Genomic DNA, 54288 nt, shown 5'->3' on the forward strand with positions numbered 1-54288 from the left:
GTTCTGATCGTTAATCCCGCCAACCTGGTTGTAGAACTGCGAAAAGCAGCCGACGAGGCAGGCAGCCGGGATCACCAGGACGATCTCACCCCGGACATATACGGCCAGAAGCTGATGATTACCCAAGGTTCGGATGTGGCTTATGCCACCGCCACCTATACGGCAATCATCTACTACCGGCCCACTGCGATGAACGTGACCCCGCGCTGGGAATACTCCACCATGCTGGATAATCAGTACCGCACCTGGGATCAAGGTGTGGCATCCTCTATTGATGGCCGAGTACGAACCAGCGTAACCAACACGAATCTCGGTGTATTGAGTACGAGCAGCCCGTATTACAACAGCAAGTATGCGGGATGGGCAGCAATCAAGAGTGTTCTGACCATCACCAACCCTGTTGCCAGCATGTATGATACTGCGACCATAACCAAGTATTTCTTCCGCTGCTATGGCACTGGTACATACAATACCTCTACCGGAACGAAAGAAAGAACCGGCAAGAGCGTCAACGGCGGTCTGGTGCTGGACTATGACATCGTACTCCACCACAATGGCGTAAACACCTACGGCAAGAAAAACATCATCAACGGTCAGACTGTGACTGACTATAAAGGCATGTCCAGCGCGACCAGTGGGCGGGAAGCCTCCACCTGGAGTTACCCGGAACTGCAATTGATCGAACCCAAGCATGTCAACACCGTTCTGGTGCAGTTCTCTTCGGAGAATTTTGACCGGCGGGATTCGATCTCCTATGACGGCGGTAAGGCATCTGCTTACGGCATCAACGTTACCGGCAATCAATATGCCTGGACATTCAAAGCCAATAATGCCAATACCGTATCTACCGCTCAGTGGCAGGATTTTCTTCGTTCTGTTACCTTCACTGTATATGATCCTATGAGCATCAGCTCCGCCGGTGTTCAGGGAGGCACAGAAGTGTTCTGGTACGCAGACGAAAACCTGTGGTCTTCCGATATGATCTATAACGGCACCAACGGTCATTTTTATTCCTATGTGAGCAAGGATGACCTGGGGCACACTGTAGACTGGTATCAAGCCCGCAGTTATGCTACAAGCCAGTACAACGCAACACTGGACACCTACGGCTATCTGGCGCACATCACCACAGCCGAGGAACAGGCGCTGATCGAAGATCTTCTGCAAGGTGCTTTTGGCTATATTGGTGCGTACAAATACAGTGAAAACACCAGCGAATGGTATTGGATCGACGGTCCCGCGTCTGAAACAACAACCCCATTCTATAAAAATGGGCAGCTGCAATGGGGCTATTCTAAATGGGCACCTGGTAGTCCTTATGGAACCAACCAGGCCGTACACCATTCAGGTGATTTCAATGCATGGGAACCTGTACGCCGCGACCATGAATGTGATGGTATGCTGATCGAGTGGGGCGACGAAAGTCACAACAGTCTGCGTCCTACCAACCATACTGTGTCGGACAACGACCGAATCGGCACCCAAGTAAGCTATCAGGGCAAGGTGGAGATTAACGCCACTGTGCTGGATGGCTCCAAGCTCTACGACAAGGCCGAGCTTATGCCGGTCATCACTGTAAACAGTGATACCATCAGCAATCCCGCCCAGTATGTTCAGGCTACAATCACCTGCGCTACCCCCAGCGCAGCCTACCCGCAGCGCACCATTGCCGCATCTGCAAGCAGCGGCAGTGGCGTAATCAATGCGGGCACCTACACGGTAAAGCTGAGTCTGACTCAGGCGGGCATCAACGCCGGTTACTACCTGACCGGCGATCTGGAAGGCACACTGATTGTCAAAAAGCGTCCGGTCAACCTGTACAGCCATGACAACAACAAGGTGTACGACAAGACCAGTGATGCAACCATCAACAACATCAAGTTTGAGGGGCTGACAGCTACCAGCGGCGTGGTGAGTGGCGACACTGTGACCCTCTCCACCACTACTGCTACCGGTTATTACACCAACGGCAGCGTAGGTGTGGTTGACCGAGGCAGCTACTCCATCCGGCGCACCAGTCCTCTTTCTTTGTCCAGCAATCCTTACTCCAACTACTACATTGGCAACGAGGATTACACCGGCAGTATTACGGCCCGCCCGCTGACTGTACACAGTCGTTACCTGGACGATCCGAACAATGCCCGGAACATTAAAGCCTACGATGCGACTACTGCCGCCACTATTGGTGACATTCTGATCGATAATATTGTAGACGGCGATGCCGTTTGGGTGGATAAGAAGACCTATGCCGGTACTTACGCTACCGCAAACGCTGGTGAAACCTTAGACGAAAATGGTCACACCTTGCCGGATCGGTTCCTGAAGCTGAAGGAAAACACCATCACCCGAACCGACCCCATCAGCCTGGTAAATGACCCCAGCGGCAACTACTACATTGCTCAGGAAATCTATTCCGGCGCAATTTACCGCGCATCGCTCACTGCTCAGGTAAGCAGCAGCCGCACCATGTATGGACAGCCGGTGGATTACGGCGAAGCAGGAAAGCCCTGGCATGACACTGTACCCTACAAGGCAAATACCGCCGCCACGGAAGGCTGCTGGCTGAAACTGGACGGACTGAAGGGCGCAGATACCCTCACTGCTGACTATGGCAAGAGCAATTTCTCCATTCTCGGCGCTCCCGATCTGATCGTTGACGAAACGACGCCAGTTGGTATGTACAAGCTGACTTACACCGGCCTGACAGAAGCCAACTACCCGGTTTTGAGCAACTACATTGTTGCTGTACTGGATGGCACCCAGGAGGTATACGCCCGTGAAATCCGCCTCACAGTGGAGGATTCCGACCGGTATGTAGAGGATGAAAGTCTCCCCGAAACCCATGTGACCTTCGATCTGCTGGAGGATGACGGCGAAACCTATGCCGCACTGGGTTCCAATGCGGATGTTCTCTACAAGGACATGCCGCTGAAGAACGGTGACACTGTGCAGAGCGTGGTGCTGGTCAAGGAACAAGGCAGCGAAAGCACCATCAGCCTGGCCGATGGCACCGGCAGCAAACTGGTGGCCGAGATTGAGGAAAGCGGCACAAAGAAAACACAGTACACAAACGACAGCATCCCGCTGGTAAGTGATTGGTTTATGGGTTGCCCGGCCAAATATCTTGACCTGGAGCATGACCAGAGCATCTATCCCTGCGATTGGTGTGAGCAGTATCACGGCTTCGAGCTGGGTACCGACCACTGGAAAGTGACCGGCTATGCCGCTACCGTGAACCAGGATGCCAGCCAGAACGCAACGCTGACTGTGGCTACTGTGGAAAATCCGCTGGGTGAACAGGTACAGAATTACAGCCTGCGCTATGTGGCAGGTAGTATCACCGTCCACCCGGAACTGCGATTCCAGCTGAAGGCCACTGTGCCGCTGTATGTCTGCATGTATGGCTACGCCGGTGACGGCGAGGTGGTGGAGCCGACCAATTACGGCATCACCAACTACTCCAACGGCAAAATTCAGATCACCGATATTGATGTTTCCAATAACGGCTGGAACATCGTGGACAAGCAGCAATCCGAGCTGAAGCGCGGTGAACTATCCATGAAGTTGGATGACACTCAGCTGGTTATGGGCCACAACACACCCCGCACTCCCTGGATCATTGATCCGGGCCGGGATGCCGACGGCAACGAATCCGGTACGGTACTGCCGCTTCCCCTGCTCTGTAACATGGCGGGCGGCAACGTGAATGACCGGCAGGAAGCGTTCCTTACCCGTGTAACCTATACCATTGCAGAATATGGCGTGACCATTCCCGGTGAAACCGATGTGGAGATTGGGGATGTGATCGATGGTCAGCCCACCACCCCGGTCATCGGACAGAAGTAATGTGAACTGTAAATGCAAGAATCCCCCTGGGTTTCCAGGGGGATTCTGTAAGGAGCATCAAGAATGGAAAGATATCGAATCATCTTACAAATGCACGAAGCAATGTGCTTTGTAGATGTAATACCAGACTTCACCATCGAATCCCCTGACGATTTTTCTGCCAAAGAGTATGCCCTACAGCTTATTGAACATTGGGAGAAAAATGAGGCTATGACTATCGGATTTGATATATGTACAAAGAAGCTGGTAAGCAAAATAGCCCCAACCAGTGGAATAAATCACTTTTCGTATAAAAATTTCGCCGTATTCGATGAATCCAAATATATGTCCTGTACTACTATTCTACCAGAACACCTGAAAAAAGTTAACCAACAGGATTTTGTAGAGGTATTGTTTCAACGCTGTTCTACCAGAAACACCAAAGAAACTACAGCCATATTTGAATGCATTGCCTTTGCGGTAGAACGCATATGATCGATGGTCAGCCCCCCGCTCCGGTCATCGGGCAGAAGTAATGAATTGAGTGAGCAAATGAGACGAAAGAAAATTCTGATACAACATTTTGCAGAGGCAGCAGCCTCTCCAACGGCTGCCATAAAAATCCTGTGCGTTATGCTTGATCTTCAGGATGAGCCTGATACCTTTACTGTATACCAGGGCGAGGTACAGACAATTCCTCAAACACTTCTAAGTCGTAAAGTAGACTGCTGGGAAGTCAGCGGCGATACTTTACACATATTTGTGTGGGACACGGAGTTAACCGAAATTGAGCGCTGGAAGCTACTTCATGAGGATTGAACAATCAACAGTTGACTATGATGCAACTTACAGAATAGCGTCCCAGTATTGCTCTTTGTTAATTCTCCACAGAAAGAGATGCATACTTTTACTTGTTTACCGTTCAGCAAGGGATCCTTTGATAAATAGTGCCAAACCACCTCCGGTATAGCGAGCATACAGATACGTTTTTTCTTGTCAAGGGAAAACAATGTCAAATATCGATCGTTCGGATTTTGTTTACCTGGCGTAGATGTCACCAAAACTGTTCCATAAAAAATCTTTGTCATATTCAGGTCACTATCTGACAATGGGAGGTCAATTCTCCTTTCGGGCAATCGGGCATTGAATTTCTTGTGAACAGTCTTTCCAGACACAACCTGACCTTCCAGGGATGTGGCAGAAGAACTTTGCTGTTTGTGAGTTGCACGATTCGTTGGTGTATAACGAAGCACACGCTGCATTTGCAGCTTGATTCTTTCATATGATGGATCTTGCTGTTTTAGCTCTGTAACAGTCTTCACTTGAATTTCTGGCAATCCGTAAGAACATCCTTCTTCGTGCTCTTGCTTGGGATATCCTCGAAAGTAAAACATTCCGTTTCCGATGTGGATCAAACTAAACATAACCTTTTTGCACTCTGGACACCATAAGTGACCTTCGATTTTTTCCTTATACAATGAAAGGAATTCATTCTCAAATATATAGACATCGGCAACACTTAAAAAACTGTCCGTTGTATCGCAATAAGCAGTTTGGTATTTTGTTTTCATAGAATGGCCTCCAAAGAAAGAGATGAGATATTTATGAATGTTACCCATATTATATATCTTGTAAGAGATGCTTACCAGAAAATACGAATCATGCAAGGTGACAAAGTTTGCTATGAGGGAGAGTATTTCGTCCCGTCGGAAGAACTCCAAAACGCACAAATCAAGCGCTGGTCTGTGGACAATGGCACCCTCGTGCTGGAAATCCGTAACCATAAGCGTTCCTGAAGAATATTCACCCATTCCCCCCTGATTTTCAGGGGGATTTTTTATTGTTCAGCCTTTTTGGCTGCTTCAAATTCGGTATAACGCACTTCGCGTTATATAAATAAATTTTCCCAAACAAAGGAGAGAAAAAACAATGAACAAGAACACCAACACCTGGAAAAAAGCCCTGAGCGGTATCTGCGCCCTGACCATGGTCTTCGGCATCGCAGTCTCCCCGGCCTACGCCATGGAGGACATGACAGAGCCGAACATGAGCATCACCAATCATCCCAACAGCATGATCCCCACCAAACTGGTCACGCCGGTGGGCAATAAAGCGTTCTACAAAGTGCAGGACGGCAAGGTAATCTACGCTGACCGGGATGACGGCACCGGCTGGCAGGCCGTTCCGAGCGCCTACATCAAAGGCAGTGAGTACAATGTGGGCAACGTGGACTACGGCGCTTACTTCGTGGGTGCGGATGAAGTGGTGTTCGTCCCCCTGAGCGAATGCCGCGCTGAGGATGACGGCACCTACACCTATCACCACGGTACCAAAGATGGCGCTACTGTATCGGAAGATGTTGACACCGCCACCAATGCCGATCCCAGCATGGGCACCAACTTCTATGTTCATGTAGAGAACGGCATTGACCCGGACGGCAGCACCAGTGAGGAAGTTGTTCCTGGCAAAACCGACGATGGTCGTGTGGAATACGAAGTGACCATTGCCACCAAGGCAACCTATCAGTTGAAAGCAACGGTGCCGATGTATGTCTGCATGTACGGCTACCGTGGCACCGGCAACATCATTGCCCCCGACTCCGATGCCTACCAGCTGAAGAATTACTCCACCAGCAATTCCGATGCCAGCGCCACCATCGTGGACATCACCAAAGTAACCCATTACGCGAAAATCTACGACGAGAACCACAGCGATGATACCCTGTTCTCCATCAGCTACGACAGCCAGGCCAAGAAGTACACCTACTGGTACTCCAACCCCGCTTTCATGGAGGACGGCAAAACCCCCAATCCCGACTGGCAGGAGCCGGAAAACTATCTGGTGCTGACCGACAAGAACATCAACGCCAGCGGTCAGTGCTATGTGATCTTCATTGATGGCAAGTGGGACTTCAAGGTTGCCGGTGTTCTGGAGGGTGATGCACTGAAGGAAACCGTAACCGCGATTGATCCCAACCATCCCCTGAGCACCGATCTGCACTATGGCGAATGGAACTTCGGCACTGAGTTTGCTGTGGGTGATTCTCAGGAAGGCGGCAAGGATACCGGTCTGGCCCTGAAGGTCAGCGAACTTCAGGCCGAGCCTGCAACCTGGCGTTTGGTTGATACCAGCACCAAAGCTGCCGATATGAAGCGTGGCGAACTGGCCATGAGCCTGGCTCCCGAAACCGCTATCTCCAACGCATCTGCCATTGATCTGTCCACCGCCAGTGCCCCCATCGACATCACTGAGCGCGGTTGGTTCCTGGCTGCTCCCCAGCTGGGCGAGGATGGCACTGTGAGCGATGAGGAAGCAACCACTCTGGGCGTTACCGCGAAAGCCCAGATGGCAGGCGGTAATGTCAACGATTCCGGCTGCACCAGTGTGGTCAAAGTGACCTACACCATGACCCCCGCTTTTGGTATTGCGGACGGCGAAACCAATACGGTCACGGGCGATGGCGTAACCAGCAACCGCTAAATCATCCCTTTCTCCCGCCGGTAGCATCCCCCGTTACCGGCGGGGTTTTATTTTAACTAGGAGGCCCACAAATGTGCGACGAAACAAGAAAAAAGCCCTCTCGAAAGCGATTGTGGATTGCCGTGGACATTATTGCCGTGCTCTTGATCGGCCTGGCTATCCTGCTGGCAGTCCGGTATTACACCAGCGACCGCTCCGACCTGGCTTACCTGGAAGATAACATCAAGGCCAAGCTCGGGCAACTGGAAGATAAGAGCAACGAGGAAATTCAGGCAGCACTCAACGAGGTGGTTGAGGAAGGAAATCTGAGCATTTCCATCAATGCAAATCCGGTCTTCCCTACCGGCGATTCTGAAGGAACCCTGAAGATAGAGAATGGCCCACAAAACCTGTATGGTCAACAGGTCGTTATCACGCTGGATGAAACCGGCGAAGAAATTTATGATTCTGGCTATATGCCGGTGGATTCTCATATCCAAACCGACAAGCTGGAAATCGATCTGGAACCAGGCGATTATGATGCCACCGCGGTTTTCACCGCATACGACGAAAAGCTGGACGGCGCAGTTGTGGGCCAGGCTATTGCCCAGCTCCGAATTTCCGTGCTGGGATGAAAGGAGATGAAAGTTTGGTAAAGCCTATCAAAATAGGGGGCAGCCTTGTGACGATGGCTGCTCTCATTTTTTGTTTTGTGCAGCCCGTTAAAGCAGAAGATCTTCCCATCGATAAGGCTTCAGCTGCCGGCGCTACAATTTCTGAAGATGTCGATATAGCAGACAATGCGAAGCCGGATATGTCCACTGACTTCTTTCTGTATATTCCACCCGATCCGATTACTCCTGATCCCAATGAGCCGGTTGGAGTAATCGAAATCGACCGGCCTGGAAACGGCGGAAAATATGGAAGCACCGTAGAAAAGCCTTTCCCGCAGACTGGTGGAGCTGAATCTTCCACGCCCCCGCAAGAAACAACTACTTCGCCAGCATCCTCCCTTGTAAAAACTGTTTCCGATACTACACCTCAAAAATTTTTGATTGAAAACGGAAAGCTGTATGTGTTGAAAGCAGTAAATGATTCTGTCATTGCCGATCCTTTGCAGGAAACCAGAAATTATACTGGTTTATCCACAAAGGAAGTTCCCGAGAGCATTGAGATTGAATCGAATGGCGAAAAGGTCACTTTGTCCCTGCGTGATGTTCAATACGAAGAGGTAGCTACAGAAGTCATTGAGGGATCATTGGATCATGGTTATACATTGTATGAACCGTCCGCACCAGAAACCAAGGAAATCACCTATACCGATTCGAGCGGCATGGAAATGACCGTTTCCGCAGCACTGGTAAATACTGAGCAGGTAGAAGGTTATGCCTGGCGAGATATTGAATTTCCTATCCGATACTATGGCAATGCTGATTACTCGATTTTCCAGTTAGATGACACCTTCATTCCCTACCAAGATGATGCCCCTTATTGGGAAGGAACAGATGGTTTGGTCACTCGCCATTTATCGCTCAATTCCCGGCAATGGAAACTCACAGGGAGTGCATGGACGAGTGACTGGACAGGCGAACTTCTAACCGGTCGCTCTGTTCGGTATGGAGTGTTGTATGGGCAAATGTATGCAGCACATTGGGTATCTCATTATGAAGTTCCCTCCGGTGAATCAGGCACTGCAACGTACACAGCCACAGCCACATATACCGGAGATCAGGACACCACTGTCATTGAAGCTGTATATACGGCTTTTGCATCACTTCCCTTATTGGTAGGCGCTGCGGTCGGCCTGCTCCTGCTTCTCATTTTTATCATCGTTCTGCTGTTCCTTGCGAAACGAAAGAGAGAGGATGAAAATGGCCAACGTAACACAGGCGATCAAGGATAATATCCGTATTACCGAATATGCAGAAGTAATCGGGTTCCATCCCATCCGCAGAAAAGGGCAAAAGGAATCCTGGTGTCTGGCTGAACATGACAGCCTGGTAATTAAGCTGGATCGTTCCGGCCATCAATGGTTTGTCTGGAATAGTCAAGGTGTCTCCGGCAGCATAATCGACTTTGCTATGGCGATCAACGGCTGGGATTCTGCAACCGCTATCAGCGAGTTACGGCAGTATATGGGCGGTCGAATTCCGACACCTCATTCTCACCCTCTTCCTGATCCGCCTAAAAAGGAACTTCCTTCTTTTGTTCTTCCTTTGCAAAACTCTTCCCATTCTCGCCTTAAAGCCTATCTGTGCAAAACCCGAGGGCTTGACCCTCGAATCGTATCTGAATTATTGAAACAGGAGGCCATCTATCAAGACTCGCGAAACAATGTTGTTTTCGTTGGTCGAGATTATGATAACGAAGCAAAATACGCATCGTTTCGTGGGACTCTATCTGATATTCAGTTCAGGGGCGATGTAGAAGGAAGCAACAAAGAAATCGGTTTTTCCATGAACCTGGTAGGGCAAGCACCTACCAGGCTCTTTGTTTGTGAATCACCAATCGATGCAATGTCTGTCGCATCAATGCTGGAGTATTTCAATCGAGACAGTCACAGTTATGCCTATCTATCCCTTGGCGGCACCGCTTCTAATGCTCTTGCCTACCATTTGCCCCATCATCCACAAATAAACACAATTTATCTGTGCCAGGACAACGACGAAGGCGGTTTAAAATCTCGTGCTGCCTGTTGCAAAGCCTTGGAGCAATTAGGGTATCAGGGCAGGTTAATCAACAAGCCCCCTATTGGTAAAGACTTCAACGATGACCTACTCTCCTTGCGGCATGCACAGCAAGAACAAACTCAGCAACACATTCAAACTCATTCCATAACAAGATAAAGGAGATACATTATGATTCTCAACACCATTGCAACCACCACGATCGGCACCAACCCCACTGGTCTTTTTGATGCCTGGAAAACCACTGCTCTCTCCTGGCTCAATGCCGGAATCGACGGTTTCCTTGTTCCGGTGGGTATTCTGGTCTGTGCCGCCATCCTCATTTACAACATCGTGAGAGCGGGCCTCACCTATAAAAACAACCGTGGCGATGACATTACCAATAATATCAGCGCCATCGTAGTCTGTGCTATCATCATTGCGATTCTGGCAACCAAGAGCCTGTGGTGGAGCTTCATCACCGGTGGTGGCGTATGACCGCACTAATCACGCTCGCTCTTAATGCTGTGTTTGACGGTATTGGAGAACGGCTAAACGTGCTGTTAGTTAATACCGTAATGACTGTAATGACCTGGGTTAATAGTCTGAGTACCAGTTTTTTCAGCTCAGAGCTCGTTCAGTCTGCACAGTCTTTTTCTCGTTGGCTCAGCTACTTCGTTTTGGCGGGTGCGCTTATTGTAACCCTTGTAGACATTGCCGAAGAACTGGCGAATGTGAAGCCTGGACAGAGCATTGAGTACCTGACAATCGGTATAAATTTTTTGAAGGGACTGCTCTTCATCGAAATGGCTCCTGTTTTGGCTCAGCAAAGCATTATTATCGGAGCCAATCTTTCCGGTGCGTTTCGAGTAGACAGCTCTTCTATCACAAATGGCTCATTCAATCCCTCTCCCCTGATTATGATTATCATCTTAATCGCTCTGGTGAGTTTTTTTTGCATGAGCCTTTTTTCCGTTGGTGCCATGTTTTTGCAAGCACTGACCGTGTTTCTTTATGTACCGGATATTGTTCGTGGAAGAACAACCAGCATGGGTGACTGGATTCGTCAAACCCTTTCTATCCTTGTAACCTATATGTTTCGCAACGTTCTGTTTTTTATTGGCTTCACATCTGCAATCAACCTTGACATTATCGCAATGTCGTGCGCGTGGATCACGATGATTGGCGCTGCTAAACTTTTGCAAAAATTTGGCATGAGTAGTGGGTTTGGCGGCGCTGTTTCAAGCACCGTAAGCATCGGACAAAGCGCGTTTTCTACGATAGCTGCAATTGCACGATAATCCATCTTCCAAAGGTACGACCAACGGTCGTACCCAGGGGCCGGACTGTGTGTCCGGCCCCTGGCTTTTGAAAGGCTGATATTATGAACAACTACATCTGCCCTCCCAAACTGCGTCAAAAGCTGCTTTTGGCCGGACTGAGTGTTTGGGAACTTTTCATTATTCTTTCTCTTCTGATTTTTAATCTGGTGCTGCACAACTTCATGGCCGCCTTATTTTATCCTACCCTTGTAGCCGCATTTTTTGTGCGGATATTTGATGGAAAGAGCCTGAAAGACCTCTTTCTCATTGTTTTGCGGTATCACACAACACCACAAATGTTCACCTCTCACCACACACTGAAAGGAAACCGTTATGAGAAAAAGCGCACCTCTTGACCAATTGATTCAATTTAATCTTCACGATGACTGCGTGGAATCCGGCGGATTATTCTTTCGGTTTTATCGGTATTATCCTCCGAACACCGATATTATGACCGAGGATGAAGTCGCCCAGGAGATTGAAAATTTATCTTCCCTTTTTGATAGTATCGACCGGGCTTTTGCAATGTTCTCTACGGATAAAATCGAGGATATGTCCCGCATCCGAAAATACTATGCCTCTCTCGACCCACGTTTCGATGCCTATACCTCAGAGATCATTGCTCAGATAGATTCAGCCGAAGAAAATAGTGCTTCTGTTCAGCGGGCATTCTATTTTATCATCAGCAGCAAAAACAGAACCGACGATATTTACAATCAGCTCGTCGGACGAGGTTATCATATTCAACCGGCTGAGAAAGATGAAATCATCACCATGCTGCGGAACTACTACATCAGAGAATTTGTCACCTGTGACATTCACACTCTGGAAAATGATTTAATGCAGGATAAACGTATCGCAAAACAACTTGCAAAACGACCGGAACTCCTGGGGCGAGAACTGGAAAAAAGGCTCTTGCCTCACCGCATCGATTTTCATGTAAGCCATGCGGTATGTAACGATACCATACGAAAAACCTACATGGTCAAAAATCTTCCACAGGAAATAGCGCCACAGGCACTCGTTAAAGCCGCAACCATGAAAGGTTCCTCTTTTATGATGCGCCTGACTCCTATGATGGCCAATGAAGTAAAGCGCATGGTGGACAATCAAATGAGGAACAGCAAAGTAAAGTTCGGCGGCACACAAGCCACTGAGCAAATCGAGGCAGTGACGCAGAGCAACGCTTTGACTGACTTCTACAAGTCCATTTCCACAAACCGTTCCCAGGTGTATTACAGCTCCATATATTTTGAGCTGTACGCGCACTCTCTTGAAGAACTGGACAGAAAGAAGATTCAACTCATTGAGGCGTTGCCCACCGGGATCACTCTGGAATCCCTGCCGCGAGAACAAAAAGATGCTTTCTCCTCTGTTCAGCCTTTGGGGCATGATCTCTTCCTTTCGGACGCAAACAACCTCCCGAGCCGAAGCGCCGCTGCACTCTACCCCTTCAGCTATTCGTGCCGCATGGATGAACACGGCATCGCGGTTGGAACCACCCAGCGCGGCGGCCCCTTTTACCTGGATATGCTTCGCCGCACCTCGGATGTAACCAATTCCAATTTTGGCATTATCGGTGCAGCTGGCCAGGGAAAAAGCACCCTGATGAAGAAGCTGATTGAATTTCTCACAATGATGGGGGTGTCCTGCTTCACCCTAGACCCTGAAAACGAATACGGTGATCTTTTCCGCAATCTGGGCGGCACTGTATACAAATGTGTAGATGGCCGTTCCATCATCAATCCCCTGGAAGTACGCTGGCTTTACCGGGAAGACGAGGATGCACAGGACGAGGAAGATACCCTGAGCAAAGAGCTGCAAAACACCTCAATGTTCTTCCAGCACTTGTCGTGGTTGAAGGACTTTTTCCGCATCCTGTTCCCCGGCATCAGCGATCTGGATACCCAGGCTCTCATGGTGCTTGTGCAGGAAATGTACGCAGTACATGGAGTGAATACGGAAACGGACTTTTCCATGTTCACCCCTGCTGACTATCCGACCCTCTCGGACTTGTACAAGTACATCGAACACTATGACGCAGAGAAAAGTCGCATTATCACACCAGATGTGATTGCCCGACTTCTTCTCCGTCTGAAGGAGTGCTATGACGGCCCTCTGAGCCTGATTTTCAATGGACACACCAGTGTAAAAAACGCCAATATGATCTGCTTCGAGGCTGCCGAGCTGATGGAGGGCAGCAAGGATCGCACCCAGGCTGTCTTATTTAACATCTGTACCTGGATATGGACTCAGGTAATGAAACGGGATCGAAAAATCGCATTCAACTTGGACGAGCTGTATTTGTTCCTTGAAAACATGACCATGGTCAAGTACATCAACAGCTTTGCAAAACGCTCCCGAAAATACGGTGCCATGTTGGGCATCAGCACTCAGCAGTTGGCCGACTGTCTGCGCCCGGACATTGCAACCTATACAACGGCACTGTTCAATAATGCAGCGTTCAAGTTTCTGTTTCATCCGGGTACTCTGGATATGGATCTCGTCCAGGACAAGCTAAAGCTCACCAAAGGCGAAATCAACCGTATTTCGTTCCCCAATCGAGGCTTCTGTCTGGTCAAAGTCGGCATTGACCGCTACTATGTCCATGTCGAAATGCTGCCCTATGAAAGGGAGCTGTTTGGCACGGGAGGCGGCCAATGAGCCATGCTACCCTACTTATCCTGAAGGTCGCCAGTAGTAAACAAGGCCGTAAATTCATTGGTGGAATTATTGCTTTAATTCTTGGCCTATTTCTTCTTTTTTGTGTTGTTACTGCCGCTCTGATTTCTTCTTTCGCTGTACTATGCCGGGGCAATGAGCTGTACTATCCCCTTATCAATTCCAACCGTATTGTTGAACCCTTTGACCCGGATCGGATCATACAGCATGAATATGAAATTGAAGTGGAAAAAGAACGCCCGGTACTGGACGAGAATGGGGTTCCAAAGCTGGACGAAAACGGCGAAATTATCATGGAAACCTACACAGATACCGAAACACGAGTAGAAGAACTTGAAAGCCCCCACATGGGAGTGGACTTTCAAGTGCAATCTGGAAGTTATGTGGTATCTAGTTGCGGCGGTGTCGTAACCGATACATACTCCAGCGAAGCCGATGGAAACGTGGTGGAAATCTATCATCCAGAAGCCCACTACTCCACTCGATACATGCACCTATCGACTATCCTCGTTACCGAAGGTGAAGAAATTGTAATGGGCCAGCCTCTCGGAAAAGTGGGAACCACTGGAGAGTGTACCCCCTACCGCGAAACAGAAGAAGATGTTGGACGAGTGCATTTTGAAGTTCTCAACGAAGACAATGAGCAAATCGACCCGGCTCCCCTGTTGCATCGATGGGGGACTTACCTTGATATTCCCACCATGCTGGTGCAGGAAGTCGCTGGCAGCGAGTGGGCCGACTGGATGGTATCTGAGATCGCTGACAGTGATATTGTATGGAACGGCGAATCCTATATGTGGCCTGTCCCTGGCCACACCGCCTTGTCTTCTGATTTTGGTTATCGGGACTTGGATCACGATGGGGTGCTGGAAAACTTCCACAGCGGCATAGACATTCCTGCCGCTGCCGGAACACCAATCTACGCCGCCGCTCCGGGAATAGTTTCCACCAAAGCCCACTGGAGCTACGGTATCTGTGTGAAGATCTCCGTAGATGGCCAGACCGTAAATGTGTACGGTCACATGAGCGCCCGTGCGGAAGGCATTACCGATGGGGTCATGGTTCAGGCCGGTGATTTGATTGGTTACGTTGGTTCCACCGGTAATTCCTCTGGTAATCATCTGCATTTTGAAGTGGATGTTTCCGGTCAAGCCACAGACCCCAAGCCCTTTTTTGGCTAATTTTCTTCCCATATAAAAAGCTGGCCTGCTTTTTGGCTCAACTAAGCCATTTAAACCGATTCACCCATATATTTCCCCAGCTTTGGCCCATATTGGTCAAAATCCTGCAAACCGGCCTGTCATGCGGGTTTGCAGGATTTTCTCCAATCGGACACCCAGCTTTTTTTGAAAAAGCTGTTCAATTCCCATACCAAAACCCATATTCAAAACCAGACTAAAAGCGGCCCGCACTGCGGGTCCGCTGTAACGGATATGGGATTTTTCCCATATCCCTTTATCCTGCATCACTCCCCCATCAGGGGAATTCGTGGGGCCGCAGCCCCTCCGATTTTGAAAGGAGTCGTGTATGCCTGAGAAAAACACCATCAAAAAAACCTGGGACATTGACCTCCCCACCTACACCATGATTGAACAGATTGCCACTGAACGCAACTGCTCTGTGACCGCAATCGCTAATGAAGCTCTGCGCTATTACAATGACCGCTATTACCTGGAGCATAAAGCAACAATGCTTCCCAACGATATTCTGGAGGCCATGCGCAGCACTGTCTCTTTACTGGAGCATCGGTTGGACAATCGAGCCAACCAGCTGCTTTCCAGCATGGCCATCCAGATGTTTATCGTCAATAAACTTCTTGCCGATAATTTGGAGATTTCCCCTGATGGGCTGGAGCTTTACCGCCAGCAGGCCGTGGAATTTCTGAAAGCAAATAATCGGCTGCTCAATCTGAAGGATGTAATTTAACATGCCTCGCGCTTTTTTTAAGTCTCAGTTTTTCAAATCTCAGAACCATGTATTAAATCACCTGGCTTATCTCCATGCACAATCCCCTCTGTTCTCCGGCACCAGTAATATCCCCCTGGAAACAGCGCAGCAGATGGTTTCCACTTTTGACAAGCCTTGTAAGTGGTGGTTTGTTTTCAGTCTGAATCGTACCGATGCCGACCGGCTTCAGATTGACCGGGGATATTTCCAGCAGCTTTTGGAATCCCAGAAAGGGATCTGGGCTAAAGCCTACAACATTCCTTCTGAACGACTCCACATCTACGCCAGCTACCACGATCTTGACCATCATCCCCATGTTCATGTGGTACTGCATGGTGAGCGTCCTTCTGATGGGTTCATCCACTGTCCTGTAGGAACCGAATTGGGCGAAGCCTTTAAGCACTGCCGCCAAACGGTGAAAAGTGCAATTGCAAATGAGATTTTCCGAACAGACAGCGAAAACCTGAAGAAAGACCGCAGCCAGCAGCGGCAGGAACTGAACAAAGAACTCGAAAAACTTCTTCTGGAAATCGGCCGAAGCACACACCCCGTCCATCCGGACATCCAGGTGGCTATAAGGCAGCTCTCCACACAGCTGGCTACGCTCCCAGGCAAACATGTGTATGGCTATCTTCCCGCCGATCTGAAGCTTCAGGTGGACAATCTGCTGGAAGAAGTCATAAAAAAGGATGCCCAGCTGGCTGGTATGTTTGAAACATATAAAACAACACATCGCGCCATGATTGACTACTTGTATGTGGACAGTCCAATCACACTGGATCAAAAAATGGCCGACTGGGAAAACAAGTTTTTTCATCCGGTCAAAGGGGATGATACCCGCCGCCACAATATCATCCTTCAGGCAGCGGAATCCTACTTTATTCCTGAGGCTCGCGCTTCAGCGGGCGAACAGAACAAAGAAAGAAGCCCATTATCCCCTCCCCGTTCAACATCGTCAAGTGAACCCACTACCCCATATCATCACAAATCGTCACAAGCTGCCATACGTTCCATGCTGTACTCCATCGCAAGGTCATTGCACCAGGATATGCAACACCAAACCAACCCAAAAATCACACAAGTAAAATCCAGGCTAAAGAAAAAACGAATCCACCATCAAACTATCGAAGAGCGGCGTGAGCAAAGTCATGACCGTTGATTGAACAAAACAAAGAAAGAAGGGCTTTTATGGAAACCAAATTTTTGACTATGAGATATTACCTGGAACCGACCCTGATTGGTGAAGACTCCGTGGGCTCGTTTTGGGCGGTTGATGCAGTTTCCCCCTCTGCTTTTTCTCCTGGCTTTGGCGATGATTTTGAAGCTACACGCCCCCTGACCGCTGCCGAAGTCGCCACTCTTCAGATTCTCCAGACCATGGAGCAAAAACAGCCGGGACTTAGAGTCTATGGCCCGTCTGAAGACAACCTCTACATTATCGGCCACAGTGTCCAGCGGCAGCTCTTTTGCGAAGCCAGCTCTGAGTTTATTCAGGGAATGAGCGACACTGAAATCACTCTTCTGAGTGACCTGCCGGGCAACACTACACTGGATATGCCTCTGGTCATCACTCGGATTGACGGCCAGCTGATTGTATATTGACGAAAGGAACCGTTGCTATGAACGCACCGAAAATCAAACTGCTTGTGGATTCTCTTGGCCGTGTCGTAATTCCAAAAGCGGTACGATCTGCTTTTGACATTCCAACGCCCGGCGAAGTGGAACTTGAAGTTAGCGGCACTGAAATGACATTACGCAAATCTTCCACTGCCTGTGCAATCTGTGGGAGTGTGTCTAACCTGAACTATGAAACCGAAGGTAAGCTGATTTGCTCCAGCTGCTTCGAGAAACTGAAGGAGGTTTCTCCCCATGAATGATACGCAAAAAGTCCAGCCTGGCGACCTCATCTATTCTGGAGCATCGGTAGCCCTGCCCAACATTCCTGGCTCAGGGCGTATGTTTGTTGTTGTGGAAACAGATAGCCAAGGCAATGCCACCGTGTTACCCGTTTCGTCTGTAAGGCGTGCAGTCTCTGAATCCACCTACCTGGTGGAGAAGAATCAAGTCGAAGGACGCAGCATGAAAAATTTGATTGTGTCCCTTGATGTAGAAGTTCACATGTCTGCCAAATGGCCTATGCTGCGGCAGCCAATGCACCTTACCTCTGAAGCTGTAACCCACCTCCTGGAAGCTCGTACAGGGTACAAAGAGCAACATGATGTCACGCTTATTCACACCGATCAGCCGGTAGGCTTTGAAAAAGAGCTGTTTGAGCAAGTAGACGAGTTGTATACGAATTTCAAAAATGACCCTCAACAATTCCTTGACTATCTGGCGTTTTCCTCGAAATTTTATGAGTATTCCGCAAGAAATCAGGCTCTGATTTATCGACAGAATCCTCATGCCACTTTTGTCGCCAGCCGTCAAGGCTGGGATAAGCTGAAATACTCCATACGCCCAGAGCATATAAACCGCTATCTTATCCTCTTCCGGCCAGAAGAGCGTACATACTTTGAACGCGATGGCCATCTGATTACTATCAGCAAAGCAACCGCTGAAGAGCGTTTGAAAATTGCCTCTGGCGAACTGGAGGTAATCCACAAGACCAAATTTGTGGAGATGAAAGCCTATGACATATCACAAACCACTTGTCCGATTGAGGATTATCCCAAAATATACAGTAAAGGCCAGGCTGATCCTGCGCACGATCAGCTATACCTTGCCGTAAAAAGAACAGCCGAATTATCCGGCATCCAGGTTATGGTGGAAGATGTGTCGAGTATCGCCTTGGGTGGTTACTACAATAGGGCCAAAGACCTTATCGTTATCAGTGACAAAGAAAACGATACACGCAAGGCACTTGTAATGCTTCACGAATATTCTCACGCCCTGCTTCATAACACATCAGCTCCCAGTCTTCCCCGTGAAGTCAAAGAATTTGAGGCGCAGACCTTGGCTGTTCGACTGATGCAGCATTATGGTTTCCCGCTCCCACATAATGAGCAGGAATATATTGTTTCTTACCTTACAGTAGCCTGCCAAAATCCCGCTTTCAAGATGGATGAATCCCTGAATCGACTTGCCAAGCAATTCATCTATGCCAAAGATCGCATCACCGCCCAGCTCAATGAGATCGCTCCGCAGCAACCTGAACCGGCGCAGCAAACTCAGCGCCAGTCAAAAAATCTTCCCCGTACCGCAGAGATTTCCGAAAATTTTCTAATGAACCTGTAAAGGGGGTCGGTATATTCAGCTCAGATGCTTCCCCACGAACATTTAAACATCAGAAAAGGAAACCCACATGAAAATCCGAAGATTATTACTGCGTTCACTGGTTGCGATTTTTCTGTTTGTACTTCTTATTTTTGTTCTCCGCGTCATTCCCAGCACTCACCGTCCTATGTTTCTTCTACTACTTTTCATCGGTATCGGAATTCTGCTCCTGGCCTGGCTTGCGCTACGGACGCCACCAATCAATGTAAAGGACAGTACAGCCGGAAATGGCCAGCACGGAAAGGCTCGGTGGGCCAACGAAACAGAGAAAAAAGAGACCTATTTATTCGTCGGGAAAGGCCGGGAACAGACTCCAGGCTTTGTATACGGCTTTGAAGGGAACCAGTGGCAGGTAGATGCTTCAGACCACAACACCTGTCTCCTGGCCCCTCCTGGCGCAGGCAAGACCCGGCGTATTATCATTCCAACAATTCGATATAATGCAGCCGTTAATCGCAATACCAGCGGTCATGGGCCGAGCCTGCTTATTATGGACTGCAAAGGCGAGCTGTATCGAGAAACCGCTGCCGACCTTCAGCAATCCGGCTACCGCACTCCTACACTTGATCTGCGTAACATCCTACTGTCCAGTCGATACAACCTTTTGAACAATGTCAATATAGCCATTGACCGGTACAAAGCCAGCAATGACCGAATGGAGCGGGCTATGCAATACGGCAAAGCTGAACGATATGCAAAGCAGCTTGCAAACCAGCTGATCGACAGCAGCACAGAGGTCAAATCTGACAGCGGAGACTATTTCAACGAAACGGCGCGAGGTCTTCTGATTGGCATTATCCTTATGGTATCTGAATACGCTCCAGCCCGTGCCAGGCATATCATCAGTGTATTTAATCTGATCCTAGAATTGAATGGACAATCCGAAAATGGTGGTATGCTCATGGGGCCTCAGAAAAACAAGCTGGATGAATTACTGGAGTTCATTGAGAACAAGCGAATCCGCTATTACTCCGGGCCTGCTACCGGCGCAGATATGAGAACATCCATGAATATCTTCAGCTCTGCCCTGGGCAAGCTGGTCAAATTCATCGATGCTGAACTGGAGCAGGTTTTGTGCGGTCACGACGATGCTTTTGACAGCCGCCGCTTTGCAGAACAGCCAACGGCTATTTTTCTTATCAGCCCGGACGAGAATCCCACCCGTCACTTCATGTCCAGCCTGTTGACCCGCAGTCTGATGGATGATGTGATCGAGCTTGCCGAGAAAGAGTATTCCGGCAAGTTGCCCCGTCCCGTCCTACTGCTCCTGGACGAGTTCGGCCAGCAACCCCCCATCCAAAACTATGATGCCTTGTCCGCAGCCATCCGAAGTCGTGGAGGTCGGCTCCTGATCGCCCTGCAGGACTTCGGACAACTCGAAAAGCACTACAATAAAACAATCAGCCGAATCATCGAAGGAACCAATCAGACACTGATTACATCCTTTGTTTCGCCTGCCGCACTCCAGACAGCCGAGCAGCTGTCTAAAATACTGGGGCAGGAAACAATTCTGACCGGCTCAAACAGCCGCCAGCAGGGCAAAAGCAGCTCCACACGCAGCCTGGTTGGCCGGGCGCTTATGTCTGTAAGCGATTTGATTACAATGCCCGCTGGGGAGTTCATCATCATCAAGGGTGGTCAGCACCCCTTAAAAATCAAGCCCCCTGGTTGTTGGGCTTATCTTCCCTCGCTGCCAGAACCAGCGCGATCGGAGCTGGAATACGAAAACATCCTTGTGACTGACTCAGCCAGCATCCGAGCAAGAACAGGGGCGATGTCCTATGATCTATCCCCTGGAATGTTTGATTAAAAGTCCAAAGCGGGAGGTGCATAAGGCACCTCCCGCTTTTTGAAGGAGAATACTATGTTTGCCAAAATTCCCGTTGCACTGTTTGGGTACGATCTTTCCCCCAGTGCCTACAAAGTATACTGCGCGATTTCCTGCTGTACCGCTGCGGATGGTCGGGCCTCTGTGCGCATGGGCCGTCTGGCCCAGATTTGCAATCTGTCCCGCACCACTGTGGATCGCTGCATCCGCGAGCTGATTGCTTTGGAACTGATTGAGAAGAAAAACCAGTATAAAACCGATGGCACTTATCGAGCCTGCCTGTATCAGCTGTCTCGCCTGGATGGCCGATGGATCGCCGTCCCCTGCAACAGCTTCACCATGCAGCTTCCCGCATCTGCCTTTGTGGTTTACGCTGCCATGCTCTCCTTCCGGGGAAAGAACGGCAGGGCCTTCCCTTCGATCCGCCGCCTTGGTATCATGGTCGGCTTGGCCTGCGGGACGATCTGTACAGCACTGAAAACACTTATTCTGGCCGGTCTGTTACGCAAGGCCCGCCGGTGGACAGGAAAGCACAACCTTTATCTTGTCGCCCTCTTTGAAAAAAAGGCAAAAAGAACGGGCGCTCCGGCCTGTACTACCCGGAACGCCCAAATCATACCCTTGTCGAACGCCACATTCGACACTTTCATTGTATCCCCTATGTTGATGAAAGTCAAGTGGCAAACTGGACTGGGTATTTGTTTGATATGGGTGTGTCAAAATCTGTACAATAAGCCTATACCCACCCAGCTTACGAAACAAAAGAAAGAGTTATCCAAACCAATAGCTGAGAGTAAACCAATAGAATGTGACTCACTGCGGGCACTTCGGCTGGCCCGCTCACCCGCGCCCTTTTTCTTTTTTGTTCCGTCAAAAAATGCAGCAGCGTTCTGTCGGGTGTGGTATACTAATCAGAAAAGGAGTGACTGCCATGAGTCTGCAATTCGACGGGTACTTAATGAGCCGCGATCTCCCGGTTGCGCAATTTTCCCTGGGCAAATGCAATCCACTGCGCGAAGAGCTGCTGCCCTTTCATTTCGCAAACCACGGTACGCTGGAAGAATGGCTTCAGCGCCGGGCGATGGACTGTCACAGCCGAACAAACGCACGGCTGCTGCGCCGGGCACTGCGCATAGAGGATAACGGCGCGGAATGGCTCTCCTTTCGCGTGGAAGGAGCCACGATCACGGACACCTACTGGCTCAAAGCAGAAGGCAGCTCTCTCACCTATCGGGACATCTGTTTCCAGGAAAACGCTTATTGGGAATTCGCACTAAATGGCCCCAGTGTCAATGATTTCAGCGGCCCGGTGAGCCGAACCCCGGAGCTGACCAACACCGGCAGCTTCGAAAAATGCTGGAAAAAGGAGCCGGATGGCTGGTGGCTGTATAAGCATGGAAAACCAGAAAACATCTTCTCTGAGCTGATGGCCTATTCGCTGGGAAACCGGCTTGGCTTTTGTATGGCACATTACGAATTTGTAGATGAACAGACGATCCGTACCAGAGATTTCACTGCCGGAGCCACTGTAAATTTTGAAACGGCGAGAGGTCTGGGCCTGCGCTCCGACCAGCACATCGACAACTACCAGCGGCTTGCTCAAATTTCTCCCAGACTGGCAATGGAGTATGCACAGATGGTGACGCTGGATGCACTGATTTACAATGCAGACCGACACGCCGACAATTTCGGCATTTTACGGGATGTGAACACAGGATCGATTCTGTCCTTGGCCCCGAATTATGATAATAACCTATCCCTGCTGGCTCTTGGTATTCCGAATCGAGAATCAGGTTCAGACTTTCTTCGTGACTGGCAGAACCTGATTCTGTTTTACCGGGTTCCGCTCTCCCTCCCCCCACTGGCTCCAGGCGAAATTGCCGCGCTGGCAGAAGTGATTCCCTGCAAGGTGGATAAGCAGACTGCCATTGACTTTCTGCAATATCGCTACCAGTGGATGCAGCAATCTCTTGATCGGGCAAGGCAGCTCTGGAACCCGCTCATTGAACCATAACGAAGCAGGTACGACCGCTGCCCGGGCCGCTGCTCAGATGCTGCTTTCTTCAGGTACGACCATCGGTCGTACCCCCGGCAGACCACTGCCCGAGCCGCTGCTCAGATGCTGCTCTCCGCAGGTACGACCATCGGTCGTACCCCTGGAAGACCACTGCCCGGGCTCCCGCTCAGATGCCGCTTTCCGCAGGTACGACCATCGGTCGTACCCCCGGCAAACCTCTGCCCGGGCTGCTGCTCAGATGCTGCTTTCCGCAGGTACGACCATCGGTCGTACCCCCGGCAGACCACTGCCCGGGCCGCTGCTTAGATGCTGCTCTCCACAGGTACGACCATCGGTCGTACCCCCGGCAGACCACTGCCCGGGCTACCGCTCAGATGCTGCTCTCCACAGGTACGACCATCGGTCGTACCCCCGGCAGACCACTGCCCGGGCCGCTGCTTAGATGCCGCTTTCCGCAGGTACGACCATCGGTCGTACCTGTTTTTATTCCCCTCATCGAAAGGAGTCTTATTATGACAACCCACATTGGAAAATGGGAAAATGATCCTGCAATCAAAATTCCCAAAGAACTACTAGCCGCTCTCCATTGGCACGAAGGCGCAGAACTCAACATCTATGTTGAAGGCGGAAAGATTATCCTGGAGCCGTCAAAATGCGGAAAAACCATAGGAGAATTATTTGAAGATTATGAGGGCGATTATGTGCCCAAAGAAATTGACTGGGGCCAGCCCACTGGAGACGAATTATGGTAACACAAGGTAGTATCATCAAAATCAATTTTTGCCCTCAGGTGGGATGCGAAACAGCCGGTTATCGACCGGCTGTTGTTATCAGTAACGAGATTTTCAATCAGAAAAGCCGCCTATCCATCGTTTGTCCCATTACAAACACCGTAAACAACTTCCCGCTACACATTCCTCTGGATGACCGAACAAAAACAACAGGCGTGATTATGTGCGAACATGTGAAATCACTGGATTTGCGCAAGCGCACCTACCATGTAGTAGAGCAGCTACCTGATGATATTTTAAGGCAGGTCATCAGTGTGGTATCTGCGGAAATTGCCTGGGGGTATGGGTTGGATCGGTAACTCTGCCTTTAGTAACACTCGCCCCGAAAAGTAATTATAATCAGGGTCAGTATTACAAAGGAGGTACGAGGTCATGTTCATTGATCGACTGTTGCTGCTGGCAAATGCGATTATCTTGGCAATCCAAATTATGCGGGCATAATTGCGAACTCTGAAGCAGGGGGTACGACCATCGGTCGTACCCCCTGCTTCTTTTTTTTGCGCTCTTAAATCCGCTGCGGATTGTCATTTGTCTTGCGGTGGCAAGCCGCTTTTCGTTCATGTGAATCAGATACACATTTTTATATAATCGGTTCACCACTTGCTTTATCAACGAATACAATTTTCAATTCCGCATCAAGAGCTTCTGCCACTCTTTCTAATTCGGACACCTTAAATGTGTTACGTTTGTACTTGTTATTCATATTCTGTGGGGTTTGACCCGTCCGGCGGGCAAGTTCTGCCTCGGTGATCCCGCCACGCTTCACACAGCAAAGTTTTATGTATTCTCTTACATCCATTTACATAAGCCTCCTTTTCTTCATTATATAACAAACTTTATATAATGTCAAATTAAAAGTTTATTATATATAAAATATTTTATAAAAAAGCGTTGACAAGATATAAAAAAACGTGTATAATATAGATGTAATCAAGAAAACCATAAGGTTCATACCTGTTGGAGTGTGGAATTCAGCCGGGGCCCACCTAGAGAGGAGCCGCCCACTAGGCGAAGGAACGAATATCAAACATTTACACAAAATGGAGGCAACCACTATGACATCTGCCATTAAAATCGCAATCGACTCCAAAATCACTGAACTCGGACGCAAAGGGTGTAAAAACTTCATCATGGAAACCGGTTATTATCCTGAAATCGGTGGCCTTTTTGACAAGGATTATCGCCGAGCAGTCCGGTCGGTTCTCGCTGCCGAGCATTGGGAAGACCTCACAAATCTGTTTCTTGACTGGAACTGATTTACACAGCCCACCCGGGCGGGCCGGTGCCCGGGAGATTGAACGGCTGATTCCAGTCCTTTTTCTTTGTTTTGTAAACCCATAGAACTGCATTCCAGGCCGATTTCTCAGGTACTACCATCGGTCGTACCTCTCCCCTTTCCCCCTAATACCCTTGACATCCCAAGGAAAACGTAGTACAATGTATTACAGAAAGAGAGGTGCACAATATGAGCTTTTCAATTAGACTGAACGCACAGGAAAAAGCTCTTGCCGAAAGCTATGCCCGTCTTCATTCTTTGTCGTTGGGTGAGGCTTTTAAGCAGGCTCTTTTCGAGCGGATCGAAGATGAATATGATATTGCCATTGCTGACGAAGCATACCATGAGTATCTGAAAAATCCAAAGACATATACTCATAGCGAAGCAAGGGAGCTTCTGGATCTATGATGCGTTATCAAGTGGTGTATTCGGAAAGAGCGATTAAAGAACTCAAAAAAATGGATCGTTACACTCGTCAGCTGATTTTTTCGTGGATCAGCAAAAATCTTGATGGTTGTGAAAATCCAAGGAGCCACGGAAAAGCATTGACAGCAAACCGCAGTGGCCAATGGCGGTATCGCATTGGCGATTACCGGCTGATCTGTCAAATCCAAGATCAGGAACTGATTATTTTAGCCCTCTCCGTTGGCCACCGACGCGAGGTTTACCAATAATCAAAAAAGGTACGACCGATGGTCGTACCCCTCTACCTATCCGCTATTATTTCACCCTATTTTCGGTCAAGAAAAAGTATTGCATTGGTAAAAATAGGGTGTTATAATTAGAGTGTTACCAAATAAAAAAGAAAACCCCCACAGTCATTTACTCAGTTCGCAGCTGAGTAAATGACATGCGCCAGTAGCTGTCGCCAAACAGCGGACTGACTTGTGAGAGCCATTCTTCACCATGTATAATAGCATGGATTTTAATAGAATGTCAACCTTGCGAAGTTACGCCCTTGCTGTTTTGCCCTGCCCGGCTTACAGTTGGGGCGTATCTTCTTTTTTGTTTTGTATACAAGCACCTTGAAAATTTAGCGTAGTTTTCATTCCACACTGCAAAACGGCCTGAAAACTGCCAAATAATGCTGTAAATGATAAATGGAGAAATGCTCCATTGGGGTTGGGTGAAATTCCCTGCTCCGGGTGGATATGTGTTGACCAATGCTTCTGGTCACTGAACTGCAACAGGTTCCGCAAACAATCCGCAACTCAAAGCCCTTGTAGGCTCCTGGCGTGAACCAGGTCGAGGCAAAGCAGCAAGGCAGCTGCTCCCATTTACGGTACACTCCTAACCCTCAACCTTTTTTAACAATAAAAGGCTAGCCAATGCGCTGCATCCCTGCAACGCATTGGCCTGCACTTTTATATGGTGGAGAATTAGGGACTCGAACCCCAGACTTCCTGCGTGTGATGCAGGCACTCTAACCAGCTGAGCTAATCCTCCGCGACGAAAGTTATTATATCACCCTGCAGAGATAAAGTCAATGGATTTCGGGGAAATTTTTTCAATTATTTTTGCTCCCCGCACCCCTGTTTTTATTGCATTCAGCGCGGGTGCATGGTATCATTTTTTAGTTGAGGACATCATCATAACAAGGATGGGCCTGCCGGGCTTTCCGGCGGCCATATCAGGCGTGCACGCGCTGAGAAGGAGGCTATTTATGCAGATCGGATTCGATAACAACCTTTATATCCAAAAGCAGACCGAGAACATTCTCGCCCGGATCGAAAAGTTTCAGGGCAAGCTGTATCTGGAGTTCGGCGGCAAGCTGTTCGACGACTACCATGCCGCTCGTGTGCTGCCCGGCTTCGATGTGAACGGCAAGATCCGGCTGCTGCACGAGCTGCGCGACAAGGCCGAGATCATCTTCTGCATCAGTGCGGGCGACATTGAAAAGACCAAGATGCGCGCCGACTTGGGCATCAGCTACGACATGGAGGTGCTGCGCCTGATCGACGACATCACCGCCATGGACATTGAAGTGAACAGCGTGGTCATCACCCAGTACACCGGCCAGCGCGCTGCCGATGCCTTCGCCAAGAAGCTCACCAGCCGCGGCGTGAAGAACTACATCCATCGCCCCATCGAGGGCTATCCTCTGGCTGTGGACTACATCTGCAGCGACGAGGGCTACGGTTCCAACCCCTATGTGGAAACCACCAAGCCTCTGGTGGTGGTCACCGCCCCCGGCCCCGGCAGCGGCAAGCTGGCCACCTGCCTGAGCCAGGTTTATCATGAGTACAAGCGCGGCGTGATGGCCGGCTACGCCAAATTCGAGACCTTCCCCATCTGGAACATTCCCCTGAAGCACCCGGTCAACCTGGCCTACGAGGCTGCCACCGCCGACCTGGATGACGTGAACATGATCGACCCCTTCCATCTGGAAGCCTACGGCAAGACCACCGTCAACTACAACCGGGACGTGGAAGCCTTCCCCATCGTACAGAACATTCTGGGCCGCATCACCGGCGACAAGGAATTCTACCGCAGCCCCACCGACATGGGCGTGAACATGGCCGGCTACGCCATCTTTGACGACGAGGTAGTGCGCAAGGCCGCCACCGAGGAAATCTTCCGCCGCTATTACACTGCTGCCTGCGATGTGAAGCAGGGCAAGGCCACCGAGGCCAGCCTGCACAAGATCGAGAACATCATGCAGCAGCTGGATGTGAACGCCGAAAGCCGCGCTGTGGTGGCTCCCGCTCTGGCCAAGATGCGCCAGACCGAGCAGCCCGCCGCCGCCATCGAGCTGCCGGACGGCCGCATCGTAACCGGCAAGGCCAGCGACCTGATGAGCGCCTGCAGCGCCACCGTACTGAACAGTCTGAAGGCCCTCACCGGCATTCAGGATTCCGTGCTGCTGATCCGTCCCGAGGTGCTGGAGCCCATCCTGCGGCTGAAGATCGACTACCTGGGCAGCCGCTCCAGCGTGCTGAAGGTGGACGACGTGCTGACCGGTCTGGCAGTGAGCGCCGCCACCGAGCCTGTGGCCGCCAAGGCCATGGCCGCCCTGCCCCTGCTGCGGGACTGCGACATGCACTCCACCCAGATGCTCCACTCCGGCGACCAGGGCACCCTGCGCAAGCTGGGCCTGCGCATCACCATGGAGCCCAAGTACCCCGGCAAGGATCTGTTCTTCTGATTTCATAAACAACGCACAGCGCACCCCCGAAGCATCCGCTCCGGGGGTGCGTTTTGTTTTCCACACATTGGCTCCTTTTGTGTGGAAAATTTCTCTCTATGCCCGTTATTCCGGCGCCGCCGCGCACCCTTTTTGCCCCAAAACATTTACAAGCCCCGGCCCGGCCCGTATAATGAAAGAGGAATTCCCGCGCACAGGCGCCCGCGCCCTGCGCGCCGAAACGAAATGCAAGAAGGAGACAGCTTTTATGGAACGTTTGGTTGGCACTGTATCCCGGGGCATCCGCGCCCCGATCATCCGTCAGGGCGACGACCTGGCCCACATCGTGGTGGACTCGGTTCTGTCCGCCGCAAACAGCGAGGGCTTCTGCCTGCGCGACCGGGACGTAATCGCCGTAACCGAGGCCGTGGTGGCCCGCAGTCAGGGCAACTATGCTTCGGTGGAGAACATCGCCCAGGATGTGAAGGAGAAATTCGGCGGCGGCACGCTGGGCGTGATTTTCCCCATCCTGAGCCGCAACCGCTTTGCCATCTGCCTGAAGGGCATCGCCGCCGGCTGCAAAAAAGTGGTACTGATGCTCAGCTATCCCTCCGACGAGGTGGGCAACCATCTGATCAGCGAGGATGAGCTGGACGCCTCCGGCGTGAACCCCTGGAGCGACGTGCTCAGCGAAGAGCGCTACCGGGAGCTGTTCGGCTACAAAAAGCACACCTTCACCGGTGTGGATTATGTGGAGTACTACCGCAGCGTGATCGAGGAGGCGGGCGCCGAGGCAGAGATCATCTTCGCCAACAATCCCCGCGCCATTCTGGATTACACCAAAAATGTACTCAACTGCGACATTCACACCCGCAAGCGCACCAAGCGGCTGCTGCTTGCCGCCGGTGCCGAGAAGGTACTCAGCCTGGATGAACTGATGACTGCCCCCGTGAATGGCAGCGGCTACAACGATTCCTACGGCCTGCTGGGCTCCAACAAGGCCACCGAGGAGACCGTGAAGCTATTCCCCATCCACTGCCAGGAGCTGGTGGACGACATCCAGCAGCGGATTCTGGACGCCACCGGCAAGCACGTTGAGGTAATGGTCTACGGCGACGGCGCCTTCAAGGATCCCATGGGCAAGATCTGGGAGCTGGCCGACCCCGTGGTCTCCCCCGGCTACACCGCCGGCCTGGAGGGCACTCCCAACGAGCTGAAGCTGAAGTATCTGGCTGACAACGACTTCGCCAACCTCTCCGGCCAGGAGCTGAAGGATGCCATCTCTCAGGCCATCCGCGAGAAGGACGAGAAGGCCGAAAGCCTGACCGGCAACATGGCCAGCCAGGGCACCACCCCCCGCCGCCTGACCGACCTGATCGGCAGCCTGTGCGATCTGACCAGCGGCAGCGGCGACAAGGGCACCCCCATCATTCTGGTGCAGGGCTACTTCGACAACTACACCAAGTAATTTTTCCGCGCACACAGCAAAACGGGCGGTTCCGAAGCCTTTCGGAACCGCCCGCTTTTTCTCTTTGTTTTTCTTATTCTTCAGTCTTGGCCACGGCCTTCAGCGCCAGAAACAGCATCACGATGGACACGCCCATCAGAATATGGCCAATGCCCGCAATACCGCTGATGGCAGCGTCCGCCCCGCTGCTCAGCGGGGTACCCAGCACCTGCACAACACCCCGCACCGTGAACATCACGGTCATGAAGGGCAGCGCCACGTTATAGAGGCCGTAAAAACGGCGGAACATGGGCTGAGCGGTCAGGCTGGTGGTCTTGGCGAAGAGCGCCAAGACCAAAAACAGCACCGTGCCCAGTGCAAACAGGTGCAGATGGTTCACCGCCAGTGTGGTCTTGCCGGTAAAGCCGTTCCACTTGGTGAATTCCCGATAGAACACGCCGAAGGCCATGGAGGCGATGGCGTAGCCAAACGCGGTATTGATGAGTTTTTTCATAGGGGTTTCCTCTTTCCGGGCCATTGGCCCATTTTATTTGAACATCGTTCAGATTTTATTACAAAGCAGCGCCGCTCCCGCCGGGGGCGGCGCCGCGTTTTGGCTTATGCGTACAGCACCCGCCGGATCACCGCCAGCAGGGTTGCGCAGTCGGTCTCCTCCCGGGCAAGGCCGGCCATCAGACTGGAGAACACAAAGGCCACGAACTGTTCCCGGTCAAGGTCCGCTCCGAAGGCATCCGGCCGAACCTTTTCGTCCCGCTCCAGCACCTGCTCCAGGCTGGCACGCATGTGACCGAAGGCTTCTTCCATGGCCTGCCGGGCCTTTTTCCGGTCCTGGGCGGCAAAGCCGCTCATGTGGGCCCGCAGAAAGTCCGGATATTCCGCCGCTCCGGTGCGGATGCTGGCAAACAGCCATTCCACACAGGCGCAGAAATCCCCGCTCTGGGTGCAGCTGCCCGCATCGTGAAAGATGCCCCGCCAGATGTCCTGTACCGTGGCGGTAACCAGCTCCGCCTTGCTGGGGAAATAGTTGTACACCGAGCCCACCGCCACGTTGGCGGCGGCAGCCACCGCCCGCATGTTCAGCGCGGCCAGTCCCTGGCCGGCGGCAATGCTCTTGCTGGCGGCCAGCAGCTCCTCGCGGGATGTGATCACTTTATTCATGGCGCTCCTGCCTTTCATTTTGAACACTGTTCATCATACAGGTTTTTCCCCGCCTTGTCAAGCAAAAAGCCGGGGCGGCGTTTTCACCGCCCCGGCCGCAAGGCTGTTTTCCGGGTTACAGCTCAATGCTCTCCAGCTTGAGGATCGCCAGAATGTAAATCTTGAGCGCCTGCATCAGCTGGGCGATGTTGGCCGCCTCGTTGGCGCCGTGCATGGGGCCGCCGAACTCGGGCAGCACGGTATCCAGCCGCTCGGGGCCAAAGCTCACCGCCTTGGGGAAGTGGCGGGCGTAGGTGCCGCCGCCCATGGTGAAGGGCTTGGCATCCTCGCCGGTGACCTCGTTGTAGGTTTCAATCAGGGCCTGAATGGGCGCGGCGTCGGCGCTGATGTAGAAGGGCACCCGCCAGGTGGCCTCTTCCACGGTGGCGCAGCCCTCGGAGGCAGCCTCCAGCCGGGCCTTGATCTCCTCGCCGGTGATGCTGGTGGGGAAACGGCTGTCCACATCCTGCCACAGGCGGCCGTCCTTCAGCTCGATCATGCCGCCGATGATGGTCAGCGGGTCGAAGGCGTCGTCGCTGGCGGCGATGCCCACGCCGCTGCCGTCGGTGTTGCTGTGCAGCTTGCGCAGATAGGTCAGGAACTCCTCCTCATCGGCGGTGACCAGATGATTGTCCAGCAGGTAATTTACAATCAGGCCGATGGCGTTCACGGTGTTCTGGGGCATGGCCGCATGGCCGCCCTTGCCCCAGCCGCGGATGCGCACCGCGCCGTTCTCCTCTTCCAGCGTGATGCCCTCACGCTCGCTCAGGGAAGCGAAGTCCGCCTTTACCAGGCAGGAAGCCCGATCCGGCACCACGTTGTGGGCCACGCCGCCGGTGAACTCCAGAATGTTGCCGTTCTCCAGCTTCTTGGAAACCAGATAGCCGTTGAAGCCGCCCTTCTCACCGTTGCATACCGGGAACTCGGCGTCCGGGGAGAAGCAGAAATCCGGGGCGGGGTAGTTCTTCAGATAGTACTCCACGTCCTCCATGCCGGTCTCCTCGTTGGCGCCCAGCAGCGCACGTACGCCGTACTTCAGGGGCACATTATGCTCCTTGAGGAACTTCAGCGCATACAGGCACAGCACGCTGGGGCCCTTGTCGTCGGCCACACCGCGGCCGATGATCCAGCCGTCCCGCACCTGCATGTCGAAGGGATCGGCGGTCCAGCCGTTGCCCTGAGGCACCACATCCAGATGGGTGATGGTGGCAATCTGCTTGTCGGTCTCACCGGGCAGCTCGGCCCAGCCCATGTAGCCTTCGCAGTTGTTGGTGGACAGGCCCATCTCAGCGGCCATCTTCAGTGCTTCGTCCAGCGCAGCGGCGGGGCCGGCGCCAAAGGGCTTGCCCGGCTCCGGGGTACCCTCCACACTGTTGATGTCCACCAGGCGCTTGATGTCGCGCACAACGTTTTCTTCATTGGCGGCCACGAATGCATCCACCGCGGCACGCAGTTCCTTTGTGATCATAGCTTTTATCTCCTTCCCTCCGCAGCACCGCCGGCAGGGCGGCCATGCAGTGAGTCATTTCTTACTCGATATTATACCACGATTCTGGAATTTGAAAAGCCGCCGGGCCACAAAAAGGGAGCCGCCCCGGCTCTTGCGGGGCAGCTCCCTTCGATTGTTCGGGATTACGGGGTTATTCCAGCTCGAACGCGCCGGTGTACAGCTGGTAGTACTTGCCCTTCTGGGCGATCAGCTGCTCGTGGTTGCCGCGCTCGATGATGCGGCCCTGCTCCAGCACCATGATCACATCGGCGTTCTTTACGGTGGAAAGCCGGTGGGCGATCACGAATACGGTACGGCCGGTCATCAGGGCGTCCATGCCCCGCTGCACAATGGCCTCGGTGCGGGTGTCGATGCTGCTGGTGGCCTCGTCCATGATCATAACCGGCGGGTCTGCCACCGCGGCCCGGGCGATGGCCAGCAGCTGCCGCTGGCCCTGAGACAGGTTCGCGCCGTTGCTGGTGAGCATGGTGTTATAACCCTCCGGCAGGCGGGTGATAAAGTCATGGGCGCCCGCCAGCAGGGCGGCAGCCTTGCACTCCTCATCGGAGGCATCCAGATTGCCGTAGCGGATATTGTCCATCACAGTGCCGGTAAACAGGTTGGTGTCCTGCAGCACGATGCCCATGCTGCGGCGCAGGTCGGCCTTTTTGATCTTGTTGATGTTGATGCCGTCGTAGCGGATCTTGCCGTCCGCAATGTCGTAGAACCGGTTGATCAGGTTGGTGATGGTGGTCTTGCCCGCGCCGGTAGCGCCCACAAAGGCCACCTTCTGGCCCGCCTCGGCATACAGGGTCACGTCGTGCAGCACGGTCTTGTTCGGGGTGTAGCCGAAGTCCACGTCGAACAGGCGCACATCGCCCCGCAGACGGGTGTAGGTGACGGTGCCGTCGCTGTGGGGATGCTTCCAGGCCCACACGTTGGTGCGCTCGGCGCACTCGGAGAGGCTGCCGTCCGCGTTTTCCTTCGCGTTCACCAGCGTCACATAACCGTTGTCCTCCTCGGGCTTTTCATCCAGCAGGGTGAAGATACGCTGGGCGCCCGCCAGGCCCATGACCACCGCGTTGATCTGCTGGGACACCTGCATGATGCTGCCAGCGAACTGCTTGGTCATGTTCAAAAAGGGCACCACGATGCTGATGCTCAGTGCCAGGCCGGAAATGCTCACATTGGGTACGCCGGCCATGAGCAGGAAGCCGCCGGCCACAGCCACGATCACATAGATCACATTGCCCATGTTGTTCAGGATGGGGCCCAGAATGTTGGCAAACTTGTTGGCGCTTTCCGAAGCGGCGAACAGGGCGTCGTTGCGCTTGTCGAAGTCGGCCTTGGCCTCTTCCTCATGGCAGAACACCTTGACCACCTTCTGGCCGTTCATCATCTCTTCCACGTAGCCTTCCATGGCGCCGATGGCCTCCTGCTGGCGCAGGAAGAAGCGGGCGGAGTTGCCGCCCACCTTTTTGGTCAGCCAGGCCATGACCGCCACACCGGCCACCACCACAAGGGTCATCCACAGGCTGTAGTACAGCATGATGCAGGTCACGCTGGTCATGGTAACCAGGGTAATGGTGATCTGGGGGAAGCTCTGGGAAACCAGCTGCCGCAGGGTATCGATATCATTGGTGTAGTAGCTCATGATATCGCCGTGGTTGTTGGTGTCGAAGTAGCGGATGGGCAGATCCTGCATACCGCTGAACATCTTGACCCGCAGCTTTTTCAGAAAGCCCTGGGTGATGATGGCCATCATCCGGGTATATGTAAAGGCGGAGATGAGCGCCAGCAGATACATGACCACCAGAACGCTCACCAGACCCATGATCTGGCCGGAGGCCGCGGCCCAGTCGCCGCTCTGCCAGTTGGCCTCGATCACCGCAATGACCTTCTGCATGAATACCGAGGGGATGGAGCTGATGATGGCGCTGAACAGAATGCAGCACACCACCACCGGCATCATGACCGGATAGAAGGAAAACAGCGTTTTAAAAATGCGCAGCAGGGTGCCCTGCTTGCTGATCGTCGGGTTGTTATGCATTCTCCTGCCCTCCTGCCTTGTTCTGCGAGGTATAGACCTCACGATAGATTTCGCTGGTCTCGAGCAGCTCCTTGTGGGTACCGATGGCGCTGATGGCGCCGCCGTCCAGCACCAGAATGCGGTCCGCATCCTCCACCGAGGAGGTGCGCTGGGCAATGATGATCTTGGTGGTCTCGGGGATGAATTCCCGGAAGGCCTTGCGGATCAGGGCATCGGTCTTGGTGTCCACCGCGCTGGTGGAGTCGTCCAGAATCAGGATTTTCGGCTTTTTCAGAAGAGCCCGGGCAATGCACAGCCGCTGCTTCTGGCCGCCGGACACGTTGGAGCCGCCCTGCTCGATGTAGGTGTCGTATTTTTCGGGGAAGCGCTGGATGAACTCATCCGCCTGTGCCAGGCGGCAGGCCTCCTCCAGCTCGGCGTCGGTGGCATTCTTGTTGCCCCAGCGCAGGTTTTCCTTGATGGTACCGCTGAACAGCACGTTCTTCTGCAGCACCACAGCCACCTGGTTGCGCAGCGCCTCCAGGTCGTAGTCCCGCACGTCGTGGCCGCCCACCTTCACGCAGCCCTCGGTGGCGTCGTACAGGCGGCTGACCAGCTGGATTAGCGAGGACTTGGAAGAACCGGTGCCGCCGATGATACCGATGGTCTCGCCGCTTTTGATGTGCAGATCAATGTCGGTCAGGGCCATGCGCTCCGCATGCTCGGAGTAGCGGAAGCTCACATGGTCAAAGTCGATGGAGCCGTCTGCCACTTCGGTGAGGCCGTTCTCGGGGCTTTTCAGGGTGCTCTCCTCCTGAATGACCTCCAGAATACGGTGGGCCGACTCGCTGGCCATGGTAATCATCACAAACACCATGGAGAACATCATCAGGCTGCTCAGAATCTGGAAGCTGTAGGTCAGCAGAGCAGAGAACTGGCCCACGTCCAGCGCAAGGCCCCGGGTGGTGATGATGGTGTAGGACCCGAAGGACAGCACGAAGATCATTACCACATACAGGCTGAACTGCATCAGAGGGTTGTTGAAGGCCAGAATCTTTTCCGCCTGGGTGAAGTCCCGGCACACATCCTCGGCCGCGGCGGCGAACTTCTTCTTCTCGTAGTCCTCCCGCACATAGGACTTGACCACCCGCATGCCCTGCACGTTTTCCTGAATGGAATTGTTCAGCGCGTCGTACTTTTTAAACACCCGCTTGAACAGGGGCATTACGGTGCGGATGACGCAGAACAGGCCGATGCCCAGAATGGGGGCCACCAGCAAAAAGATCTGCGCCATGCGCCCGCCCATCACAAAGGCCATGGTGAACGAGAAGATCAGCATCAGCGGGCAGCGGATGGCGGCACGCACGATCATCATGTAGGCCATCTGCACGTTGGTGATGTCGGTGGTCAGACGGGTGACCAGAGACGAGGTGGAAAATTTGTCGATGTTCTGGAAGGAATAGTCCTGAATTCTGTAGAACATATCCTTGCGCAGGTTGCGGGCAAAGCCGCAGGAAGCGGTGGCCGCATACTTGCCCGCCAGCACGCCGAAAAACAGCGAAAGGGCGGCCATGGCCAGCAGCACCGCACCGTACTGCAGAATGGTACCGAAGCTGCAGCCTGCCTTGATCTGGTTTACCAGCTGGGCGATCACAAAGGGAATAATGCATTCCATCAGCACCTCAAGGGACACAAAGATCGGCGCCTTGATGGACACGCCCTTGTATTCCCGGATGGATCGCGCGAGTTGTTTGTACATACCTTTTTTCACTCCTCCTGTTCCTTTTCCCAAAGGCGGCTTATGCCGCCCCCCGCCCATTGCTTGCGCGCGCAAACAGTGTGCGGGCGATAAAAAGAGCGCAAGTCCAGGCCGCTGCCGGGCTTACGCTTTTGGCTTACTTGCCCTTATTATACCTACTATAATAGGAGACTGTCAACAGAAAATCCGCGGGCTTTTATGAAATTTCGCCAATTTGCACTGGATTTTTTCTCTTTTTTGCACTATTGTCCACCCCGGCAGGCCCTGCCGCTCTTTACAATCCCAAACTGTATTTTTATAATAAGACTAAACGTTTTTTTTTGCAAAAGGAGGGGTGCCGCTTGAAGCTGCCCAAACGCTGCCGGCTGGCTGCCGCGGCACTGGCGCTGACGCTGTGCGCGGGCTGCGGCTCCGCGCCGCCATCCCAGCAGATCGAGAGCATTGCCCAGAACGCGGCCCCCAGCGCCGCTGCCCCCGTCCAGTCCGAGGGCGGCGGATTTGTGGCCCCCGAGCCGCTGACCGCCACCTTTGATGAAGCCGCCGCCCAGACCGACAACGACGTTCTGTGGGACACCAGCCATCTTGCCCAGGGTTATGTGGCAGTGCGTACCAGTCAGCCGGGCAAGATCAAATTCCTGCTCACCTATCAGGGCGACACCGGCGGCGTACCCAGCCAGTATTCCTATCTGATGCCTGCGGACGGCTCGCCCGCCATCATCCCGCTGCAGTTGGGCAGCGGGGATTACGAACTGGCGGTCTGCCAGAACATTTCCGGCGACAAATACGCCTACCTGAGCCGCCAGACCGTGACCGCCGCGCTGGAGGACGACTTCGCACCCTTTTTGCGGCCCAGCATCTATATCCCCTACACGCCGGACTCGGCCTGTGTGGCCAAGGCCTCCGAGCTCACCGCCGGCGCAGCCGACACGGTGGACGCGGTGGGCCGCATCTACGATTACATTGTAACGAACATCGACTACGACACCCCCAAGGCCGAGAGCATCGGCACCGATTACTACCCCGACCCGGACGAGACCCTTGCCACCGGCAAGGGCATCTGCGTGGACTACGCGGCGCTGGCCGCCGCCATGCTGCGCAGTCAGGGCATTCCCACCAAGCTGATCACCGGCTATGTGGCCCCGAACGATCTGTACCACGCATGGAACATGATCTGGCTGGAGGAAACCGGCTGGATCACCGTGGAATTCGAGGTGAAGCCCGGGGTCTGGAACCGGGTGGACACCACCTTCGCCGCCGGGGGCGCCGGCAGCCAGTACATTGGCGACGGCAGCAACTACACCGATTTCCGCACCTACTGAGGGAGGCAGACACAATGGCAAAGAATGAACTGAACAGCCTGGCTGTGAGCGCGTTTTGTGAATCCATGGCCATGATGCTGGAGGCCGGCATCCAGCCGGACGAGGCCGCGGCCCTGCTTGCGGAGGACAGCGGCGCCGGCCAGCTGCAGCAGGCGGCCCGCTCCATGCAGAAATCCCTGCTGCTGGGCGAGAGCCTTTCCCAGGCAGCCAAGACCTGCGGCATGTTCCCGGACTACGCGGTGCGCATGATTGCCGCGGGCGAGGTGAGCGGCCGCACCGACGGCGTACTGCGCAGCCTGGCCCGGCACTATGCCAGCCAGGACCAGCTGCAGAAAAAACTGAAAAGCGCGGTGTTCTACCCCGGCGTGCTGCTGGGGCTTACCGCTGTGATTCTGGCGGTGCTGGTGGCCAAGGTGCTGCCGGTGTTCACCGGCGTATACCAGAGCCTGGCCGGAAGCCTGGCCGGCTCCTCCTACGGCTACATCCGCTTTGCCTATGTGGTGGGCTGGGCCGCGCTGGCGGTTACCCTGCTGCTGGCCGCCGCGCTGGCAGCCGGGCTGATCCTCAGCCGCAGCACATCCGGCGCCCACCGGCTGGCCCGGATGTTTGAGGTGGTGCCCTTCACCGCCTCCGCCGCCCGCAAGCTGGCGGTGGCCCGGCTGGCCAGCGCCCTTTCCCTGTTCCTTGCCAGCGGCGTGGACGCGGACACCGCCCTCACCGCCGCCAGCGACATGGTGGAGCATCAGGGGCTGCGCGCCCAGCTGCAGGCCTGCCATGAGGAAATGCAGAAGGGCAAGGGTCTTTCCACCGCGCTGTTCGAGCAGAAGGTATTCGAGCCGCTGTATGGCCGCATGCTCATCAGCGGCGCCCGCAGCGGCCAGGCCGACACGGTGCTGGCCCGGCTGAGCCAGCTGTTCACCCAGGATGCGCAGGCCGCCATGGATGCGCTGATCGATTCCATCGAGCCCATTCTGGCCGCCTTCCTCACGCTGGCGGTAGGCGTGACCCTGCTGGCCGTGATGCTGCCGCTCATCGGCATTCTGGGCTCCATCGGCTGAACCATACATAGGGAGGGGTTTGGATGTATCACATCAAGCGGGTGCTTTCCCTGCGCGCCCGGCTGATTACCGCCGCCGTGCTGCTGGCGGTGCTGGTGCTGGCCGCGCTGGGCCTGATGCTGGGTTCCCGGCAGGTGGGCCGCGATCTGGACACTGCCAGCGCCCAGGCGCTGCGGCAGGCGGTGCTGCAGGCCGCAGTGCAGTGCTACGCGGTGGAGGGCAGCTACCCCGCCAGCCTGGATTATCTGGAAGAAAACTACGGCCTGTTGGTAAACCACGACCGTTTTATCGTTACCTACGAGGCCTTTGCCTCCAACCTGATGCCCCAGGTAAACGTGCTGGAACGGGCCTGAAGCGCCCGGGAAAGGAGAGTTGAGGGATGGAACACAAGGACCCCGGCCGTCTGGCGCCGGTGCTGGCCATGGCCCTGTTCGGGCTGATGCTGGCCTGCGTGCTGGGCCTGATGGCTCTGGGCAGCGGCCTTTACGGCGGCGTGACCCGGTCCATGACTGCCAACAACGCCGCCCGGGCCAGCCTGCGTTATCTCACCACCAGCGTGCGCGCCGCCGACGCGGAAAACAGCCTGCGGCTGGAGGACGGGCCGGAGGGCGTGATGCTGGTGCTGGCGGAGCCGGACAGCGGATACGAGACCCGGATTTATCTGTGGCAGGAGCAGCTGGTGGAGGAATACGCCCCTTCTGGCAGCGAGCCCTCGCCGGAAAACGCCCAGCCTGTGTGCGCCTGCACCCGGTTCGACGCGCAGCTGCAGCAACGGCTGCTTGTGCTGACCACGGATCAGGGCACCGCACGGGTGGCTCTGCGCTGTGAAAAGGGAGAATGAACCATGAAACACCGCAAAAACACCGCGTTCTTTGTTGAGGCGCTGCTGCTCACCCTCTTTGTGCTGGCCCTCAGCGCCGTGCTGGTGCGGCTGTTCGCCGCCGCCCGGATGCGTTCGGCTCAGGCCGAAGCGCTCACCGCGGCCCAGCAGATTGCCCAGAACGTGAGCGAAAGCTTTTACGCCAGCGATTCTGCGGAGCAGTTCTGGCAGCTGGCAGGCATTTCGGAGCCGCCCGCCGACGGCCAGCCGGTTTCCCTGACCGTGGATGCACAGGGCCTGCCTGACCCCATCGGGGCCTATTTTCTGGAGCTTACACTGGAGCAGACATCCTCCGACGCCGGGCAGATGGCCCGGCTCACCCTGCGCCTTGCCGACAGCGGCGGTCAGCCGCTGTATGAGGGCACGTTCGACCATTATCTGCCCGGGGCCTGAACGGCCGCCGAAGCCTGTTTTGTAAGGAGGTAGTTTGCGTGGAGCGTCATACCGTTCCCCCCATCCGCACCGGCGCGCTCACCCTGCTGATCGCGCTGACCGCGGTGTGCCTGGCCGTGCTGGCCGTGCTTTCCTTCACCACGGCGCAGGCGGATCTTTCGCTGGCGGAAAAATCGCTGGAGCGCTTTTCCCAGGACGCCGTGCTGGAAAACGAGGGCCAGCAGTGGCTGGCCCGGCTGGATGCTGCCCTTGCCGCCGGGCAGGATGCCGCCGCTCTGGGCCAGACCGGCGAGGGCGGCGCAATCACCGTGACCCTCACCGGCGAGGAGGGCCGCACCCTGACCATTGCCGCGCTTCCCACGCCGCAGGGCCCCGGCCGTTATACCCTGACCCGCTGGCAGTACGGCCAGCAGCGGGATTTTGACACCGGCCCCCAGCTGTGGGACGGCAGCTTCTGACCCGCATGATTTTCGGAACATTTGAAAAATCCCCCGGTTCAAACAGGAGGTTTGTTTTATGGAGATGGAAGTTGTTCTGCGCCGCGCCATTGAGGTGCGGGCATCGGATATTTTTGTGGTGGCCGGCCTTCCGCTGACCTATAAGGTCAACGGCCGCCAACTGCGGGAGGACGAGATGCTCACCCCCGCCGACACCGCCCATCTGGTGGAAGGCATCTACGCGCTGTGCGGGCGGGACGTGAACCGCTGCGCCGCCGAGGACGCGGACGATGACTTCTCCTTCGCCATTCCCCATCTGGGCCGCTTCCGGGCCAACGTGCTGCACCAGCGCGGCAGCCTTGCGGTGGTGCTGCGGGTGATCCAGTTCGGCCTGCCCGACCCGGATGCACTGGGCATTCCGGAGCAGGTGATGGCCGCGGCGAAAAAGCTGAAGGGGCTGGTGCTGGTCACCGGGCCTGCGGGCAGCGGCAAATCCACCACACTGGCCTGCCTGATCGACTCCATCAACCGCAACCGGGAGGGTCACATCATCACCATGGAGGACCCCATCGAATACATCCACCGGCACCAGAAGTGCATCGTGACCCAGCGGGAGATCGGCAGCGACAGCCCCAGCTATGTGCGGGCGCTGCGCAGTGCACTGCGAGAAAGCCCGGATGTGATTCTGCTGGGCGAGATGCGGGACCATGAAACCATCGAGGTGGCCATGACCGCCGCCGAGACCGGCCAGCTGCTCTTCTCCACCCTGCACACCACCGGCGCAGCCAGCACCGTGGACCGCATCGTGGACTCCTTCCCCGCCAGCCAGCAGCATCAGGTGCGCATTCAGCTTTCCATGGTGCTGCAGGCGGTAATCAGCCAGCAGCTGGTTCCCACGGTGGACGGCGGCCAGACCGTGGCCTTTGAAGTGATGTACACCAACCCGGCCATCAAGAACATGATCCGGGAAGCAAAATCCCACCAGCTGGACGCCGCCATTCAGGCCGGCTCCGCCGAGGGCATGTGCACCATGGACACAAGCCTTTTGCGCCTTTACCAGCAGGGCCGCATCACCCGGGACACCGCTCTTACCCATTCCATCTATTACGAAGCCATGGAAAAGCGTCTGGCAGCGCTGTCCATGCTGTAAATCCATCATTTTGCCCCCATTCCTTCGGGAACGGGGGCTTTTTTGCGCCATTTTTGCACAATCGTCCTCCCCTGTGTTCAAATCAGTTCTTTTCCGAAAAAATTAGTTGACTTTATCAGGTATTATGAATATACTTGACTATGTCAGATAAATCAATCGCACGGCGGACTTTCCCCACGCCGTGCCCACTACCGGCCCCGCCCCGGGGCCCTGCATAAGAAAAGGAGAATGTAACATGAAAACTTCCACCAAGATCTGGCTCTGGTTTGCTCTGGTGCTCTGCGCCGCCACCACCGTGATGAACGCCTGCTTCGGCCGCTGGCCCTCCGTGATCGTGGCCATTGTTTCCCTGGCCGGCCTGTGCATGGTGCTGTTTGCCAAAAAGAAGGCGGGCTTCACCCTGATGTGCTGCTGCTGTGTGGTTTCCTTCTTTGTGGCTGTGCTGGGCAGCCTGGGCCAGCCCGGCCTGCTGGTGTCCATCCTCATGTCGCTGGTGGGCAGCCTGCTGGTTCCCGTGATCACCTGGCTGTTCCTGCGCCGGGACTGGGCCAGCCTGAACTGACCTTTTTCTCCCCATTTCATACGAACCATGACAAAAGGGCCGCTGAACCATCAGCGGCCCTTTTGCCTGTGCCCGCTCCATCGCAAAATCTGCTATAATAGATTCCGAACGTTTTAACTCATCCCCAACTGAGGTGTTTTCATGAATCAGGAGCAAGTCCGGGTGCACCGGACATTGAAGGATATTTTCGGCTACGATGCCTTCCGCCCCGGCCAGCAGGAGGTGGTGGAGGCTCTGCTCGCCGGCCGGGACGTGCTGGCGGTGATGCCCACCGGCGCGGGCAAATCCATCTGCTACCAGCTGCCGGCGCTGCTTTTGCCCGGCATCACCGTGGTGGTCAGCCCGCTGATCAGCCTGATGCAGGATCAGGTGCAGGCGCTGATCCAGATGGGCGTGCGGGCGGCCTACATCAACTCCTCCCTCACCGAGAACCAGTGCCGCAAGGCGCTGGCCAACGCCTGCGACGGCATGTACAAGATCGTGTATGTGGCCCCGGAGCGGCTGCTAACCCCGGGCTTTCTGCGGTTTTCCCACAGTGTGCAGATCTCGCTGCTGTGTGTGGACGAGGCCCACTGCGTCTCCCAGTGGGGGCAGGACTTCCGGCCCAGCTACCTGCAGATCCGCCAGTTTGTGGACCAGCTGAACCAGCGCCCGCCGGTGGGGGCCTTCACCGCCACCGCCACCCAGCGGGTGAAGGACGACATCCGCCAGCTGCTGGCCCTTCGCCAGCCGCTGGAGCTGACCACCGGCTTCGACCGGCCCAACCTGTTTTTCGAGGTGCAGCGGATGGAGGAGCGGGAGAAGTTCCCCTGCCTGCTGGCCTACCTGAACGACCGGCCCCAGGCCACCGGCATCGTGTACTGCTCCACCCGCAAAAAGGTGGACGAGGTGTATGAAAAGCTGGACGGCCAGAACATCCCGGTGGCCCGCTACCATGCGGGCATGCCCCCGGAGGAGCGCCAGCGCAGTCAGGAGGCCTTTCTGTTTGATCAGGTGCGGGTGATGGTGGCCACCAACGCCTTCGGCATGGGCATCGACAAATCCAACGTGAACTTCGTCATCCACTACAACATGCCGCTGGATCTGGAAAGCTATTATCAGGAGGCGGGCCGCGCCGGGCGGGACGGTCAGGACGCGGACTGCATCCTGCTCTACTCCGCCGGGGACGTGCGCACCGGCAATTTTCTCATCGACAACAGCGAACCCGCCACCGGGGCCAGCCCGGAGGAGGTGGAAACCCAGATTCTGCGCCAGAAGGACCGGCTGCGCCAGATGACCTTTTACTGCCACAGCCGCTACTGTTTGCGGGGCGAGATTTTAAAATACTTCGGCCAGCGCACCGGCCGCGAGGGCTGCGGCGCCTGCTCGGTCTGCCGGCCCGACCTGCAGCGAGCCTCGGTGGTGAAGCTGGCGGCGAAGAACGCGGCAAAACTGAAGGCCATCGAGGAAAAGGACCTGAATGCGGATCATCTGCAGCAGCTGAAGGACCTGCGGCTCAAGCTGGCCCGGCAGGCGGGCGTGCCCGCCTTCGTGGTATTCACCGACGCCACCCTGCGGGCCATGTGCGCCCATCTGCCAAAGACCCGGGAGCAGCTGCTGGAGGTGCCCGGCGTGGGCGTGCGCAAATGCGAACAGTACGGCGAGGAATTCCTGGACCTGCTGAACACCTTTGAAAAGGAGTGAGGACCCCATGCGGCTCACCGTACCCGACTATTACGACCGGTTCCGGTGCATCGCCTCCCGCTGCACCGACAACTGCTGCATCGGCTGGGAGATCGGCATCGACCCGGCCGCGCTGGCGGATTACCAGTCCCAGCCCGGCGCCTTTGGCGACCGGCTGCGGGCGGCCATCCAGCCCGGCGACCCGCCCTTTTTCGCCCTGACCAAAAGCGGCCGCTGCCCCTTTCTGAACGAAGAGAACCTGTGCGACATCTACCGTCAGCTGGGCGAAAGCCACCTCTGCGCCATCTGCGACCAGCACCCCCGGTTCCACAACTGGTTCGGAACGGAAAAGGAAAGCGGCTTGGGTCTGAGCTGTGAGGAAGCCGCCCGGCTGATCCTCTTCTCCGCCCCGCCCCGGCTGCTCTGCCGCGAAACGCCGGAAGCCCCGGACCCCGACACCGAACTGGACCCGGAGCTGCTGGCCGGGCTGCGGGCGGTGCGCGAGGCCGCCTTCTCCATTCTTGCGGAGCCCTCCCTGCCCCTTGCCCACCGGCTGGCGCTGCTGGCTGCCCTGGGGCAGGATCTGCAGCACTGGATGGACGCCGCGCCACAGCAGGCAGCCGCCGAAGGCTGCACCGAAACCCGGCTGGTGGCGGATGCGGCCCTTGCACTGGCGGCGTTTTACGGCGACCAGACCGGCTGGCCGGGGTTGATCGATCAGCTCACCGAAGCCATTCCCGAAGCAGACCTTTCGGAATTTCTTGTCCCGCTGTTGGAGATGCTGGAGAGCCTATCCCCCAACCATGCCCACTGGCCGGAGCGGCTGGCCGCTTTGCGCAAGGCGCTGCCCCACCGGCTGGCCCGCCCCTTGTGGGAAAGCCCGGAGCAGGAGCAGGCGGCGGCGAACGCAGCCCACTACATGCTCTACCGCTATTTTCTGCCCGCCGCCCGGCAGGGGGATGCCCTGTGCGGCCCGCTGCATGCCATCGCGGCGGCGCTGCTGATCCCGCTGCTGGCGGGCGAAGATGCCGCCGAGTCACGCGCCGCGCTGATCCTCGCCGCAAAGGACTATTCCCGGGAAATCGAGTATGCGCCGGACAATCTGCGTGCGGTGGATGAGGCCTTCTGGCAGGCGGACTGGGCCGCGCCCGGCCTTGTGATCGGCGGGCTGCTGGGCCTGCACTTTTAAACCCAACAAAAAAGAGCATCGGTTGGCCACTTCTGGCACAAACCGATGCTCTTTTCTTACGTCAAATAACGCAAGACGGTGCTCAGCCCAGCCCCGGAACCTTCTCCTCCAGCCGGAACATGGTGAAGCTGGCGGTGGCCAGCAGCCTGCCCTCCTGATTGGTGATGGTCACTCGGTTCACGCAGGTGCTGCGGCCGGCATGCTCGCTCACCGCCTCCACGGTGAGCAGATCGCCGGGGCGGCCCGCCGCCAGATAGTTCATGCTGGCCTGCAGCGTCACATGGGCATACCCGCCCGCGCAGGCAGCCAGACCACTGCAGCTGTCGCACAGGGTATACAGCCAGCCGCCGTGGGCATTGCCGAAGGCGTTTTTCGCGTGGTCGGTCACCGGGGCCTGAATCCGGGCCAACCCCGGCTCACAGGCCAGCACCTCCACCTGATCCAGGCAGGTCACCGGCTTCAGCCGGGCGCGGGCAAACGCCAGCATTTCTTCCTTATTCATTGATTTTCGCTCCTTTGCTGTTGGCGCCTCAGTGCTGGGCGCCCTGCCGATCCAGCAGGGCGGTGGCGTCCCGGATTACCTGCTCGTCGCCCCCGGCCCGCTTCAGCGCCAGCCGGGCCAGCTCCACCGCTCTGTCCTCATTTCGCTCCACGCCCTGACCGCTCTCATACAGCAGGGCCAGCGCCAGCGCACAGTCGCCGCCCTCGGCGCATTTTTCCACGCCGATGCGGTAATAACCCGCCGCGGCCACCGGGTCGCCCTTTTCCTGATGGTACATCTCGCCCAGGTTGAACCAGGCCATGTCGTTGCCGCTCTCGCCCGCAAGCCGGTAGAGCTTTTCCGCCATATCCAGATTCTTTTCCACGCCCCGGCCATAGCGGTAGCACTCGCCCAGATTGTTCACGCCGTTGCGCCAGCACTCCCGCTCGGGCAGGGTCTGCTTGAGCAGGGCCTCGTACCACTTCACCGCCCGGGCGTGATCCGCCTCACCGGCCAGCCCCTCATCCAGGAACCAGGCCGCATTGAACTGGGCTTCCGGATTGCCGCCGGCTGCGCCCTTTTCAAACCATTCCAGTGCAGTCTGCAGGTTCAGCTCCACGCCTTCGCCCCGCCAGTAGCACTCGCCCAGGCAGTTCATGGCCTTGGCAAGGCCCCGCCCGGCCGCCTGCCGGTAAAGCTCCAGCGCCTTGTCCAGATCCTGGGGCACGCCCCAGCCCTCCTGATAACAGATGCCCAAATCACACACCGAGCTCATGTAGCCCTGACTGGCCGCACGGCGGAACAGCTCCACCGCCTTTTCCTTCCGGTCCGGCCCGTCCGCGCCGGGCTGACCCATCCGATAGCACCAGGCAAGATTGTGCATGGCCCGCAGATGGCCCTGATCCACCGCCTTCTGATACAGCTCCACCGCCTTGCGGGGATCCTTCTCCACGCCGGTGCCGGTGTCGTAGCACCAGGCAAGGCTGCACTGGCCGTCGGAATCGCCGGCCTCGGCCGCCCGGGCATACATCTGCGCCGCCTTCACCGGGTCCCGGTCGGTGCCAAGGCCCATCTCGTAAAAATAGCCCGCGTTGTACACCGCGGCAATGTGGCCCTGCGCCGCCGCCAGCTGGTACTGGTGCAGCGCAGTCTCAAAATTGCGTTCCACGCCCCGGCCCCGCTCGTAGCATACGCCCAGGCTGAACTGGGCGGCGGCATAGCCCTGAAAGGCCGCGTCGCCAAACAGACGGGCGGCACGCTTCTGATCCTTCTCCACACCGCGGCCATCCTGATACAGCGTGCCCAGCAGGTACTGGGCCCGGGCAAAGCCCTGGGCCGCGGCCTTTTCCAGCCAGTAGGCTCCCTGCGCCGGATCCGGCGCCATGCCCTTGCCGGTGATGTGCAGCACCGCCAGATTGCACTGGGCGGGCGGGTAGCCCTTGTCCGCCGCCTGCCGGTAAAGCCAGGCCGCCTGGGGCAGATCCAGCTCGGTGCCCTTACCGAATTCGCAGCACCAGCCCAGGGTGCACAGGCACCACACGTCGCCCAGCGCCGCCGCCTGACGCAGCGCCGGCACCGCCGCCGCATAATCGGTGGGCTGGGTCAGGAACAGCTCCTGCGCCTGACGGGCCAGCCGCTCCCGTTCGTTTGCATCCAAGATCATTTGGTTCTCCTTGCTTGTATGGGGCGCTGCCCGCCCCGGTGTCTTGTGGGATATGGTTTTATTTTACACCCTTTCGCCCCAAAAGGCCACCTTCACCGTCCCGGGTCAGAACAGCCCTTCCGGCAGGCGGATGTCGGTCTGGGGCACCTTTGCCCAGTCGAACACCGCCAGCAGCTCCTGCGGCGTGGCCGGCTCCGGCGTTTCCAGAAGCCCGGCCAGAAAGGCCAGCCGCCCGATGATTTCGGGTGCGGTGTAGCGGCTTTGCAGCTGCTCCAGGCTCACATCCCCGTCCCGTTTGGAAAGCCGTCGCCCGTCCGACGCCAGCAGCAGGGGCAGGTGGTAAAACCGGGGCGCGGGCAGACCCAGCAGCCGGTAAAGATACAGCTGGCGCGGGGTGCTCTCCAAAAGATCCGCCCCCCGCACCACCTGGGTGACTCCCATCAGCGCGTCATCCACCACCACGGCCAGCTGGTAGGCAAACACCCCGTCCGACCGGCGCAGCACAAAATCGCCGCAGTCGGTTTTCAGGTTCTCCCGATAAAGGCCCAGATGGCCGTCGGTAAATTCCACCGTCTCGTCCGGCACCACCAGCCGCATGGCAGGCTTGCGCTGTGCCGCCTTCTCCCGGCGCTGGGCCTCCGTCAGCCGGCGGCAGGTGCCCGGGTAGACCGGCGTGCCGTCCTCCCGGTGGGGGGCGCTGGCGGCGTGCAGCTGGGCACGGCTGCAAAAGCAGGGATACACAAGGCCCTGCTTTTCCAGTGTTTCAAAATAAGAAAGATAGATTTCGTCCCGCTGGCTCTGGTAGTAGGGGCCGTCCGGCCCGCCTTTCGAGCCGCCCTCGTCCCACACAAGGCCCAGCCAGGCAAGATCCGCTTCCAGCTGATCCGCATACACCCGGGGGCAGCGGGCTTTGTCCAGATCCTCAATGCGCAGCACCACCCGGCCATCCGCCTGCCTGGCGCTCAGCCAGGCCAGCAGGCTGCACATCAGATTCCCCAGATGCATCCGCCCGGAGGGGCTGGGGGCAAACCGCCCGGTTTCACTCATGCTGTTTTCTCCCCCTCTGGCCGCGCTTGAGCTGCGCCGCCCGCTCTTTCTGCTCCGGCGTAATCCGGTAGCTTTCCCGCATCTTCTGCAGGGCCTTGTTCCACACCTCGTCCGGGAGCTCTGCCCTCTCCATGGCGGCGATGGTCCGGTCAAAATCCGTGACCGCGAACACCGAGTAGCCCCAGGCCACACCCATCCAGGCATAGTAATCCGGCTGGCGGATGCGCTGATACTCTGCAAAGCAGCGCTCCAGTTCCTCAGGCCGGTTGAAGTGGGTCAGCAGCAGCACCGCCGCGAACCGGGCCTCGAACTCCCGCGCCGAACCGGTATATTGTTGAATTAAGCTAAAATATTCCTCTTTGTATACTCTCGCTTCCCGCAGCCCGGCGCAGAAGCTGTCGCACACCGCCCAGTTGTCGATGCAGGGCACGAACTGCCGCACCAGCTCCAGCCGCTCGGCCAGGTCCATTTTTGCCTTGCCGATGAGCATGCCCCGCAGCAGCACTTCCTCAAAGGTCTCGTCCGGCGCGGCCAGCTCGGCGCGCCAGTCCTCCTTTGCCAGTCGGGCGGCAGCCTTGCGCAGCAGCGGCAGCCGCACGCCCAGATAGTTTTCCACACCGGGCATCAGCTTGTGTTGAAACGCCCGGTAGGCCGGGTCTGCCTGTGCAGCCAGCCGGGCCCGGGTTTCGCCGGTCACAGGGCCACCTGATAGCAGCCGTCGCCGGTGCAGCGAATCTCTGCACGGAACCAGGCGGCGCAGGCGTCCGCCAGCCACTGGGCGTCCTTCGCGCCGGTCAGCTCCACGCAGGAGTGCATGGCCAGCTGGGGCAGGCCGATGTCCGCCATGGGCACGCTCACCTGTGCGCCCAGCAGATTGCCCAGAGTGGAGCCGCCGGGCAGATCGGGCCGGTTGTAGTATTCCTGCACCGGCACCTGCGCCGCATCGCACAGGCTGTGGAACACCGCACTGGTCACGCCGTTGGTGGTGTATTTCTGGCTGGCGTTGAACTTGAGCACCACGCCCCCGTTCACCCGCACCGGGCTGGCCGGGTCGCTCATCTCGGCAAAGTTCGGGTGGATGGCGTGGCCGTTGTCCGCGCTGAGCAGCAGGCTGTTTGCCAGTGCACGGCGGCGGTCGGCCTCGCTCTCGCCCAGCGCCTGCCCGGCCCGGGCCAGCACATCCGGCAAGAAGCTGCCGCAGGCACCCTGCCGGGTGCCGCTGCCCACCTCCTCATTGTCGAACAGGCACCACACCCGGCCCTGACGGCCCGCCGGTGCGCCCAGGAAGCCCCGCAGGGTGGCCCAGGCACAGCCCAGATCGTCCAGCCGCGGGCAGAGCAGGAACTCCTCCTCGCCGCCCACGGTCTGGCCCTTGTCCTTGCAGTACAGCTGTACGTCCGTGCCCAGAATGTCCCCGGCAGCACAGCCCGCGGCCTTTGCCAGCAGATCGGTGTAGCAGGCATTTTTGTCCGGCCCGGCAAAGATGGCCTGCATGTCCTTTTTCAGGTCATACTTGTGGCCGTCGTTCACGGTACGGTCGAAATGGATGGCCAGATGAGGAATCACCGCGCTCACGCCGGCCAGATCCACCAGACGGCTCTCCACGCCGGTTTCGGTCTTTACCAGCACCCGGCCCGCGATGCCCAGCGGCCGGTCCAGCCAAGCCGAGCGGATCATGCCGCCGTAGCCCTCGGTGTTCAGCATGGTGAAGCCCGCCTGCTGGCCCGCGCCCTTTACCTTAAAGGAGGGGCTGTCGCTGTGGGCGGCGCTCATCCGCCAGCCCGCGCCTGCGGCCTGCGGCATCACAAAGGCGATCAGGCTGGACTGGTTGCGGGTCACATAGTATTTTCCGCCGGGCACAAGGCTCCAGCTCTCGGTCTCGGTCAGGGGTGCGAAACCCGCCTCCTCCAGCCGCCGGGCACTTTCGGCCACCGCGTGGAAGGGGGTGGGGCTTTTTTCGATGTAAGCAAACAGATCCTGATGGATTGCCATAACAGTCATTCCTCTCTGAAAAAGCGTTTTGTCTGCTTTCGATTATACGGCGGCGGGGCGCTGCCCGTCAATGCAGCCTTGCCAAGGGCGGGCAAATTGGTTACAATCAGGGTAGAAAGACCGCCTGTTTTATCCGAACCTTTGGGAGGTGCCTTATATGAAACTGTTCCGTGTTGCCGACGATTACTGCCGTGCTTCCAGCTGGAAAACGCTGGCGCTGGTCAAATTCTGCCTGTTCTCCGTGGGGCTTATCTGCGGCATTCTGCTGCCCCGCCGCTGGCAGCGGCCTGCCATTGGCGCAGCCGGGGCGGTGTTTGCAGCCACCTACATTCCCCTGATGGCCAGCTTCTTCCGTTTCTGGGCCAGGGACAAAGACTGAGCCGCACGCCGGAAAGGTTCCCGTTATGAAAAAACTTCTTCTGCTGATGCTGTCCCTCACCCTTGCCGCCGGGCTGTGCGGCTGCGAAAAGGGCCTTGCCCCCATGCAGCTGCGCGCCGCCCCGGTGAGCGAAGAGACCCGGCAGGTGCTGGAGCTCACCGACAACGAGCTCACCCTATGGGAATACCGCACCGACGGCGGCGCCTACGATATCACTATGAACTTCTGGGTCTGCCGGGACGGCAGCTGGGAAAAGGCCCAGTTCTACCCCGGCGCGGCAGCTTCCGAAGGCCGCTTCGGGGTGCATGTGACCAGCACCAAGGTGGAGTACATCACCCTTGCGGAGGATGGTACCTGCCGCTACGGCACCGATTGCCCGGTGGATGTGACCAGCCAGTCCGGCACATGCAGCTATTCTTCCCTGACCGGGGAATCGGTGATCGAGCCCGGGGTGGAGATTCCGCTGCTGGCCCGGCTGGGCTGGGACGAATCCTCCGATCCGGTGCCCACCGACTGGCAGAATTTTCAGGACAGCGGCTGTGACACCGGCGTGGCAATCACCGTCCTCTTCACCGAAACCGCTGAAAGCTGAACAAAAACAAGAGGAGCCGCCCGGCCGGGCGGCTCCTCTTGTTTTGTTTGTGCAATCAATATGAGATGGCGATCAGCCCGCGGCCTGCTCCAGGCACTGGGCAACCGCCTTCTTGATGCGGTTGGAGGACAGGGTGGCACCGGCAACGCCGTCCACATCCAGAGAGTTGTTCTCCACAATGGCGGCGGGCACCTTCTCCAGCGCGGGGCCGGCGATGGCCTCGGTCTCCTTGTTCTCGGTCACTTCCACAGAGGCAATCTTGCCGTCCGCAATGGTCACGGCCACGGTCATGGGGCCTTCCTGGCCGTCCACGGTGGCGGTGTAGTCGCCGTCGGTCAGGGTGGCGCTGCTCATATCGAACAGGCTGTCGCTGGCAGCCTTCTCCTTCACGAACAGCTCCTCGTCCAGAATGTTGGAGGCAGCCTTCACGGTGTAGCCGGTGGCCAGCTCGCCCTTCATCACGTTCTGGGCAGCGATGCGGCCGAAGGTGATGGGGCCCATCACGCCGGTACCGCCGGACACGAACTTGCCCCAGATGCCGCCCACAACCTCACCGGCGGCGTACAGGCCGGGGATGGCGTTGCCGCTCTCGTCCAGCACCTGCATCTGCTCGTTGGTGGTGATGCCGCCCAGGGTCATGACGCACAGCGCGTGCAGAGGCACGGCGTAGAAGTGGTCGCCCTCGATCTTGTTCACGGCCAGCTTGTAGGTGTCGCGGCTGTCGTCGTAGCTGCGGCCGAACTCGTCGGTGCCGCCCTCTTCCACGCTCTGGTTGTAGGCATCCACGGTGGCGATCAGGTTCTCGGCAGGCACGCCGATCTTCTCGGCCAGCTCCTCCAGGCTGGAGGCCTCCTGCAGCACATGGTGGCCCATGGAATCCTCGCTGCCGAACATCAGGTCATACATACCGGCGCCCTTGTTGGCCCGCAGATCCTCCAGAATCTTGTCGGTGTAGATGTCGTACTGCACGGCGCCGGGCTGCTCCTCCAGAGCCACCTCACGCACGGAGGGATTGGACTCGCACTCGTTCACAAAGCGCTCGCCGTTCTGGTTCACCACGATGCCGCCGGCCTTCCAGGTGTAGGTGGAGGCGATGGTGCCGGTGGTGGGGTTGTCGGCGCTTTCCAGGCCCATGGGGAAGGTGGGGATGTAGCTCATGCTCTCCTCGTTCAGGGCAGCGCCCACCTTCTGCATCAGCAGCAGGCCGTTGCCGTCCGCGGTGGCGGGGCCACCGATCAGGTAGTCGGCGCCGTTCTCGGCGTACTTGCCCATCAGTTTGGAGTTGGCGGAGTAGCCGCCGGTGGCCACGATGATGCCCTTGGCGGCATCAAAACGGGTCAGATCACCGGTGTTCTGATCCTCACCCACCACGCTGAGCACCTGGCCCTGATCGTTGGCCAGCAGCTCGATGGCCTTGGTGTTGTAAACGATCTCGATCTTGTCGTTGGCCTTCACCACCTTGTCCATCACCTCGTGGGCGGCGGACTTGTAGTTGGCGGTATCCTTGGCCTTGGTCTTGTAAGTACGGGGAATGGAGTACAGGGCGTGCTCGGGAGCGAACACGGCGCGCTTGCCCTCAGCGTCGGTATTGAAGGTATACTCGCTCAGGCCGTTGTCCCACAGCCACTGGAAGGCATTGATGTCCTCGGCCACGAACTCGCGCACCATGGCCTCGTTGGGCTTGCCGCCGAAGTCGCTGCCGGTCTTCAGGATGTCCTGCACGAAGCTCTCCTGGCTGTCCTCCACGCCGTCCTCCTTCTGGATGACGCTCTCGGCGCAGGCCATGCTGCCGTTGGTGTAGTTCAGCGAGCCGCCGGTCTTGCCGGTGACCTCCAGAATGATGACCTTCTCCGCGCCGTTGGCGGTGGCCTCACTTGCGGCGGACAGGCCCGCGCCGCCGGCGCCGATGATCACCACATCAGCGGTCTCGGTGGCAGCATACTCCGCCTCGGTCTGGGCCTGGCTGGACGCAGCCTGGCTGGAAGCAGGGGCGGACGAAGCGGTCTGGGTGCTGCCGCAGCCGGCCAGGCTGGCCGCCATGCAGAGCGCCATGAGCATTGCGATCACGCGTTTCATTTGGTTTCCTCCGTTGTTCCTTCTGTTTGTGGGCGGGACGGCTGTTGGAGCCCCGCGGTTTTGCCGGTCTTTGGGCGGGCGCTGTTCTTCCCGCCGTCAGACTGTGCTTTGATTATATCAGTTGTTAAATTTTGAACACAATCCGCTTTTCGGCCCAAAACCGAATAAAATCATTCCCAACTGCGGCAATATCCTGTTATGATAGAAGAAAAAGGAGGTGATGGCTCATGCAGGCCTTCCGGCCCAACCCCATCGTGCGGGACGCACTGAGCGAAACGCTGGAGAATTTCCGGTTCGACATCCGCCATCTGGGGCTGTTTCGCAGCACGCCGCCCCATCCGGCCAAAACCACCGTGGGCGTGAGCTACAAGCTGGTGTTTCTGTTCCATGGGCAGGTGCGGTTTGAATCCGCTGCGCTGCGGTTTCTGCTGGCACCCGGGGATGTGCTCATCGTGCCCCCCTTCGTGCGCTACACCGCATCGGGCGAAGGCGAACAGCCTATGGAATACGGCTACGCCTATTTCGATTTTGCGGATCCTGCCATGGAAACGGATTTCGCCACTCTCTTCGCCTGCTCCGCACCGGTCTGCCTGCCCGGTGTGCTGGACGAATTCCACCGTCAGGCCGCCCATCATCTGATCGACCAGCTGGACCCGCAGGCACCCGGCGCTCACCTTACCGCCCACCTGATTCTGGAGCATCTGATGCTGGGCATGCTGCGCTGCCAGCTGAACGCCGCCCCGGAGCTGGAGCGGGCGCTGGCAGACCCCAGCGCCCAGCTGGTGCACCGCTGTATCGACGCGCTGCGCCGGATGGAGCCGGCCGATTTCACGGTGAACCGGCTCTGCGAGGAGGTGCACGTCTCTCAGAGCTATCTGTACAAATGCTTCCAGAAGGCCATGAACTGTTCGCCCAACCGGTTTCTTATCCTCTACCGGCTCAAGCTGGCCGAGCGGGAGCTCTGCCGCTCCAGCGCCACCATCCAGCAGCTGGCCGAGCAGTACGGCTACACCAGCGCCGCTGCCTTCAGCCATGTATTCCGGCAGTACTTCGCCGTCTCCCCCGCCGCCTGGCGGAAGGGGCAGCGCAGCGCCATCGAGAAAAAGAGCTGAACAAAAACACCCCGGCAAAAGCCGGGGTGACAGCCTGTCGAAAAAGGTTACCGAAAGGTGGCCTTTTTCTCGTATTGAGGAAAAGAAAGCGGTATAATAGTGTGGGGGGATAAAAATGCTGGTAAAGAACGCAGAAAATCGAGG

Annotated in this window: 52 protein-coding genes, 1 tRNA gene and 1 pseudogene; 39 read left to right on the forward strand and 15 right to left on the reverse strand. The window is 56.2% G+C overall.

Going from position 1 to position 54288, the window contains the following annotated elements; all coding sequences use genetic code 11:
- Together EDD77_RS18145 and EDD77_RS13875 are read left to right on the forward strand one after the other, a co-directional pair.
- Positions 1-3846: C-type lectin-like domain-containing protein (locus EDD77_RS18145; RefSeq protein ID WP_172733328.1), on the forward strand; the 3846-nt coding region annotated here is incomplete at its 5' end.
- 63 nt (positions 3847-3909) lie between these two features.
- Positions 3910-4320: a hypothetical protein gene (locus EDD77_RS13875; RefSeq protein WP_058962586.1), complete on the forward strand. Its 411-nt coding sequence runs from the start codon at positions 3910-3912 to the stop codon at positions 4318-4320.
- A gap of 311 nt (positions 4321-4631) precedes the next feature.
- On the opposite strand, the gene EDD77_RS13885 is transcribed toward EDD77_RS13875, so the two are convergent.
- A complete protein-coding gene (locus EDD77_RS13885; protein WP_132587417.1) occupies positions 4632-5396 on the reverse strand; it encodes a hypothetical protein in 765 nt (254 codons plus the stop codon).
- A 358-nt stretch (positions 5397-5754) separates the two neighbouring features.
- Here EDD77_RS13885 and EDD77_RS13890 point away from each other — a divergent pair, with 358 nt between their 5' ends.
- The 9 genes from EDD77_RS13890 to EDD77_RS13930 all read left to right on the forward strand — a co-directional run bounded on the left by EDD77_RS13890 (position 5755) and on the right by EDD77_RS13930 (position 15135).
- Positions 5755-7305, forward strand: a complete 1551-nt coding sequence (locus tag EDD77_RS13890) for a hypothetical protein (protein ID WP_058962589.1) — start codon at positions 5755-5757, stop codon at positions 7303-7305.
- A gap of 71 nt (positions 7306-7376) precedes the next feature.
- A complete protein-coding gene (locus EDD77_RS13895) occupies positions 7377-7919 on the forward strand; it encodes a hypothetical protein (protein WP_058962590.1) in 543 nt (180 codons plus the stop codon).
- 14 nt (positions 7920-7933) lie between these two features.
- Positions 7934-9187, forward strand: coding sequence for a hypothetical protein (locus EDD77_RS13900; RefSeq protein ID WP_058962591.1), 1254 nt, complete (start codon positions 7934-7936; stop codon positions 9185-9187).
- Positions 9156-10130 carry a DUF3991 and TOPRIM domain-containing protein gene (locus tag EDD77_RS13905; RefSeq protein ID WP_058962592.1) on the forward strand — a complete coding sequence of 325 codons (975 nt, stop codon included), beginning with the start codon at positions 9156-9158 and terminating at the stop codon, positions 10128-10130. Before EDD77_RS13900 ends, EDD77_RS13905 begins: the two co-directional genes overlap by 32 nt.
- Positions 10131-10142: 12 nt before the next feature.
- Entirely contained in the window at positions 10143-10448 is a 306-nt protein-coding gene (locus EDD77_RS13910) for a hypothetical protein (protein ID WP_058962593.1), read from the forward strand.
- Positions 10445-11251, forward strand: coding sequence for a hypothetical protein (locus EDD77_RS13915; RefSeq protein WP_058962594.1), 807 nt, complete (start codon positions 10445-10447; stop codon positions 11249-11251). Before EDD77_RS13910 ends, EDD77_RS13915 begins: the two co-directional genes overlap by 4 nt.
- An 83-nt stretch (positions 11252-11334) precedes the next feature.
- Positions 11335-11628, forward strand: coding sequence for a hypothetical protein (locus EDD77_RS13920; protein WP_058962595.1), 294 nt, complete (start codon positions 11335-11337; stop codon positions 11626-11628).
- On the forward strand, positions 11606-13936 hold the full coding sequence (locus EDD77_RS13925) for a VirB4 family type IV secretion system protein (protein ID WP_082669465.1): 2331 nt from the start codon (positions 11606-11608) through the stop codon (positions 13934-13936). The genes EDD77_RS13920 and EDD77_RS13925 overlap by 23 nt, the downstream gene beginning before the upstream one ends.
- On the forward strand, positions 13933-15135 hold the full coding sequence (locus tag EDD77_RS13930) for a M23 family metallopeptidase (protein ID WP_058962597.1): 1203 nt from the start codon (positions 13933-13935) through the stop codon (positions 15133-15135). The genes EDD77_RS13925 and EDD77_RS13930 overlap by 4 nt, the downstream gene beginning before the upstream one ends.
- A 96-nt stretch (positions 15136-15231) precedes the next feature.
- On the opposite strand, the gene EDD77_RS13935 is transcribed toward EDD77_RS13930, so the two are convergent.
- A complete protein-coding gene (locus EDD77_RS13935; RefSeq protein ID WP_132587418.1) occupies positions 15232-15423 on the reverse strand; it encodes a hypothetical protein in 192 nt (63 codons plus the stop codon).
- 58 nt (positions 15424-15481) lie between these two features.
- Between EDD77_RS13935 and EDD77_RS13940 the strand changes: the two genes are divergently transcribed.
- From EDD77_RS13940 to EDD77_RS13985, 10 genes and pseudogenes are all read left to right on the forward strand, one after another.
- Positions 15482-15880: a hypothetical protein gene (locus EDD77_RS13940; protein ID WP_058962599.1), complete on the forward strand. Its 399-nt coding sequence runs from the start codon at positions 15482-15484 to the stop codon at positions 15878-15880.
- 1 nt (position 15881) lies between these two features.
- Positions 15882-17060 carry a hypothetical protein gene (locus EDD77_RS13945; RefSeq protein WP_132587419.1) on the forward strand — a complete coding sequence of 393 codons (1179 nt, stop codon included), beginning with the start codon at positions 15882-15884 and terminating at the stop codon, positions 17058-17060.
- A 29-nt stretch (positions 17061-17089) separates the two neighbouring features.
- Positions 17090-17503, forward strand: coding sequence for a hypothetical protein (locus EDD77_RS13950; RefSeq protein ID WP_058962601.1), 414 nt, complete (start codon positions 17090-17092; stop codon positions 17501-17503).
- A 17-nt stretch (positions 17504-17520) separates the two neighbouring features.
- Positions 17521-17778: an AbrB/MazE/SpoVT family DNA-binding domain-containing protein gene (locus EDD77_RS13955; RefSeq protein WP_058962602.1), complete on the forward strand. Its 258-nt coding sequence runs from the start codon at positions 17521-17523 to the stop codon at positions 17776-17778.
- Positions 17771-19135, forward strand: a complete 1365-nt coding sequence (locus EDD77_RS13960) for an ImmA/IrrE family metallo-endopeptidase (protein WP_058962603.1) — start codon at positions 17771-17773, stop codon at positions 19133-19135. The genes EDD77_RS13955 and EDD77_RS13960 overlap by 8 nt, the downstream gene beginning before the upstream one ends.
- A 67-nt stretch (positions 19136-19202) precedes the next feature.
- Entirely contained in the window at positions 19203-20984 is a 1782-nt protein-coding gene (locus EDD77_RS13965) for a type IV secretory system conjugative DNA transfer family protein (protein ID WP_058962604.1), read from the forward strand.
- 357 nt (positions 20985-21341) lie between these two features.
- A pseudogene (locus EDD77_RS18840) lies at positions 21342-21494 on the forward strand (helix-turn-helix domain-containing protein); the annotation flags it as partial.
- A gap of 439 nt (positions 21495-21933) precedes the next feature.
- On the forward strand, positions 21934-23016 hold the full coding sequence (locus tag EDD77_RS13975) for a HipA domain-containing protein (protein ID WP_058962605.1): 1083 nt from the start codon (positions 21934-21936) through the stop codon (positions 23014-23016).
- 515 nt (positions 23017-23531) lie between these two features.
- Positions 23532-23771 (forward strand): AbrB/MazE/SpoVT family DNA-binding domain-containing protein, encoded by a 240-nt coding sequence (locus EDD77_RS13980; protein WP_058962606.1) that lies wholly within the window; start codon positions 23532-23534, stop codon positions 23769-23771.
- Entirely contained in the window at positions 23765-24109 is a 345-nt protein-coding gene (locus EDD77_RS13985) for a type II toxin-antitoxin system PemK/MazF family toxin (protein WP_058962607.1), read from the forward strand. The genes EDD77_RS13980 and EDD77_RS13985 overlap by 7 nt, the downstream gene beginning before the upstream one ends.
- Before the next feature lie 281 nt (positions 24110-24390).
- Here EDD77_RS13985 and EDD77_RS13990 read toward each other — a convergent pair whose 3' ends face one another.
- Positions 24391-24609, reverse strand: coding sequence for a helix-turn-helix domain-containing protein (locus tag EDD77_RS13990; RefSeq protein ID WP_058962608.1), 219 nt, complete (start codon positions 24607-24609; stop codon positions 24391-24393).
- 256 nt (positions 24610-24865) lie between these two features.
- Between EDD77_RS13990 and EDD77_RS13995 the strand changes: the two genes are divergently transcribed.
- The 3 genes from EDD77_RS13995 to EDD77_RS14005 all read left to right on the forward strand — a co-directional run bounded on the left by EDD77_RS13995 (position 24866) and on the right by EDD77_RS14005 (position 25760).
- A complete protein-coding gene (locus EDD77_RS13995; RefSeq protein ID WP_132587420.1) occupies positions 24866-25066 on the forward strand; it encodes a hypothetical protein in 201 nt (66 codons plus the stop codon).
- 209 nt (positions 25067-25275) lie between these two features.
- Entirely contained in the window at positions 25276-25494 is a 219-nt protein-coding gene (relB, locus tag EDD77_RS14000) for a type II toxin-antitoxin system RelB family antitoxin (RefSeq protein WP_058962610.1), read from the forward strand.
- Positions 25491-25760, forward strand: coding sequence for a type II toxin-antitoxin system RelE family toxin (locus tag EDD77_RS14005; protein WP_455577854.1), 270 nt, complete (start codon positions 25491-25493; stop codon positions 25758-25760). The genes relB and EDD77_RS14005 overlap by 4 nt, the downstream gene beginning before the upstream one ends.
- Positions 25761-26455: 695 nt before the next feature.
- On the opposite strand, the gene EDD77_RS14010 is transcribed toward EDD77_RS14005, so the two are convergent.
- A tRNA-Val gene (locus EDD77_RS14010) sits at positions 26456-26532 on the reverse strand.
- A 217-nt stretch (positions 26533-26749) separates the two neighbouring features.
- Between EDD77_RS14010 and EDD77_RS14015 the strand changes: the two genes are divergently transcribed.
- Together EDD77_RS14015 and EDD77_RS14020 are read left to right on the forward strand one after the other, a co-directional pair.
- Complete coding sequence (locus EDD77_RS14015) at positions 26750-28231, forward strand: DUF1846 domain-containing protein (protein WP_058962611.1); 1482 nt, start codon at positions 26750-26752, stop codon at positions 28229-28231.
- Between the two features lie 247 nt (positions 28232-28478).
- Positions 28479-29678, forward strand: coding sequence for a coenzyme F420-0:L-glutamate ligase (locus EDD77_RS14020; RefSeq protein ID WP_058962612.1), 1200 nt, complete (start codon positions 28479-28481; stop codon positions 29676-29678).
- 73 nt (positions 29679-29751) lie between these two features.
- Here EDD77_RS14020 and EDD77_RS14025 read toward each other — a convergent pair whose 3' ends face one another.
- From EDD77_RS14025 to EDD77_RS14045, 5 genes are all read right to left on the reverse strand, one after another.
- The gene (locus tag EDD77_RS14025; protein ID WP_058962613.1) at positions 29752-30171 is read right to left on the reverse strand and encodes a DUF2871 domain-containing protein; all 420 of its coding nucleotides are present in this window, start codon (positions 30169-30171) and stop codon (positions 29752-29754) included.
- 104 nt (positions 30172-30275) lie between these two features.
- The gene (locus EDD77_RS14030) at positions 30276-30836 is read right to left on the reverse strand and encodes a TetR/AcrR family transcriptional regulator (protein ID WP_058962614.1); all 561 of its coding nucleotides are present in this window, start codon (positions 30834-30836) and stop codon (positions 30276-30278) included.
- Positions 30837-30951: 115 nt separating this feature from the next.
- Positions 30952-32343: a Sapep family Mn(2+)-dependent dipeptidase gene (locus EDD77_RS14035; RefSeq protein ID WP_058962615.1), complete on the reverse strand. Its 1392-nt coding sequence runs from the start codon at positions 32341-32343 to the stop codon at positions 30952-30954.
- 172 nt (positions 32344-32515) lie between these two features.
- Entirely contained in the window at positions 32516-34414 is a 1899-nt protein-coding gene (locus EDD77_RS14040) for an ABC transporter ATP-binding protein (protein WP_058962616.1), read from the reverse strand.
- Positions 34407-36152, reverse strand: a complete 1746-nt coding sequence (locus tag EDD77_RS14045) for an ABC transporter ATP-binding protein (protein ID WP_058962617.1) — start codon at positions 36150-36152, stop codon at positions 34407-34409. The genes EDD77_RS14040 and EDD77_RS14045 overlap by 8 nt, the downstream gene beginning before the upstream one ends.
- A 341-nt stretch (positions 36153-36493) precedes the next feature.
- On the opposite strand from EDD77_RS14045, the gene EDD77_RS14050 reads away from it, so the two are divergent.
- From EDD77_RS14050 to fliB, 10 genes are all read left to right on the forward strand, one after another.
- Positions 36494-37471, forward strand: coding sequence for a transglutaminase-like domain-containing protein (locus EDD77_RS14050; RefSeq protein WP_058962618.1), 978 nt, complete (start codon positions 36494-36496; stop codon positions 37469-37471).
- 14 nt (positions 37472-37485) lie between these two features.
- The gene (locus EDD77_RS14055; RefSeq protein ID WP_058962619.1) at positions 37486-38529 is read left to right on the forward strand and encodes a type II secretion system F family protein; all 1044 of its coding nucleotides are present in this window, start codon (positions 37486-37488) and stop codon (positions 38527-38529) included.
- A 23-nt stretch (positions 38530-38552) separates the two neighbouring features.
- Positions 38553-38882 (forward strand): hypothetical protein, encoded by a 330-nt coding sequence (locus tag EDD77_RS18310; protein WP_058962620.1) that lies wholly within the window; start codon positions 38553-38555, stop codon positions 38880-38882.
- 26 nt (positions 38883-38908) lie between these two features.
- Positions 38909-39370, forward strand: coding sequence for a DUF4860 domain-containing protein (locus EDD77_RS14065; protein WP_058962621.1), 462 nt, complete (start codon positions 38909-38911; stop codon positions 39368-39370).
- Positions 39371-39373: 3 nt separating this feature from the next.
- The gene (locus tag EDD77_RS14070) at positions 39374-39802 is read left to right on the forward strand and encodes a hypothetical protein (protein ID WP_058962622.1); all 429 of its coding nucleotides are present in this window, start codon (positions 39374-39376) and stop codon (positions 39800-39802) included.
- A gap of 38 nt (positions 39803-39840) precedes the next feature.
- On the forward strand, positions 39841-40260 hold the full coding sequence (locus EDD77_RS14075) for a hypothetical protein (protein WP_058962623.1): 420 nt from the start codon (positions 39841-39843) through the stop codon (positions 40258-40260).
- Positions 40261-40318: 58 nt separating this feature from the next.
- Positions 40319-41389, forward strand: a complete 1071-nt coding sequence (locus EDD77_RS14080; RefSeq protein WP_058962624.1) for a type IV pilus twitching motility protein PilT — start codon at positions 40319-40321, stop codon at positions 41387-41389.
- Between the two features lie 235 nt (positions 41390-41624).
- Positions 41625-41951, forward strand: a complete 327-nt coding sequence (locus tag EDD77_RS14085) for a hypothetical protein (protein WP_058962625.1) — start codon at positions 41625-41627, stop codon at positions 41949-41951.
- A 141-nt stretch (positions 41952-42092) separates the two neighbouring features.
- The gene (locus EDD77_RS14090) at positions 42093-43634 is read left to right on the forward strand and encodes a RecQ family ATP-dependent DNA helicase (RefSeq protein ID WP_058962626.1); all 1542 of its coding nucleotides are present in this window, start codon (positions 42093-42095) and stop codon (positions 43632-43634) included.
- Between the two features lie 7 nt (positions 43635-43641).
- On the forward strand, positions 43642-44802 hold the full coding sequence (fliB, locus tag EDD77_RS14095) for a flagellin lysine-N-methylase (protein WP_058962627.1): 1161 nt from the start codon (positions 43642-43644) through the stop codon (positions 44800-44802).
- An 82-nt stretch (positions 44803-44884) separates the two neighbouring features.
- Here fliB and EDD77_RS14100 read toward each other — a convergent pair whose 3' ends face one another.
- The 5 genes from EDD77_RS14100 to EDD77_RS14120 form a co-directional block, all read right to left on the reverse strand.
- Positions 44885-45304 carry a PaaI family thioesterase gene (locus tag EDD77_RS14100; RefSeq protein ID WP_058962628.1) on the reverse strand — a complete coding sequence of 140 codons (420 nt, stop codon included), beginning with the start codon at positions 45302-45304 and terminating at the stop codon, positions 44885-44887.
- 28 nt (positions 45305-45332) lie between these two features.
- On the reverse strand, positions 45333-46946 hold the full coding sequence (locus tag EDD77_RS14105) for a tetratricopeptide repeat protein (protein WP_058962629.1): 1614 nt from the start codon (positions 46944-46946) through the stop codon (positions 45333-45335).
- 105 nt (positions 46947-47051) lie between these two features.
- The gene (gene gluQRS / locus EDD77_RS14110; protein ID WP_058962630.1) at positions 47052-47993 is read right to left on the reverse strand and encodes a tRNA glutamyl-Q(34) synthetase GluQRS; all 942 of its coding nucleotides are present in this window, start codon (positions 47991-47993) and stop codon (positions 47052-47054) included.
- Entirely contained in the window at positions 47986-48690 is a 705-nt protein-coding gene (locus EDD77_RS14115; RefSeq protein WP_058962631.1) for a DNA alkylation repair protein, read from the reverse strand. The genes gluQRS and EDD77_RS14115 overlap by 8 nt, the downstream gene beginning before the upstream one ends.
- Positions 48687-49985, reverse strand: a complete 1299-nt coding sequence (locus EDD77_RS14120; protein ID WP_058962632.1) for a M18 family aminopeptidase — start codon at positions 49983-49985, stop codon at positions 48687-48689. Before EDD77_RS14120 ends, EDD77_RS14115 begins: the two co-directional genes overlap by 4 nt.
- Positions 49986-50142: 157 nt before the next feature.
- Here EDD77_RS14120 and EDD77_RS14125 point away from each other — a divergent pair, with 157 nt between their 5' ends.
- Complete coding sequence (locus EDD77_RS14125; protein WP_058962633.1) at positions 50143-50364, forward strand: hypothetical protein; 222 nt, start codon at positions 50143-50145, stop codon at positions 50362-50364.
- A 25-nt stretch (positions 50365-50389) separates the two neighbouring features.
- Positions 50390-50956 carry a hypothetical protein gene (locus EDD77_RS14130; protein ID WP_058962634.1) on the forward strand — a complete coding sequence of 189 codons (567 nt, stop codon included), beginning with the start codon at positions 50390-50392 and terminating at the stop codon, positions 50954-50956.
- Positions 50957-51028: 72 nt separating this feature from the next.
- Here EDD77_RS14130 and EDD77_RS14135 read toward each other — a convergent pair whose 3' ends face one another.
- The gene (locus EDD77_RS14135; RefSeq protein ID WP_058962635.1) at positions 51029-53032 is read right to left on the reverse strand and encodes an FAD-binding protein; all 2004 of its coding nucleotides are present in this window, start codon (positions 53030-53032) and stop codon (positions 51029-51031) included.
- A gap of 227 nt (positions 53033-53259) precedes the next feature.
- Between EDD77_RS14135 and EDD77_RS14140 the strand changes: the two genes are divergently transcribed.
- The gene (locus tag EDD77_RS14140) at positions 53260-54144 is read left to right on the forward strand and encodes a helix-turn-helix transcriptional regulator (protein ID WP_058962636.1); all 885 of its coding nucleotides are present in this window, start codon (positions 53260-53262) and stop codon (positions 54142-54144) included.
- Positions 54145-54288: the final 144 nt, after the last annotated feature.

Origin of the sequence: Allofournierella massiliensis (genome assembly GCF_004345265.1) — a bacterium.
Lineage (GTDB): Bacteria > Bacillota > Clostridia > Oscillospirales > Ruminococcaceae > Allofournierella > Allofournierella massiliensis.

What these genes read in the sequence shown, in the direction of transcription:
- EDD77_RS13875 (WP_058962586.1), top strand. Translation starts at nt 3,910, where the DNA reads ATGGAAAGATATCGAATCATCTTACAAATGCACGAAGCAATGTGCTTT.
- EDD77_RS13885 (WP_132587417.1), bottom strand. Translation starts at nt 5,396, where the DNA reads ATGAAAACAAAATACCAAACTGCTTATTGCGATACAACGGACAGTTTT.
- EDD77_RS13890 (WP_058962589.1), top strand. Translation starts at nt 5,755, where the DNA reads ATGAACAAGAACACCAACACCTGGAAAAAAGCCCTGAGCGGTATCTGC.
- EDD77_RS13895 (WP_058962590.1), top strand. Translation starts at nt 7,377, where the DNA reads ATGTGCGACGAAACAAGAAAAAAGCCCTCTCGAAAGCGATTGTGGATT.
- EDD77_RS13905 (WP_058962592.1), top strand. Translation starts at nt 9,156, where the DNA reads ATGGCCAACGTAACACAGGCGATCAAGGATAATATCCGTATTACCGAA.
- EDD77_RS13910 (WP_058962593.1), top strand. Translation starts at nt 10,143, where the DNA reads ATGATTCTCAACACCATTGCAACCACCACGATCGGCACCAACCCCACT.
- EDD77_RS13915 (WP_058962594.1), top strand. Translation starts at nt 10,445, where the DNA reads ATGACCGCACTAATCACGCTCGCTCTTAATGCTGTGTTTGACGGTATT.
- EDD77_RS13920 (WP_058962595.1), top strand. Translation starts at nt 11,335, where the DNA reads ATGAACAACTACATCTGCCCTCCCAAACTGCGTCAAAAGCTGCTTTTG.
- EDD77_RS13925 (WP_082669465.1), top strand. Translation starts at nt 11,606, where the DNA reads ATGAGAAAAAGCGCACCTCTTGACCAATTGATTCAATTTAATCTTCAC.
- EDD77_RS13930 (WP_058962597.1), top strand. Translation starts at nt 13,933, where the DNA reads ATGAGCCATGCTACCCTACTTATCCTGAAGGTCGCCAGTAGTAAACAA.
- EDD77_RS13940 (WP_058962599.1), top strand. Translation starts at nt 15,482, where the DNA reads ATGCCTGAGAAAAACACCATCAAAAAAACCTGGGACATTGACCTCCCC.
- EDD77_RS13945 (WP_132587419.1), top strand. Translation starts at nt 15,882, where the DNA reads ATGCCTCGCGCTTTTTTTAAGTCTCAGTTTTTCAAATCTCAGAACCAT.
- EDD77_RS13950 (WP_058962601.1), top strand. Translation starts at nt 17,090, where the DNA reads ATGGAAACCAAATTTTTGACTATGAGATATTACCTGGAACCGACCCTG.
- EDD77_RS13955 (WP_058962602.1), top strand. Translation starts at nt 17,521, where the DNA reads ATGAACGCACCGAAAATCAAACTGCTTGTGGATTCTCTTGGCCGTGTC.
- EDD77_RS13960 (WP_058962603.1), top strand. Translation starts at nt 17,771, where the DNA reads ATGAATGATACGCAAAAAGTCCAGCCTGGCGACCTCATCTATTCTGGA.
- EDD77_RS13965 (WP_058962604.1), top strand. Translation starts at nt 19,203, where the DNA reads ATGAAAATCCGAAGATTATTACTGCGTTCACTGGTTGCGATTTTTCTG.
- EDD77_RS13975 (WP_058962605.1), top strand. Translation starts at nt 21,934, where the DNA reads ATGAGTCTGCAATTCGACGGGTACTTAATGAGCCGCGATCTCCCGGTT.
- EDD77_RS13980 (WP_058962606.1), top strand. Translation starts at nt 23,532, where the DNA reads ATGACAACCCACATTGGAAAATGGGAAAATGATCCTGCAATCAAAATT.
- EDD77_RS13985 (WP_058962607.1), top strand. Translation starts at nt 23,765, where the DNA reads ATGGTAACACAAGGTAGTATCATCAAAATCAATTTTTGCCCTCAGGTG.
- EDD77_RS13990 (WP_058962608.1), bottom strand. Translation starts at nt 24,609, where the DNA reads ATGGATGTAAGAGAATACATAAAACTTTGCTGTGTGAAGCGTGGCGGG.
- EDD77_RS13995 (WP_132587420.1), top strand. Translation starts at nt 24,866, where the DNA reads ATGACATCTGCCATTAAAATCGCAATCGACTCCAAAATCACTGAACTC.
- relB (WP_058962610.1), top strand. Translation starts at nt 25,276, where the DNA reads ATGAGCTTTTCAATTAGACTGAACGCACAGGAAAAAGCTCTTGCCGAA.
- EDD77_RS14005 (WP_455577854.1), top strand. Translation starts at nt 25,491, where the DNA reads ATGATGCGTTATCAAGTGGTGTATTCGGAAAGAGCGATTAAAGAACTC.
- EDD77_RS14015 (WP_058962611.1), top strand. Translation starts at nt 26,750, where the DNA reads ATGCAGATCGGATTCGATAACAACCTTTATATCCAAAAGCAGACCGAG.
- EDD77_RS14020 (WP_058962612.1), top strand. Translation starts at nt 28,479, where the DNA reads ATGGAACGTTTGGTTGGCACTGTATCCCGGGGCATCCGCGCCCCGATC.
- EDD77_RS14025 (WP_058962613.1), bottom strand. Translation starts at nt 30,171, where the DNA reads ATGAAAAAACTCATCAATACCGCGTTTGGCTACGCCATCGCCTCCATG.
- EDD77_RS14030 (WP_058962614.1), bottom strand. Translation starts at nt 30,836, where the DNA reads ATGAATAAAGTGATCACATCCCGCGAGGAGCTGCTGGCCGCCAGCAAG.
- EDD77_RS14035 (WP_058962615.1), bottom strand. Translation starts at nt 32,343, where the DNA reads ATGATCACAAAGGAACTGCGTGCCGCGGTGGATGCATTCGTGGCCGCC.
- EDD77_RS14040 (WP_058962616.1), bottom strand. Translation starts at nt 34,414, where the DNA reads ATGCATAACAACCCGACGATCAGCAAGCAGGGCACCCTGCTGCGCATT.
- EDD77_RS14045 (WP_058962617.1), bottom strand. Translation starts at nt 36,152, where the DNA reads ATGTACAAACAACTCGCGCGATCCATCCGGGAATACAAGGGCGTGTCC.
- EDD77_RS14055 (WP_058962619.1), top strand. Translation starts at nt 37,486, where the DNA reads ATGGCAAAGAATGAACTGAACAGCCTGGCTGTGAGCGCGTTTTGTGAA.
- EDD77_RS18310 (WP_058962620.1), top strand. Translation starts at nt 38,553, where the DNA reads ATGTATCACATCAAGCGGGTGCTTTCCCTGCGCGCCCGGCTGATTACC.
- EDD77_RS14065 (WP_058962621.1), top strand. Translation starts at nt 38,909, where the DNA reads ATGGAACACAAGGACCCCGGCCGTCTGGCGCCGGTGCTGGCCATGGCC.
- EDD77_RS14070 (WP_058962622.1), top strand. Translation starts at nt 39,374, where the DNA reads ATGAAACACCGCAAAAACACCGCGTTCTTTGTTGAGGCGCTGCTGCTC.
- EDD77_RS14080 (WP_058962624.1), top strand. Translation starts at nt 40,319, where the DNA reads ATGGAGATGGAAGTTGTTCTGCGCCGCGCCATTGAGGTGCGGGCATCG.
- EDD77_RS14085 (WP_058962625.1), top strand. Translation starts at nt 41,625, where the DNA reads ATGAAAACTTCCACCAAGATCTGGCTCTGGTTTGCTCTGGTGCTCTGC.
- EDD77_RS14090 (WP_058962626.1), top strand. Translation starts at nt 42,093, where the DNA reads ATGAATCAGGAGCAAGTCCGGGTGCACCGGACATTGAAGGATATTTTC.
- fliB (WP_058962627.1), top strand. Translation starts at nt 43,642, where the DNA reads ATGCGGCTCACCGTACCCGACTATTACGACCGGTTCCGGTGCATCGCC.
- EDD77_RS14100 (WP_058962628.1), bottom strand. Translation starts at nt 45,304, where the DNA reads ATGAATAAGGAAGAAATGCTGGCGTTTGCCCGCGCCCGGCTGAAGCCG.
- EDD77_RS14105 (WP_058962629.1), bottom strand. Translation starts at nt 46,946, where the DNA reads ATGATCTTGGATGCAAACGAACGGGAGCGGCTGGCCCGTCAGGCGCAG.
- gluQRS (WP_058962630.1), bottom strand. Translation starts at nt 47,993, where the DNA reads ATGAGTGAAACCGGGCGGTTTGCCCCCAGCCCCTCCGGGCGGATGCAT.
- EDD77_RS14120 (WP_058962632.1), bottom strand. Translation starts at nt 49,985, where the DNA reads ATGGCAATCCATCAGGATCTGTTTGCTTACATCGAAAAAAGCCCCACC.
- EDD77_RS14125 (WP_058962633.1), top strand. Translation starts at nt 50,143, where the DNA reads ATGAAACTGTTCCGTGTTGCCGACGATTACTGCCGTGCTTCCAGCTGG.
- EDD77_RS14130 (WP_058962634.1), top strand. Translation starts at nt 50,390, where the DNA reads ATGAAAAAACTTCTTCTGCTGATGCTGTCCCTCACCCTTGCCGCCGGG.
- EDD77_RS14135 (WP_058962635.1), bottom strand. Translation starts at nt 53,032, where the DNA reads ATGAAACGCGTGATCGCAATGCTCATGGCGCTCTGCATGGCGGCCAGC.
- EDD77_RS14140 (WP_058962636.1), top strand. Translation starts at nt 53,260, where the DNA reads ATGCAGGCCTTCCGGCCCAACCCCATCGTGCGGGACGCACTGAGCGAA.